The following is a 56,378-nucleotide window of genomic DNA, read 5'->3' as shown; positions in this document are numbered from 1 at the left end:
TACCAGTCAAGAAGGCAAGAAAGTTCCTCAGGTTACTTTCCACACCCGTCAGGGCGACCAATGGATTGATGTGACCACTGATGACCTGTTCAAAAACAAAACCGTTATCGTGTTCTCGCTGCCGGGCGCGTTTACGCCGACCTGCTCTTCGAGCCATCTGCCTCGCTACAACGAGCTGTCCAGCGTATTCAAGCAGCACGGCGTCGACGGCATTCTGTGCGTCTCGGTGAACGACACCTTCGTGATGAACGCCTGGAAAGCCGATCAGCATGCGGAAAACATCACCTTCGTGCCGGACGGCAACGGTGAATTCACCAAAGGCATGAACATGCTGGTCGAGAAAGCGGATCTGGGCTTTGGCCCGCGTTCATGGCGCTACTCGATGCTGGTGCGCGACGGCGTGGTCGAGAAAATGTTCGTCGAACCAAACAAGCCGGGCGACCCGTTTGAAGTGTCCGACGCCGACACCATGCTGAAATACCTGGCGCCGGAATTCAAAGTGCAGGAATCGGTCTCCCTGTTCACCAAACCGGGCTGCCCATTCTGCGCCAAAGCCAAGCAGATGCTGCAAGAGCGCGGCATTCAGTATGAAGAGATTGTGCTGGGCAAAGACGCCACCACCGTCAGCCTGCGCGCCGTCAGCGGCCGCGCCACGGTGCCGCAGGTCTTCATCGGCGGCCGTCACATCGGCGGCAGCGACGATCTGGAAACATTCCTGTCAGCTTAATAAGTAATAACAAAGCCAACGTGAACTTTGGCGGGCTACGGCCCGCCTTTTTTTTACCTTTCAGGAGCGGATATGAAACTGTTGAACGTTGATGTCGCGGTCATCGGCGGCGGCACCGCAGGGCTCGGCGCCTATCGCGCGGCCAAACTGTCTACCCCCAGCGTGGTGATGATTGAAGGCGGGCCGTACGGCACCACCTGTGCGCGCGTTGGCTGCATGCCATCCAAATTACTGATCGCCGCCGCCGAAGCGGTGCATCAAATCGAACGTGCGCCGGGCTTTGGCGTGCACCCAACCGGCAAAACGCGTATCGACGGACGCGAGGTGATGGCGCGCGTCAAACGCGAACGCGATCGTTTCGTCGGCTTCGTGCTGGAAGGCGTGGACGAAATCCCGGCCGCCGACAAAATTCAGGGCTATGCCCGCTTTATCGACGACAACACGCTGCAGGTCGATGACCATACGCGCATCGTGGCGCAGCGCATCGTGATCGCCACCGGCTCTCGCCCCAGTTGGCCGGCGCCGTGGAATGAACTGGGCGATCGCCTGATCGTCAACGACGATCTGTTCAACTGGGATGACTTGCCGCAGTCCGTGGCGGTATTCGGCCCTGGCGTGATCGGGCTGGAGCTGGGGCAAGCGCTGCACCGCCTCGGCGTCGACACCAAAGTCTTCGGCATCGGCGGCGCCGTCGGGCCGCTGACCGACAGCGCCGTACGCGATTACGCTGCGAAGGCGCTGGGGGAAGAGTTCTACCTCGACGCCGACGTGAAAGTGGAGATGATGCAGCGCGAAGGCGACCGCGTATTTATCCGCTATCAGGATCTGCAGGGCCAGTCGCAGGAGATCCTGGTGGACTACGTGCTGGCCGCCACCGGCCGCCGCCCCAACGTCGATCGGCTGGGCCTCGAAAATACCGGCCTGCAGCTCGACGCTCGAGGCGTGCCGCTGGCCGACCGCCTGACGATGCAAACCAGCGTGCCGCATATCTTTATCGCCGGCGACGCCAGCAACCAACTGCCGCTGTTGCATGAGGCCAGCGATCAGGCACGCATCGCCGGCGCCAATGCCGGCAGCTTCCCGGAGATCAATCCGGGTCTGCGCCGCAGCGCGATTTCGGTGGTGTTCTCCGATCCGCAGATCGCCATGGTCGGCTCGACCTTCCGCGAGCTGAGCGAGAAGTTCAGCGCCTGCGGATGTTTTGAAGTGGGCAAGGTCTCGTTTGAGAATCAGGGCCGCTCGCGGGTGATGCTGCGCAACAAGGGCGTTCTGCACGTTTACGGCGAGCAAGGCACCGGCCGTTTCCTCGGCGCGGAAATGATCGGCCCGGACGCCGAACACATTGCGCACCTGTTAGCCTGGGCGCACCAACAGCAGATGACCGTCGATCAGATGCTGGACATGCCGTTCTATCATCCGGTGATCGAAGAAGGCTTGCGCACTGCGCTGCGCGACCTGCAGGCGAAGCTCAAACTCGGCACGGCCGAAATCGAGCGCTGTCAGCGCTGTCCGGGCGAATAACGCCTCCTTCTCCGTTCACACCTACCGGGCCTTCAGGCCCGGTTTTTTTGCGCAGCGCTTTCCAGATTTTCCTCCCTCCTCTTGCCTCACGGCCCTCCTGCGCTCATTTTTTATGCTTTGATATTGAAGTGATATCAATAATAATACTAAAATGGAGGCAACATGAACGAGATCAGGGATGACATCGCTGATTTGCAACAGCGGCAGAACAGCATCAAATTCGCCGAGTTAGCGAAAATCTGCGTGCGATGGTTTGGGCCACCGCGCATAAACGGTAGCAGCCATCACGTTTATCGCATGCCCTGGCCAGGCGATCCGCGCATCAATATCCAACGCGGCAACAACGGCGCGGCCAAGGCATATCAGGTTAAGCAGGTCATCGCCGCACTGGCCAGAATGGAGGAAGAACATGGAAAAGCATGAACACTATACCTATCGCATCACCTGGTCAGCGCAAGACCGTGAATATGTCGGGCTGTGCGCCGAATTCCCCTCGTTGTCCTGGCTGGCCGCCACGCGTACCGGCGCATTGGAGGGTATCGAGAAAGTGGTGAGCGAAACGATCGCCGACATGCTGGCACAAGGCGAAACGCCGCCGCAGGCGTTGGCGGAGAAAAATTTCAGCGGCAAACTGGTGCTGCGCATGACGCCGGAACAGCATCGCCGGCTGGCGATCGGCGCGATGGAAGAAGGCGTGAGCCTGAACCGTTATCTCTGCGCACGCCTGGCGGGGTAAAGGTTCAAGGGCGGCGCCAGGCCGCCCTCGTCGTCAAGCCAAACGCTGTTTCACTGCGGCGATTGCCGCGGCCACCTGCTGCGGCGCGACGCCGCCTTTGGCCGCACGTTTGTCCAGGCAGGATTGCAACGCCAGGATCGGATAGACATCGTCGCCGATCGTCGCGCTGAACTGCTGCAAATCCGCCAGCGGCAGCGCTTCCAGCGGTTTGCCCTGGCGAATGGCTTCTACCACCGCCTCACCGACGATATGGTGCGCTTCGCGGAACGGCACGCCTTTGGCGACCAGGTAGTCCGCCAGCTCGGTGGCATTCGCATAACCCTGCTCCGCCGCTTCCCGGCAGCGCGGGCGCTTCACCTGAATGCCGTCCAGCACCAGCGCCGCCATCTGCAGGCAGTCCATCCAGGTGTCGAGCGCGTCGAACAACCCTTCTTTGTCTTCCTGCATGTCTTTGTTGTACGCCAGCGGCAGGCCTTTCAGCGTCATCATCATGCCGGTCAGCGCGCCCTGTACGCGGCCGCACTTGCCGCGGATCAGCTCCAGCGCGTCCGGGTTTTTCTTCTGCGGCATCAGCGAAGAGCCGGAGGTCACGCGGTCAGACAGCTCGACAAACGCCGCCTCGCCGCTGTTGAAGAAGATCAGATCTTCGGCGAAGCGCGACAGGTGCACCATGCTGATGGCGGCGTTGGACAGCAGCTCCAGCACGTGATCGCGATCGGATACGCTGTCCAGGCTGTTGCGGGTCGCCGAGGCGAAGCCCAGCCAGCCGGCCAGCTGCTCGCGATCGATAGGATACGCGGTGCCGGCCAGCGCGCCGCTGCCCAGCGGGCTGACGTCCAGCCGTTTCAGGGTATCCTGCAGGCGGCTTTCATCGCGCGCCAGCATCTCGACATAGGCCAGGCACCAGTGCGCGAAAGTCACCGGCTGCGCGCGTTGCAGATGGGTATACCCCGGCATCACCGCATCCTGGTTGGCTTCGGCGGTCTCCACCAGCGCCTGCTGCAGCTGGACGATCGCCTGATGCAGATCGCCGATCTGCTGTTTGCACCACAGCTTCAGATCGGTCGCGACCTGATCGTTGCGGCTGCGGCCGGTGTGCAGCTTCTTGCCCAAATCACCGACCTTCTCGATCAGCTTCTGCTCCACCCAGCTGTGGATGTCTTCGGCATCGCTTTGGACGATCGCCAAAGGATCGGCCTGGACTTCCGTCAGCAAGGCATTCAGCGCCTGCTCCAGCTGCTGTTGCTCCGTTGCCGTCAACACGTTAACGGTCACCAGCGCCTTCGACCAGGCCACCGAGCCCACGATATCTTGCTCCGCCAGGCGATAATCGAACCGCAGCGAATCGTTGAGTTGCTTGAACCGCTGATCCGCCGCCTGAGTGAACCGTCCGCCCCAAAGTGCCATACCTTTACTCCTGAATTTTTATGCGAAAGGGCGCAGCATGCTGCGCCCTTGCAGAGTCACGCCAATCGGTTATTTATTCTTTTTCTCGTTCAACGCGCGGATGCGTGAAGACAGAGAGAACAGGCGGATAAAGCCGCCCGCGTGGCTGTGATCGTAAACTTCGTCTTCGCCGAAGGTGGCGAACTCTTCGGAGTACAGGCTGTTGGCGGATTTTTTCTGGGTCGCCGTCACCTGGCCTTTGTACAGCTGCAGCACCACTTCACCGTTCACCTCTTCAGCCAATGCTTCGGCAGAGGCCTGCAGCGAGCGGCGCAGCGGCGCGAACCAGCGGCCGTCGTACACCACATAGGACATCTCCAGGCCCAGCTGCTCGCGCCATTTGAAGCTGTCGCGATCCAGCACCAGCTGCTCGATGGCACGCAGCGCCGCCACCATGATGGTGCCCCCCGGGGTCTCATAGCAGCCGCGGGATTTGATGCCCACCAGACGGTTTTCCACGATGTCGATACGGCCGACGCCGTGCTTGGCGCCCAGCGCGTTCAGGGTTTCCAGGCACTGGTACGGCGACAGCGCTTTACCGTTAACCGCCACGACGCGGCCTTTCTCGACGGTAACGGTCACCTGCTCAGGCTGGTCCGGCGCTTCCTGCGGATCGACGGTCCATACCCAGCAATCCTTGTTTGGCGCGTTCCACGGGCTTTCCAACACGCCGCCTTCGGTGGAGATGTGCCAGGCGTTCTCATCGCGGCTGTAGATTTTCTCCAGCGATGCGGTGGTCGGGATATTGCGCTCTTTCAGGTAATCCAGCAGCGCTTCACGGGAACGCAGGTTCCACTCGCGCCACGGCGCTACCACTTTCAGCTGCGGCGCCAGCGCGGTGTAGGTGGTTTCGAAACGCACCTGATCGTTGCCTTTGCCGGTCGCGCCGTGGCACAGCGCGTCTGCGCCCACTTTCAACGCCAGCTCGACCTGCGCCTTGGCGATGATCGGCCGCGCCATCGAGGTGCCCAGCAGGTAGCTGCCCTCGTACAGGGCGCCGGTCTGCAGCACCGGATAAACGTAATCGCGGATAAATTCTTCACGCAGATCGACCACGTGACATTCAGAGGCACCGGACTGCAGGGCTTTTTGCTCCACGCCTTCCAGATCGCTGCGCTCCTGGCCGATGTCCGCCACGAACGCCACCACTTCACAGCCGCCGTAGTTCTCTTTCAGCCATGGAATGATGGCCGAGGTATCCAGGCCGCCGGAGTACGCCAGAACGATTTTTTTGATGCCTTGGTTTTGCATGATCTATTCCTTTCTAATTCTAAAATTAAGCGAGGATCCGGGTGCCAATCGACACGCCGTTAAACAAAGCAGGAAGCTGATCGGCATGGCGCCAGCTGGCGATATCCACCGGGCGGCCGAGGGTGCGGGCAGCGTCGAGCGCCGCATTCACCTTCACCACCATACCATCGGTGATGATGCCTTGCGCGATCAGTTGTTCCGCTTTTTGCGCCGTCATTTCCGCAATGCGTTGGCCCTTGCCGTCGAGGATGCCGCTGACGTCCGACAGCAGGATAAGGTCCGCCCCCAGCGTCGCCGCCAGCGCCGTCGCCGCCTGATCGGCGTTCACATTCATTAACTGCCCTTCGGCGGTGATGCCGATGGAGCTGACAACCGGCAGGTAGCCAGCACCCAGCAGGGTATTGAGCAGCGCGGGCGAACCGGGCTGCGCGTTGCCGACGTGGCCCAATGCCGGATCGAGCGGGGTCACGACCGCGCTGCCGCCGTCCGCCAGGCTCAGGCCGACGGCGTTGATTTGGTGTTTAATCGCCCACGCCAGCAGCGTTTTGTTGGCGGTGCCGGCCAGCGCCCCGGTGATGATGTCGATCTGATCGGCCGGCGTGACCCGCAGGCCGTTCTTTTTCACCACCGGCAAAGCGAGCTGCTTCATCAGTTCGTCCACCACGCAGCCGCCGCCGTGCACGATCACCAGCGGGCGCTGGTGCTGCTGCCGATAGCTGTCCAACGCGGTAAACAGACGCTCCAGCGCTTCTTCACTGTCTAATAACACGCCACCTAACTTGATAATTAACGGGTTCATTGCTGTTTACTCACGCTGGTTTAAAGGAGTGATTGGGTTTCCGGGAAGCCGAAACGGATATTCAGGCATTGCACCGCCTGCGCCGCCGCGCCTTTCAGCAGATTGTCTTCCACCGCCACGGCGATCAGATGCTCGCCCTGCACCGCAAAACCGATGTCGCAGAACGGCAGCCCCACCACCGATTTCAGCGCCGGCACGCCCTGGTCGTACAGCCGCACCAGCGGCTTGTCGTCATAGGCGGCATGATAGGCGGCCGCGACGTCCTGCGCGGTCACGCCGGCTTTCAGACGGCAGGTGATGGTTTCAAGGATGCCGCGCGGGAAATTGCCCAGATGCGGCGTAAAGATGACCGGCACGCCCAGGTGTGCGGCGATCTCCGGCTGGTGCCGATGAGTGAAAATACCGTACGGCTGCAGGCTCACTTCGCAGAAGCTGGTGGTCATGCTGGCCTTGCGCCCGGCGCCGCTAACGCCGCTGGTGGCGTTGATCACCGGCCACTGATCCAGATTCAGCAGCTGTTTTTCGATCAACGGTTTCAGCGCCAGCTGCGCCGCCGTCGGGTAACAGCCCGGCACCGCGATCAGCTGCGCCTGTTTAATCTTGTCGCTCTGCCACTCCGCCAGGCCGTACACCGCCTGCTCCAGCAGAGCGCCATGCTGATGCTCGAAACCGTAGTACTGGCTATAAAAACCGGCGTCCTGCACGCGGAAGGCGCCGGACAGATCGAACACCACGCAGCCCGCCGCCAGGAAAGCCGGTGCGATATCGTGGCTGACTTCATGGGCGGTGGCGAGGAACACTACATCGATGCCCTGCGCCGCCTTGGCGACGTCGGTCAACGGCTGCAGCGGCAGATCGACGATGCCTTTCAACTGGGGATGGAGATCGGAAAGCAACTTTCCTGCATCTGCACTTTGCGCTGAAACCGCTAAAGCGGTTATGTTCATGTGTGGGTGGCGATTCAGGTAAGCCGTGAGCTCCGCTCCGGCGTAACCGCTGGCACCAACGATCAGCGTATTCAACATGTGGCCTTTCACCTTCTAAACTGACGTGCGGTCGCTTGCGACCCAGGTAACAGGGCTAGCCAGCGTTGTTGCGCCGTTCACCCACGGAGCCAGGCGTTGATGCTTTTATAAACATCCGGGCATCGGGTTCCCTTACGCTTCGGCTTACTGTATTTTTATTCAAAATAAATGCATGAATATTGATACTATCCTAACCTAAGGCTGTCAACAGTGAAGATGAAATTACCTCCATTTATTGAGCTGTACCGGGCGTTGATCGCCACTCCGTCAATCAGCGCCACCGATGCCGGCCTCGATCAGAGCAATGAGGCGTTAATCAACTTGCTGGCCGGATGGTTTGCCGACCTGGGCTTTCGCGTCGACGTACAGCCGGTGCCGGAGTCGCGCCACAAATTCAACCTGCTGGCCAGCATCGGCGAAGGCAGCGGCGGCCTGCTGCTGGCCGGCCACACCGATACGGTGCCTTACGACGAAGGCCGCTGGACGCGCGATCCCTTCACCCTGACCGAGCACGACAACAAGCTCTACGGGCTGGGCACCGCCGACATGAAAGGCTTCTTCGCCTTTATTCTGGATGCGGTGCGCGATATCGACGCGAGCAAGCTGACCAAGCCGTTGTACATTTTAGCCACCGCAGATGAAGAAACGACGATGGCCGGCGCGCGTTACTTCGCCGCCTCTACCGCCATTCGTCCGGATTTCGCCATCATCGGCGAGCCGACCTCGCTGCAGCCGGTGCGCGCGCACAAGGGCCACATGGCCAACGCCATTCGCATCGTCGGCCAGTCCGGCCACTCCAGCGATCCGGCGCGCGGCGTCAACGCCATCGATCTGATGCACGAGTCCATTGGCCGCCTGATGGAGCTGCGCAAGACCCTGCAGGAGCGCTACAACAATCCGGCGTTCGCCGTGCCTTATCCCACCATGAACTTCGGCCATATCAGCGGCGGCGACGCGGCCAACCGCATCTGCGCCTGTTGCGAACTGCACCTGGATATCCGCCCGCTGCCCGGCATGACGCTCGACAACATCAACGAACTGATGCATCAGGCGCTGGAGCCGGTGAGCCAACGCTGGCCGGGCCGCCTGACCATCGAAGAGCTGCACGCGTCGGTGCCGGGCTACGAGTGCCCGACCGACCACCGCATGGTGGCGGTGATCGAGGAGCTGCTGGGCACCCGCACGCAGGTGGTCAACTACTGCACCGAAGCGCCGTTCGTGCAACAGGTATGCCCGACCCTGGTGCTCGGCCCCGGTTCCATCGATCAGGCCCACCAGCCGGACGAATACATCGACACCGCGTTTATCGAACCGACGCGCAAACTGTTGGGCCAGCTGGTCAATCACTTTTGCCGGCAATAAACCCGACATTTAGCAGGGGAAATGCTTTATGCTTCCCCTAACTCAAAATAAGTAGAAAGCAGCGAAATAAGCCACGCTGATAACCCACGCGGCGTAATTAAATTTCAGAAAATGCGCCGATTTTGATGTTTTTTTGCTAAAAATAGTGTCAATTGACGATTGGACAGGAACGCGATGTGATCAGGCAGGCGGTCTGCGCCTGACGCGTGAAATTTATTTACAAGATAAAAATCATACATACAGAACTGGGTCAGGGGTTATATGAACGAACAATATTCGGCAATGCGCAGTAATGTCAGTATGCTCGGCAAATTGCTCGGCGATACCATCAAAGAAGCGCTGGGCGAGCATATTCTCGATCGCGTTGAGACCATCCGTAAGCTTTCCAAATCCTCACGCGCCGGCAACGAAGCGCATCGCCAGGAGCTGCTCTCCACCCTGCAGAACCTGTCCAACGACGAGCTGCTGCCGGTGGCGCGCGCCTTCAGCCAGTTCCTCAACCTGACCAACGTCGCCGAGCAGTACCACAGCATTTCGCCCAACGGCGAAGCCGCCAGCAACCCGGAAGCGCTGGCCCAACTGTTCAGCCGTCTCAAAGACAAAAAGCTCAGCGACAAAGAGCTGCAGCACGCGGTGTCGCAACTCTCCATCGAGCTGGTGCTGACGGCGCACCCGACGGAGATCACCCGCCGCACCCTGATCCACAAGCTGGTGGAGGTCAACACCTGCCTCAGCCAGCTCGATCACAACGATCTGGCCGACTACGAGCGCAACAAGATCATGCGCCGCCTGCGCCAGCTGGTGGCTCAGTCGTGGCACACCGATGAAATTCGCAAACACCGCCCTTCCCCGATCGACGAAGCCAAATGGGGTTTTGCCGTCGTGGAAAACAGCCTGTGGGAAGGCGTGCCGGCGTTCCTGCGCGAATTCAACGAACAGCTGGAAAACTCCATCGATTACAGCCTGCCGGTGGAAGCGGTGCCGGTGCGCTTCACCTCCTGGATGGGCGGCGACCGCGACGGCAACCCGAACGTCACCGCCGAAATTACCCGCCATGTGCTGCTGCTCAGCCGCTGGAAAGCCTGCGACCTGTTTATCCGCGACATCCAGGTGCTGGTCTCCGAGCTGTCGATGACCGAGTGCACCCCGGAGCTGCGCGCCCGCGCCGGCGGCGATGAGGTGCAGGAGCCTTACCGCGAAATCATGAAGCAGCTGCGCAGCCAGCTGATGAGTTCCCAGGCTTATCTTGAAGGTCGCCTGAAGGGCGAGCGCGTGCTGAAACCGCACGACCTGCTGGTGAACAACGAGCAGCTGTGGGAGCCGCTGTATGCCTGCTACCAGTCGCTGCAGGCCTGCGGCATGGGCATCATCGCCAATGGTCAACTGCTGGATACCCTGCGCCGCGTGCGCTGCTTCGGCGTGCCGCTGGTGCGCATCGACGTGCGTCAGGAGAGCACCCGCCATACCGAAGCCATCGCCGAGCTGACCCGCTATCTGGGGCTGGGCGACTATGAAAGCTGGTCGGAAGCCGATAAACAGGCGTTCCTGATCCGCGAACTGAACTCCAAACGCCCGCTGGTGCCGCTGAAATGGCAACCGAGCGCCGACACGCAGGAAGTGCTGGAAACCTGCCGGGTGATTGCCGAAGCGCCGCAGGGCTCGATCGCCGCCTATGTGATTTCGATGGCGCGCACGCCTTCCGACGTGCTGGCGGTGCACCTGCTGCTGAAAGAGGCCGGCTGCCCGTTCGCGCTGCCGGTCGCCCCGCTGTTCGAAACCCTCGACGACCTGAACAACGCCGACGACGTAATGACCCAGTTGCTGAACATCGACTGGTATCGCGGCTTCATCCAGGGCAAACAGATGGTGATGATCGGCTATTCCGACTCGGCGAAAGACGCCGGCGTGATGGCCGCTTCCTGGGCGCAGTACCGCGCGCAGGACGCGCTGATCAAAACCTGTGAAAAGGCCGGCGTGGCGCTGACGCTGTTCCACGGCCGCGGCGGTTCCATCGGCCGCGGCGGCGCTCCGGCGCATGCGGCGCTGCTGTCGCAGCCGCCGGGCAGCCTGAAGGGCGGCCTGCGCGTCACCGAACAGGGCGAGATGATCCGCTTCAAGTTCGGCCTGCCGGAAGTCACCATCAGCAGCCTGGCGCTGTATGCCGGCGCGATCCTCGAGGCCAACCTGCTGCCGCCGCCGGAACCGAAGAAAGAATGGCGGGCGCTGATGGACGACCTGTCCGAGACCTCCTGCCGAATGTATCGCGGCTACGTGCGTGAAAACCCGGACTTCGTGCCTTACTTCCGCGCGGCCACGCCGGAGCTGGAGCTGGGCAAACTGCCGCTGGGCTCGCGCCCGGCCAAGCGCAAGCCGAACGGCGGCGTAGAGAGCCTGCGCGCCATTCCGTGGATCTTCGCCTGGACGCAGAACCGCCTGATGCTGCCGGCCTGGCTCGGCGCCGGCGCCGGATTGCAGGAAGCGGTGAAAGCCGGCAAACAGGCGGAGCTGGAGGCGATGTGTCGCGACTGGCCGTTCTTCTCCACCCGCATCGCCATGCTGGAAATGGTGTTCGCCAAAGCCGACCTGTGGCTGGCGGAATACTACGATCAGCGCCTGGTGGATAAATCGCTGTGGCCGCTGGGCCAACAGCTGCGCGATCAGCTGGAAAGCGACATCAAGGTGGTGCTGACCATCGCCAACGATGCGCACCTGATGGAAGACCTGCCGTGGATCGCCGAATCCATCGCGCTGCGCAACGTCTATACCGACCCGTTGAACGTCTTGCAGGCCGAATTGCTGCACCGTTCGCGCCAGCAGGAACAGCCGGACGCCCGCGTGGAGCAGGCGCTGATGGTCACCATCGCCGGCGTCGCCGCCGGGATGCGCAACACCGGCTAGTGAGCCTCATCGCGGCCCCGTTTATCGGGGCCGTTTTTTTATGTCTCCCCCACAAAAAAAGGGCGCCGCGGTAAAGCGGCGCCCTTTTCAATGGAGCAAGCCCGTCAGGCGGCGGCCACCGGTCGCACGCCCAGCGTGTGGCAGATGGCATAGCTCATCTCGGCGCGGTTCAGCGTATAGAAGTGGAAATCTTTCACCCCTTCGCGGCTCAGGATCTTCACCATGTCCATGGCGATGTTGGCGCCGACCATTTTGCGGGTCTCCGCATCGTCGTCCAGCCCTTCGAACATGCTGGTCATCCAGCTTGGCACCCGCACGTTGGTCATGGTGGCGAAGCGCTGCAGCTGCTTGAAGTTGGACACCGGCAGAATGCCCGGCACGATTTCCACGTCGATACCGGCGGCGACGCAGCGGTCGCGAAAGCGCAGGTAGCTCTCAACGTCGAAGAAGAACTGGGTAATCGCGCGACTGGCGCCGGCATCGATCTTGCGTTTCAGGTTAATCAAATCGGCCTGGGCGCTCTTCGCCTCCGGGTGCACTTCCGGGTAAGCGGCGACGGAAATGTCGAAGTCACCCACGTCTTTCAGCAGCGCCACCAGATCGGTCGCGTACATTTCCGGCTTGCCGCCGCCCGGCGGCAGATCGCCGCGCAGCGCCACGATATGGCGGATGCCGCTGTTCCAGTAATCGGTCGCGATGTCGCGCAGCTGCGCCGGGCTGGCATCGATGCAGGTCAGGTGCGGCGCCGCCTCCAGGCCGGTGCGTTCTTTGATCCCTTTGATGATGCTGTGGGTGCGATCGCGCTCGCCGGAATTGGCGCCGTAGGTGACGGAAACGAATTTAGGTTTGAGGATGCTCAGACGATCGATCGACTGCCACAGGGTCTCTTCCATCTCGCTGGTGCGTGGCGGGAAGAACTCGAATGATACGTTAATCTGGCCGTTCAACTCCGCCAGACTCTGATTCAGCGCTTCCCGCTGGTTTGCGTGGAAAAAACTCATACCCTGCTCACCTCTTATCGATCACTGTTTTTATTTCATCTTGATGAGCGTCTATACGTTTAGACGTCTAGATAGAAAATGCCGCATGTTGGCTAAAGAGTCAACAGGAAAATGAGGGGAATAAGATGATTAATCCTCACCCGCTCAACGAGGGAATTTCATGATCGCGGCAAAGATAAGTATGGCAGGAAAAGCCAAGGGGCGCGGTGAGCCCGCGCCCGCAGAGGATTAAAGCAGCTGCGCCAATCGGTTAAGGTCTGACTGGATCGCGCCGGCGGTCACATCGCGGCCGGCGCCCGGCCCGCGGATCACCAGCGGATTATCGCGATACCAGCGGCTTTCGATGGCGAACACGTTGTCGCACGGCAGCAGCGAGGCCAGAGGATGCTCAGGGCGCACCGCCTCTACGCCGACCCGCGCCTTGCCGTTGGCGTCGAAACGCGCCACATGGCGCAGCACCAGGCCCATTTCGCTGGCGGCCTCAAAGCGCTGTTGCATCTGCTGATTCAGCGCCTCACCGTTCTCGAAGAACTGATCGACGGAGCCCAGCTCGCACCCCGCCGGCACCAGCGACTCGACCCGCACCTGGTTCGGTTCGATGTCGTAGCCCGCCTCGCGCGCCAGGATCACCAGCTTGCGCATCACGTCCTGGCCGGAGAGATCGACCCGCGGATCCGGTTCGGTCAGCCCCTGCTGCCAGGCCTGATCCACCAGCTCGGTGAACGGCACCGTGCCGTCATACTGCAGGAACAGCCAGGAGAGCGTGCCGGAGAAGATGCCGCTGATCGCCAGAATGCTGTCGCCGCTGTCGCGCAGATCGCGCACCGTGTGGTTGACCGGCAGGCCGGCGCCGACGGTGGCGTTATACAGCCAGTGGCGGCCGGTTTTGGCGAAGGCGTCGCGTATTTGGCGATAGCTGTCGCTGCACGAGGCCCCCGCCAACTTGTTGGCGCTGATCACGTGGAAACCGTAGCTGGCGAAATCCAGATACTGCCCGGCCAGCTCTTCGCTGGCGGTCACGTCGAGCACCACCAGATCGTCGAACGGGTGCGCGCGCATCCACAGGAACAGCGATTCTTCATCCAGCTCCTGCGCTTCGTCCTCAAAGAATGCCAGCGCGCGGCTGGCGTCCAGCCCGTCATAGTTCAGCAGGCTGCGGCGGCTGTCCACCACCCCCGCCAGGATAAATTCGAAGCCGCTGCGCGCGGAGATATTGGTCTGCTCACGGGCGAACAGCTCCAGCCAGCGCGACCCGATATTGCCCTTGCCGAACAGCACCAGACCGATGCGCTTCTCGGCGCGGAACAGGCTTTGGTGCAGCCCCTGGATCAGCAGCGCGGTCGGCCCCTGGCGCAATACCGCCACCAGGCTGATGCCATCTTCCGCCTGCCAGATAAACTCGACCGGCTGATCTTTCAGCTGCTGATAGAAACGGTGGCTGTGCAGCGGGTTCTTGCACACCCCGGCGCCGACCATCGCCACCAGCGCCAACCCTTCGCGCAGGCGCAGCTCGCCTGGCAGCACCGCGGCCTGCAGCGTCGCCAGCGCGCTGTTGACCACCTCGGAGGTGTAGCACAGCTGCACCAGGTTGCGGTCTGGGTGGATGCCCACCGCCAGCGGTTTGATCTGCGCGCGCTTGAGCACCAGATCCAACTCTTTCTGCGCCAGTTTGAAGTCATGCTGAGCGGCAACGTGCAGTTCAATCAGGCACACATCGTCGTGGCTGGTGACAATCTTGGCGCCGGTGCCGGAAGCCAATACGCGCTCAATGCGCGTCGAGCCCTGCTCCGGCTGATAGCTGCAGCGCAGCTGAAGATCGATATCGCTACCGGAGACCGGCTGCAGGGTACGGGTGTGCAACACCGGCGCAGCCAGACGCGCCAGCTCGCTGGCTTCGTCCAGACGCAGCAGCGGCAGCAGGCAGGCGTCTTTCACCTTGCGCGGATCGGCGCTGTAAACCCCGGCCACGTCGCTCCAGATGGTGACGCGCGCAGCGCCGGCCAGCGCGCCGACCTGAGTAGCGGAGTAGTCGCTGCCGTTACGCCCCAACAGCACGGTTTCCCCGGCGTCGTTGCGCGAAATGAACCCGGTCACCACCAGGCGTTTACCCGGGTGTTGGGCCATCAATTGTTGCAACAGCGGGTAAGAACGGCCTTCATCCACCTGCGGCTGCGCGGCGCGCTCGGCGCGCAGGAAGTCACGCGCATCCAGCCAGGCCGCCTGCATGTCCAGGTGGTTGAGCACCGCCGCCATCAGGCGCGCCGACCAAATCTCGCCGTGCCCGACCACTTCGGCGTAGCACACCTCGTCGACATTGCCGTCCAGCAGCGCCGCCAGGCGTTCCAGATCCTGAATGAACTCGGCGATCAGCGGCTCGGCGCTTTCCGGCGGCAACAGGCCGCTGATAAGATCGCTGTGATAACGACGCAACGTCTGCTGCACCTGGTGCGCAGACAGGCGATCGCTCTGGCTGAGCTTCAGCCAGTTGATCAACTGGTTGGTGGTACTGCCGGCGGCCGATACCACCATCATGTCGCCCGGCTGGCTGTATTCCGCCATAATCCCGGCCACACGCAGATAACACTTCACATCCGCCAGACTGCTGCCGCCAAACTTGTGCAGTTGACGCCCGCTCACCGGCCCTGCTACAGCAATTGCATTCATGCTTACCTCGTTGCCGCCGCCTGGAAAGCGCGTTCCAGATCGGCAATCAAATCTTCACTGTCTTCAATACCCACGGAAATGCGCAGCAGGCTCTCGGAGATGCCGGCCGCTGCCCGCGCCTCCGCCGCCATGCCGGCGTGAGTCATGGTCGCTGCATGCGAGATCAGGCTTTCTACGCCGCCCAACGATTCTGCCAGAGTAAACAGCTCAAGGGCAGAGAGAAAACGGCGCAGTACCGCTTCATCGCCGTCCAGCTCAAAACTCAGCATCGCACCGAAACCGCGCTGCTGACGACGGGCGATCTCATGCCCCGGATTCTCCGGCAGGGAGGGATGATACAGCTTTTTCACCAGCGGTTGCTGCTGTAAATAGTCAACAATCGCTTCAGCGTTTTGTTGCGCCGCCTTGATGCGTGGCAACAACGTGCGCATGCCGCGCAGCAACAGATAGCTGTCGAACGCGCCGCCGGTCACGCCGATGTTGTTCGCCCACCAGGCCAGCTCGACCGCCAGCTCAGGATCTTTGGCGATCACCGCGCCGGCCACCACGTCCGAATGCCCGTTCAGGTATTTGGTGCAAGAATGGACCACCAGATCGGCACCGAGTTCGATCGGCTGTTGCAGGGCCGGGCTGAGGAACGTGTTGTCCACCACCGTCAACGCGCCCGCCGCGTGCGCGGCAGCGCAGATCGCCGCGATGTCCACCACCCGCAGCAGCGGATTGCTGGGGCTTTCTATCAACACCAGCTTCGGCTTTTGCGCCAGCGCCTGTTGCAGGGCGGCCTCATTGCCTTGATCGACGAACAGCACGCGATAAGCGCCGCGCTTGCTCAGGCTGTCGAATAACCGATAGCTGCCGCCGTAACAGTCGTGCGGCGCCACCAGCAGATCACCGGGCTTCAGCAGTACGGTGGTCACCAGATGGATCGCCGACATCCCGCTGCCGGTCATCACCGCACCGGCGCCGCCTTCCAGCTCCGCCAACGCGCGCTGCACCACGTCGCGCGTCGGGTTGCCGCGGCGCGAGTAGTCATGAGCTCGGGGTTGATTGAAGTCGGTAAAGTTATAGGTGCTGGACAGATGAATCGGCGGGACAACGCAGCCGTACTGTTCGTCGTCGTTCAGGCCGCTGCGTACGGCAATCGTGGCTGGTTTACGCGTCATGGGCTCGCTCGGCTCTCGGTTCGGTGAATGAGGCCTAAAGAGTAATCGCAGGATTGATAGACGTCAATACATCTGGACATCTAAACTTCTTTGCGTATAGATTGAGCAATGACACAATACCCGCTAAAATTATGCCGATATGACATGACGATAAGATGTTAAGCGGCAATGCCTGGCCGAAGCGGGGCATTCAGTGACCCTGGTCGCGTAAAATTGACATTTATTTAGTGAGAACAGTGAAGATCGGGCATAATTGGCCGGTTTTTAGAATTTTGTAATTTTTCTGACAAAGTTAAGGTGTCCCATGGCTGAGTGGAACGGCGAGTATGTCAGCCCTTACGCTGAACACGGTAAAAAAAGCGAGCAAGTCAAAAAGATCACGGTATCCATTCCGCTGAAGGTCCTGAAAATCCTCACCGACGAACGGACCCGTCGCCAGGTGAACAACCTGCGCCACGCCACCAACAGCGAACTTCTGTGCGAAGCGTTTCTGCATGCCTTTACCGGCCAGCCGCTGCCGAACGATGAAGACCTGCGCAAAGAGCGCAGCGATGAAATCCCGGAAGCCGCAAAAGCGTTGATGCGCGAACTGGGTGTCGATCCCGATACCTGGGAATATTGAGAACCGCCCGGCGAACGCCGGCGGCAGAAAAGAAAAAAGGCGCCCAGGGCGCCTTTTTCATCGGTCGATAAGAAATCTTATTTCTTAGCGCCTGGTACGCTGAAACGCTTGTTGAAGCGGTCAACGCGGCCACCGGTAGCAACGTCACGCTGCTTGCCAGTGTAGAACGGGTGGCATGCGCCACAAACGTCCAGGTTCAGATCGTGGCCCACGGTGGAGCGGATCTTCATCACGTTACCGCAAGAGCAGTTAGCAGTAACTTCTTCGTATTTTGGGTGGATACCTTGTTTCATGGGAAACCTCAGTTAAGGCCGTGTCGCTATCCAGCCCTGTTTCGCCAGACACCACACGTGGTTGATAATAGAATTTTGGTATCGAATTATACCAAAGGCGGCAAATTATACAGCATTAGTCGGGGCGCGCAATCGGAACCGTACATTTGACGATGCGCCGTGTAAACTGATGCCCACTTTTTTTCAATTTGGATGAGATCATGCCCGTCGTACACGTTGCTTTGCCGGTCCCCCTCGCCCGCACCTTCGACTATCTGCTGCCGCCCGGCATGCAGCCGGTGGCCGGCGCGCGCGTGGGCGTGCCCTGGGGCAGGCAGCATGCAATCGGCATCGTCACCGGCTGCAGCGACACCAGCGAACTGCCGTTGGACAAGCTCAAACCGATCGACAGCGTGATCGACACGGAATCGCTGTTCTCCCCCAGCCTGTGGCGCATCCTGCGCTGGGCCAGCGATTACTACCACTATCCCATCGGCGAAGTGCTGTTCCACGCGCTGCCGATCCTGCTGCGCCAAGGCAAACCGGCCGAGGCCGCGCCGCTGTGGCAGTGGTTCGCCACCGAAGAGGGGCGCGCCACGCCGCCCGAAAGCCTGAAACGCGCGCCGAAACAGCAGCAGGCGCTGGCGGCGCTGTTGCAACGCCCGGTCTATCGCCATCAGGTCAGCCAGCTTGAGCTGACGGAAAGCGCCCTGCAGGCGCTGCGCGCCAAAGGGCTGATCGATCTGCGCGCTCAGGTCGCGGCCACGCAGGACTGGCGCCCCAACTTTGCGGTGCTCGGCGAGCGGCTGCGGCTGAATACCGAACAGGCCACCGCCGTCGGGGCGATCCGAAGCGAAGATGAGCAGTTTGCCGCCTGGCTGCTGGCCGGGGTCACCGGCTCCGGCAAGACCGAGGTGTATCTCAGCGTGCTGGAAAACGTGTTGGCCAAAGGCCGGCAGGCGCTGGTGCTGGTGCCGGAAATCGGCCTGACGCCGCAAACCATCGCCCGCTTTCGCGAGCGCTTCAACGCGCCGGTGGACGTGCTGCACTCCGGGCTGAACGACAGCGAACGGCTGGCGGTTTGGCTGCGCGCGCGCAGCGGCGAAGCCGCTATCGTCATCGGCACCCGCTCGGCGCTGTTCACGCCGTTCCGGCAACTGGGCGTTATCATCATCGACGAAGAGCACGACAGCTCTTATAAACAGCAGGAAGGCTGGCGCTACCACGCCCGCGATCTGGCGGTGTTCCGCGCCCGGGAAGAAGATATCCCGATGGTGATGGGCTCCGCCACGCCGGCACTGGAAACGCTGCACAACGTGCAGCTGGGCAAATATCGCCAGTTGAAGCTCACCCAGCGCGCGGGCAACGCCAAACCGGCGGCGCAGCATCTGATCGATCTGAAAGGGTTGCCGCTGAAGGTCGGCCTGTCGCAGCCGCTTTTGAAAAGCATGCAGCACCATTTAAAAGCCGGCAATCAGGTGATGCTGTTCCTCAACCGCCGCGGTTACGCCCCGGCGCTGCTGTGCCACGAGTGCGGCTGGATCGCCGAGTGCCAGCGCTGCGATCACTATTACACCTTCCACCAGCATCAGCGCCAGCTGCGCTGTCACCACTGCGACAGCCAGCGACCGGTGCCGCACCAATGCCCGCAGTGCGGCTCCACCCACCTGGTATCGGTCGGCGTCGGCACCGAACAGCTGGAACATGAGCTGGCGCCGCTGTTCCCCGACACGCCGATCACCCGCATCGATCGCGACACCACCAGCCGCAAAGGGTCGCTGGAGCAGCATCTGGCGGATATTCATCGCGGCGAAGCGCGCATTCTGATCGGCACGCAAATGCTGGCCAAGGGCCACCATTTTCCCGACGTCACGCTGGTGGCGTTGCTGGACGTGGACGGCGCGCTGTTCTCTGCCGACTTCCGCTCCGCCGAGCGTTTTGCTCAGCTCTATACCCAGGTCTCCGGGCGCGCGGGGCGAGCGGGCAAACAGGGTGAAGTGCTGCTGCAAACCCACCACCCGGAGCACCCGTTATTGCAGGTGCTACTGCAACAAGGTTACGACGCCTTCGCCAAACAGACGCTAGCGGAGCGCAACAGCGTGTTTCTACCGCCCTACACCAGCCACATCATCGTGCGCGCCGAAGATCACGATAACCAACAGGCCCCGCTGTTCCTGCAGCAGCTGCGCAATCTGTTGGAAGCCAGTCCGCTTAAGGACGATTCGCTGTGGGTGATGGGCCCGGTGCCGGCGCTGCAGTCCAAACGCGGCGGCCGTTTCCGCTGGCAGCTGCTGCTGCAGCATCCGACACGGCGCGTCCTGCAACAGCTGATGAAAAGCTCGCTGCCGCTGATCGGCACCCTGCCGCAAACGCGCAAGGTGAAATGGACGCTGGATGTCGATCCGATCGACAGCTGATCCCGGAAAAGTCCGATTTAGCTGCCGTCATGCAAACGTTTACCCTTTAAATTGCGAGTGAACGCTAAAAAACCTTCTCAGGTCACATTTTTTATGCAAATTAGGTAACAAAGGCGGGGCGTATTCTGTTTAGAATGTCTGCGAGGGCAAATTTTGTCGCCACATCGCAGCGCGACGGAGTGCTCGAACGCGAGTGGCGCTCAATGACAACAATCCCGCCACCGCATGCCGGACATTGTGAGCAAACAGCAGTAGTGGCGTCGGCATGGGGCTGACGCAAGGAGAAAGGCGTTGGAACACAAGAAAGAGTTATCCATGGCGACCATGAAAGACGTCGCCGAAATGGCGGGCGTTTCAACGGCTACCGTATCGCGTGCGCTGATGAATCCGGAAAAGGTGTCAACGCCAACGCGTCAGAAAGTGGAACAGGCCGTGCTGGCCGTGGGTTATTCTCCTCATGCTCTGTCACGCAATATCAAACGCAACGAATCTCGCACCATCCTGGTGATCGTGCCCGACATCTGCGATCCGTTTTTCGCGGATGTGATCCAGGGGATCGAACAGACCGCCGCCCAACAAGGCTATCTGGTGCTGATCGGCGACTGCGCGCAGCAGAACCAGCAAGAACGCACCTTCGTCAATCTGATCATCACCAAACAGATCGACGGCATGCTGCTGCTGGGCTCTAATCTACCGTTCGACGCCAGCAAGGAAGAGCAGCGCAACCTGCCGCCGATGGTGATGGCCAATGAGTTCGCGCCCGAGCTGGAACTGCCGACGGTGCATATCGACAACCTGACCGCCGCCTTTGAAGCCGTGCATTATTTGCATCAATTGGGGCACCGGCAGATCGCCTGCGTCGCCGGGCCGGAACAGATGCCGCTGAGCCATTATCGGCTGCAAGGTTATGTTCAAGCGCTACGCCGTAATGGCATTACCGTCGAAAGCAGCTATATTACCCGGGGTGATTTTACCTACGAAGCCGGCGCGCAAGCGCTGACCCAGTTGATGGCTCAGCCGAAACCGCCGACGGCGGTGTTCTGCCACAGCGACGTCATGGCGATCGGCGTGCTGTCCCAGGCGAAGAAAATGGGGCTGCGGGTACCGCAGGATCTGTCGATCGTCGGCTTTGACGACCTCAAGCTGGCGCAGTATTGCGATCCGCCGCTGACCACGGTGGCGCAGCCGCGCTTCCAGATCGGCCAGCAGGCGATGTTGTTGCTGTTGGAGCAGTTGAACGGCCAGACGGTGGCCAGCGGCTCCCGACTCTTGGACAGTGAATTGATTATCAGAGGCAGCACCGCTGCTCCGAAACGCTAGTCAAATATTTTAGGGTTCAGTAACATGACGGACTTATCCTCTCATCAGGACACAGCGGAATAATAGTGGCACAAAAAGACTATGTAAGCCGTGGGCGCGCAGCAGGAGCTAAGCGCAAAACCCCCAGCCGTAAAAAACGCAGTTCTCCGAAGGTTTCCAAAACCGTGCTGGCGTTAGCCGTCGCGTTGCTGGTTGTCTTTGTCGGTGGCCTCTATTTCATTACGCACAACAAGCCGGAAGACGCGCCGTTGTTGCCTGCGCACACCACTCGCCCAGGCAACGGCCTGCCGCCGAAGCCGGAAGAGCGCTGGCGCTATATCAAAGAGCTGGAAAACCGACAGATCGGCGTGCAAACCCCGACCGAACCGACGGCCGGCGGCGAGCTCAATTCCAAAACTCAGCTGACCGCCGAACAACGGCAACTGCTGGAGCAGATGCAGGCCGACATGCAACAGCGCCCGACGCAGCTGAATGAAGTGCCGTATAACGATCCGGGCCAGGCCAACGCGCGCGGCAACCGCCAGCAGCAGATGCAACAACCGCAAATGCAGCAGCAGCCGGTACAGCAACAGCAGCAGGTCACTCAGGCGCCGCGCAACCCGTTCAACAACGGGGCCGCCACCGCGCCGGTGCAGCAGCACCAGCAGCCGAAGCAAGTCACCCCGCCGCCGGCGCAGGTGAAACAGCCTGAGCCGAAGCCGCAACCGAAGCCGGAGCCCAAACCGGAAGTGAAACAGGAAACGGCCAAGCAGGACACCAAACCGGAATCGAAACAGAAGTGGATGGTGCAATGCGGTTCGTTCCGCGCCACCGATCAGGCTGAATCCGTACGTGCGCGCCTGGCGTTCGAGGGCATCGAGAGCCGCATCACCGCCGGTGGCGGTTGGAATCGCGTGGTGCTCGGCCCCTACAGCAGCCGCGCCGCAGCGGACAAAACCCTTTCGCGCCTGAAGGGCGTCGGCATGTCGAGTTGCATTCCCCTCTCCGTTGGGGGTTGAAAAGCGTCAATCCCCCCCCATCTATACTCTCAATATGCCTCGTAGCGTCTGCGAAAGCAGGCGCTGCGGGGACTTCTTTCCGTCTTTAACGAGGGTCTGCTCGTGACAACAATTGTAAGCGTACGCCGCAACGGCCAGGTCGTCATCGGTGGTGATGGCCAGGCAACCCTGGGTAATACGGTGATGAAGGGTAACGTCAAGAAAGTGCGTCGCCTGTATAACGACAAAGTGATCGCCGGTTTCGCCGGTGGCACCGCTGACGCCTTCACGCTGTTTGAACTGTTTGAACGCAAACTGGAAATGCATCAGGGCCACCTGGTGAAAGCCGCCGTCGAGCTGGCGAAAGACTGGCGCACCGACCGCATGCTGCGCAAGCTCGAAGCGCTGCTGGCGGTCGCCGATGAAACCGCCTCGCTGATCATCACCGGCAACGGCGATGTGGTGCAGCCGGAAAACGATCTGATCGCCATCGGCTCCGGCGGCCCGTACGCCCAGGCCGCCGCCCGCGCCATGTTGGAAAATACCGAGCTGAGCGCCCGCGACATCGTTGAGAAATCCCTCAACATCGCCGGCGACATCTGTATTTACACCAACCATTTCCACACCATTGAAGAATTGCCTTCCAAAGCGTAAGGATCGAATACCATGTCTGAAATGACCCCGCGCGAGATCGTCAGCGAACTGGACAGCTATATCATTGGCCAAAACAAGGCCAAACGCGCTGTCGCCATTGCCCTGCGCAACCGCTGGCGCCGGATGCAGCTCAACGAGATGCTGCGTCACGAAGTGACCCCGAAAAACATTCTGATGATCGGCCCGACCGGCGTCGGTAAAACCGAAATCGCCCGCCGTCTGGCGAAGCTGGCCAACGCGCCATTCATCAAGGTTGAAGCCACCAAGTTCACCGAAGTGGGCTATGTGGGCAAAGAAGTGGACTCCATCATCCGCGATCTGACCGATGCCGCCATCAAAATGGTGCGCATGCAGTCGATCGAGAAAAATCGCACCCGTGCCGAAGAGTTGGCCGAAGAGCGCATTCTCGACGTGCTGATCCCGCCGGCCAAAAACAACTGGGGCCAGCCGGAAGAAGGCCAGGAACCGTCCGCCGCCCGCCAGGCATTCCGCAAGAAACTGCGCGAAGGCCAGCTGGATGACAAAGAGATCGAAATCGATCTGGCCGCCGCGCCGATGGGCGTGGAAATCATGGCGCCTCCGGGCATGGAGGAGATGACCAACCAGCTGCAGTCGATGTTCCAGAACCTCGGCGGCCAAAAGCAAAAACCGCGCAAACTGAAGATCAAAGAAGCCTTCAAGCTGCTGGTGGAAGAAGAAGCCGCCAAGCTGGTGAACCCGGAAGAGCTGAAAGAGCAGGCGATCGAAGCGGTTGAGCAGCACGGCATCGTGTTTATCGATGAGATCGACAAAATCTGTAAGCGCGGCGGCCAAAGCTCCGGCCCGGACGTTTCCCGCGAAGGCGTGCAGCGCGATCTGCTGCCGCTGGTGGAAGGGTGCACCGTGTCCACCAAGCACGGCATGGTGAAAACCGACCACATTCTGTTCATCGCTTCCGGCGCGTTCCAGACCGCCAATCCGTCGGATCTGATCCCGGAACTGCAGGGCCGTCTGCCGATCCGCGTTGAGCTGCAGGCGCTGACCACCGAAGACTTCGAGCGCATCCTGACCGAGCCGAGCGCGTCGCTGACCGAACAGTACAAAGCGCTGATGGGCACCGAAGGCGTCAATATCGAGTTCACCGCCGACGGCATCCGCCGCATCGCCGAAGCCGCGTGGCAGGTCAACGAAAGCACCGAGAACATCGGCGCGCGTCGTCTGCACACCGTGCTGGAGCGTCTGATGGAAGATATTTCCTACGATGCGAGTGAAATTAATGGCCAATCCATTACAATTGATGCGGATTACGTGCGCAGTCATCTGGATGAACTGGTGGCGGATGAAGATTTGAGTCGTTTTATCCTATAATCGCTCAATCATTGTCTTGTCAGTCATCTGTGTGGGAGGCATTGCCTCCCACAATTATTTCTAACGGACACCGCAACTTACTGACAGAAGCGAAACATGAGCTCATCAACCTCCACCACCCCGATTTCCGCCTGGCTCGAAAGTCTACGCCCCCGCACCCTGCCGTTGGCCTTTGCCTCCATCGTGGTCGGCTCGGCGATCGCCGCCTGGCACGGCAGCCTGAAACCTGAAGTGGCGCTGCTGGCGCTGGTGACCGCCGGTCTGCTGCAGATCCTCTCCAACCTGGCGAATGACTACGGCGATGCGGTCAAAGGCAGCGACAAAGAAGATCGCATCGGGCCGTTGCGCGGCATGCAAAAGGGCATGATCACCCAGGCGCAGATGAAACGGGCGCTGGTGGTGACGGTAGTGCTGATCGCCCTCGCCGGCTGTTCGCTGATCGCCGTCGCCTGCGAGCAACCCAGCGACGTGGTGGGCTTCCTGGTGCTGGGCGGGCTGTCTATCGTGGCGGCCATCACCTACACCGTCGGCAACAAACCCTACGGGTATTTGGGGCTGGGCGACATCTCGGTGCTGGTGTTCTTCGGCTGGCTGAGCGTGGCCGGCACCTACTATTTGCAGACGCACACCTTCGACAGCGTCGTGATGCTACCGGCTACCGCCTGCGGCCTGCTGGCGACGGCGGTACTCAACATCAACAATCTGCGCGATATCGAAAGCGATCGCGAAAACGGCAAGAATACGCTGGCGGTGCGTCTCGGCCCGCACAAGGCGCGCATTTACCACGCCCTGCTGCTCGGCGGCGCGGTGCTGTGTTTCGCGCTGTTCACGCTGTTCAACCTCCACAGCCCGTGGGGTTGGCTGTTCGTGCTGGCGATCCCGCTGCTGGTGCGCCACGGCCTGCGCGTGCTGCGCGATCCGACGCCGGTCGGCATGCGGCCGATGCTGGAGCATATGGTCAAGGCGGCGTTGCTGGCCAACCTGCTGTTCGCCATCGGCGTGGCGCTCAGTTAAAAACTGATGATTTTGCCAACAGGGCGAATAAAGGGATATACTGAACATTCCTGCGGCAAACAGACGTAAAATCCTATGAAATACGATACTTCCGAACTTTGCGACATCTATCATGAAGAGGTGAACGTTGTTGAACCTCTGTTCTCCAATTTTGGCGGGCGTACTTCATTTGGCGGGCAGATCACCACGGTGAAATGCTTTGAGGATAACGGCCTGTTATTCGATCTGCTTGAAGAAAACGGTCGCGGCCGCGTGCTGTTGGTCGATGGCGGCGGTTCGGTACGCCGGGCGCTGATCAACGCCGAACTGGCGCGCCTGGCCGCCCAGAACGAATGGGAAGGCATCGTGGTGTACGGCGCGGTGCGCCAGGTGGACGATCTGGAAGAGCTCGACATCGGCATTCAGGCGATGGCGGCGATCCCGGCGGGTGCCGTAAGCGAAGGCGTGGGCGAAAGCGATATCCGCGTCAACTTCGGTGGCGTCACCTTCTTCTCCGGCGACCACCTGTATGCCGACAACACCGGCATCATCCTCTCCGAAGACCCGCTCGACATCGAGTGATTTTCGGACATGAAAAAGGGCGCCTCAGGCGCCCTTTTCGTTGCTGCATGGCGTAAGGAATCAAACCTCTTCCATTTTGCCCAGCAGCGCGCGCAGGCGATCTTGCCATACGTGCTGTTCTTCTTTCAGCTGTTGGTTTTCGCGCACCAGCGCTTCGTGGTTGCCGGAGGCAGCCTGAACTTCCTGCGACAGAGAGTTGTTTTTGTCTTTCAGCTCTTCAATTTCCATCTGCAACAAGGTGATGGTATCAATCGCCTGCTGTACTTTTGCTTCCAGTTTCTCAAATACTTCAAATGACATGCTTCAGTCCCCTCATGATAGCAAGGCGTACATCTATAAGTAGCGGCCGCAACGTCGGCTGCAGCTACTGCGAATATTGCATCGCGCTCAGTGACGCGCGCCGTTACGGAAGGCGCGCCAGTCTCGATTCGTTAAAAACGATTGTAAGTAGCCAGTCTCCGCCTGTCTAGCAACATACCGGATCATCGCGCAGTCTGTTGCAATTTTCCTGCCCTCGCCATCAGTAAAAACTGAAAATCCCCGCCGCCGCCGCCGCGAGTTGTTAACGCCCCTCGCCAAACCACTGGTCAGATCACACTTTTATGGCTCAGAAAGAACACTGAACGACGCGAAATCGCTCAATTTTATGACGCGCCACACACATTTTGATTTCGCTATTTCTCGTTTATGTTCGTTAACGATAAATTTACATCACGTCCTCATTCAATAATTGGACGAGATGAAAAAAACTGTGCCCATAGGTCAGATGTATACCTGGCTGAGCCTATAAACCAACAACCGCCGTTTTGCAGGACACCAACATTATGAGCCAAACCACCAGTCCGACATTAAAAGGCCAGTGCATCGCCGAGTTCCTCGGCACGGCGCTGCTGATCTTCTTTGGCGTAGGCTGCGTTGCCGCACTGAAACTAGCGGGCGCCAGCTTCGGCCAGTGGGAAATCAGCATCATTTGGGGCCTCGGCGTCGCCATGGCCATCTATCTGACCGCCGCCATTTCCGGCGCGCATCTCAACCCGGCGGTCACCCTCGCCCTGTGGCTGTTCGCCTGCTTCGACGGGCGCAAAGTGGTGCCTTACATCATTGCGCAGATCGCCGGCGCCTTCTGCGCCGCCGCCCTGGTCTACGGGCTGTACTACAACCTGTTCTTCGACTTCGAAGCGGCTCACCATATGGTGCGCGGCAGCAACGAAAGCCTTGAACTGGCCGGCATCTTCTCGACTTACCCTAACGCGCACATCTCCGTCGGCCAGGCATTCCTGGTAGAAATGGTGATCGCTGCGATCCTGATGTGCCTGATCCTGGCGCTGACCGACGACGGCAACGGCATTCCGCGCGGCCCGCTGGCGCCGCTGCTGATCGGTATTCTGATTGCCGTGATCGGCGCCTCCATGGGACCATTGACCGGCTTTGCGTTGAACCCGGCGCGTGACTTCGGGCCGAAACTGTTCGCCTACCTGGCCGGCTGGGGCAAAGTCGCCTTCACCGGCGCGCGCGACATCCCGTACTTCCTGGTGCCGATCTTCGCCCCTATCGTCGGCTGTGGCCTGGGCGCTTTCGGTTACCGCGCGCTGATTGGCCGCCACCTGCCGTGCGACGTCTGCGTGACGGAAGAAGAGCCCGACGCCAAGACCCAGCAGCGTAAAGCGTGATGGGTGCAGTTTTAAACGGTTAACAACAGCAGGATAATTACCATGACTGTAGAAAAAAAATACATTGTCGCACTCGACCAAGGGACCACCAGCTCACGCGCCGTCGTGCTCGATCACGACGCCAACATCGTTGCGGTATCGCAACGCGAATTCCCGCAGATCTATCCAAAGGCCGGCTGGGTTGAGCATGACCCGATGGAGATCTGGGCGTCGCAAAGCTCGACGCTGGTAGAAGTGCTGGCGAAGGCCGACATCAATTCCGATCAGATCGCCGGCATCGGCATCACCAACCAGCGCGAAACCACCATCGTCTGGGAAAAAGAGACCGGCAAGCCGGTCTACAACGCCATCGTCTGGCAGTGCCGCCGCACCGCCGACATCTGCGAGAAGCTCAAGCGCGACGGCCTGGAAGAGTACATCCGTCACAACACCGGCCTGGTGGTTGACCCCTACTTCTCCGGCACCAAGGTGAAATGGATCCTGGACAACGTCGAAGGCGCCCGCGAGCGCGCCAAGCGCGGCGAACTGCTGTTCGGCACCGTCGATACCTGGCTGGTGTGGAAGATGACCCAGGGGCGCGTACACGTCACCGATTACACCAATGCCTCACGCACCATGATGTTCAACATCCACGAGCTGGACTGGGACGAACGCATGCTGGAAGTGCTGGACATTCCGCGCGCCATGCTGCCGAAAGTCCGTCCTTCCTCCGAGGTATACGGCCAGACCAACATCGGCGGCAAGGGCGGCACGCGTATTCCTATCGCCGGTATCGCCGGCGACCAGCAAGCGGCATTGTACGGCCAGCTGTGCGTTCAACCGGGCATGGCGAAGAACACCTACGGCACCGGCTGCTTCCTGCTGATGAACACCGGCAAAGAAGCGGTGCGCTCGAAAAACGGTTTGCTGACCACCATCGCCTGCGGCCCGCGCGGCGAAGTGAACTATGCGCTGGAAGGCGCGGTGTTCATCGGCGGTGCGTCTATCCAGTGGCTGCGCGACGAGCTGAAACTGATCAGCGACGCCGCCGACTCCGAATATTTCGCCACCAAGGTGAAAGACAGCAACGGCGTCTATGTGGTGCCGGCCTTCACCGGCCTGGGCGCGCCCTACTGGGATCCGTATGCCCGCGGCGCCATCTTCGGCCTGACCCGCGGCGCCAACAGCAACCACATCATCCGCGCCACGCTGGAATCCATCGCCTTCCAGACGCGCGACGTGCTGGACGCCATGCAGGCCGACGCCAACACCCGCCTGCAATCGCTGCGCGTGGACGGCGGCGCGGTCGCCAACAACTTCCTGATGCAGTTCCAGTCCGATATCCTCGGCACCCGCGTAGAGCGCCCTGAAGTGCGTGAATCGACGGCGTTGGGCGCCGCGTTCCTGGCGGGCCTGGCCATCGGCTACTGGAACGATCTGGATGAAGTGAAGAGCAAAGCGGTGATTGAGCGTGAATTCCGCCCAAGCATCGAAACCACCGAACGCAACTACCGCTACAGCGGCTGGAAAAAAGCGGTGGCTCGCGCGCAGGCATGGGAAGATCACGATTAAACCCAGCCTTGCCGTTACCCCCAAATTGCGCTGCCTGCGGGCGGCGCTTTTTTTTGCCCCGCCCCGCCGCCGCCGCGCTGTGATAGACTTTGCCGATATTTTCTTCCCTTTCTCACAGACAGGTTTGCCATGAAACGTGAATTAGCCATCGAATTTTCCCGCGTTACCGAAGCCGCCGCGCTGGCGGGCTACAAATGGCTGGGACGCGGCGACAAGAACGCCGCCGACGGCGCGGCGGTCCACGCCATGCGCATCATGCTCAACAAGGTGGATATCGATGGCCGCATCGTGATTGGCGAAGGCGAGATCGACGAAGCGCCGATGCTGTATATCGGCGAGCAGGTCGGCAGCGGCCAGGGCGACGCGGTCGACATCGCGGTCGATCCGATCGAGGGCACCCGCATGACCGCCATGGGCCAGTCCAACGCGCTGGCGGTCTTGGCGGTGGGCGATCGCGGCACCTTCCTGCACGCGCCGGACATGTACATGGAGAAGCTGGTGGTCGGCCCGGCGGCGCGCGGCGCCATCGATCTCAATCTGCCGCTGGCGGAGAACCTGCGGAACGTCGCCGAACGACTGGGCAAACCGCTGTCGCAGCTGACGGTCATCGTGTTGGCCAAACCGCGCCACGACGGCGTCATCGCGCAGATGCAGCAGTTGGGCGTGCGGGTGTTCGCCATTCCTGACGGCGATGTGGCGGCCTCCATTCTCACCTGCATGCCGGAAAGCGAGGTCGATGTGATGTATGGCATCGGCGGCGCGCCGGAAGGGGTGATCTCCGCCGCGGTGATCCGCGCGCTGGACGGCGACATGCAGGCGCGTTTGCTGGCGCGCCATGAAGTGAAAGGCGACAGCCCCGAGAACCGCCGCCTCGGCGAGCAGGAGCTGGCGCGCTGCCGTGAGATGGGCATCGAGGCCGGTCAGGTCTTGCGCCTGGACCAGATGGCGCGCAACGACAACGTCATCTTCTCCGCCACCGGCATCACCAAGGGCGATTTGCTGGAGGGCATCAGCCGCAAGGGCAACATGGCCACGACCGAAACGTTACTGATCCGCGGCAAGTCGCGCACCCTTCGCCGTATCCGTTCGACCCACTATCTGGATCGCAAAGACCCGGCGCTGCACGAGTTTCTGCTGTAACGAAACAGGGCGCCGAATGGCGCCCTGATGATTGATGACAAACCTCATGCCCTTGCCGGGTTGACAGAGAGCAGCAAATAGAAAACAAGGAAAATCAATTCATTGATTTTCGGCTGATCCCCGCAAAGGGGGGAAAAACCACGCTTTTTCTCCCCTTTGTCAACGGTATGAGGGCGCCGAATGGCGCCCTGTCGTTATGCGGTGTGTCCCTGATGCTGCATCCGGTTGGACAGCGGCCACCAGCACAGCAGGATCAGCACCGCCATCGCGAACATCAGCAAGCCGAGGCTGAACTGCCCGGTTTGCGGCAGCATGGCGGAAAGCCAGGTCGCCAGACCGGAGCCCATGTTCTGCATGCCGCCCACCAACGCGCCCGCCGCGCCGGCCAGGTAAGGGAACGGCTCCATCGCCCCGGTGGTCGCCAGCGGGAACAGCATGCCGGCGCCGAAGAAGAACAATGCAGCCGGCACGATCAGCGTCCAGATGTTCATTACGCCGAACCAGCCCGGGATCCACATCATCGCTCCCGCCAGCAGACAGCTCAGCACCGAATGCCACATCAGCGTATGGAAGGTCTTGCCGTCGCGCCCGGCGTACCAGGCGCCGAAAAACGCCGCCGGGATCGGCAGAATGAACAGGATGCTGACGGTCAGGCCGCTCAGCCCCAACACACCGCCCATCAACACGCCGCAGCTGGCTTCAAATACCGCAATCCCCGCCAGCGCGCCGATCAGCATCACCAGATAGCAACTGAAGGTGCTGTCGCTCAGCAGCTGGCGGAAACTGGCCAGCATGCGGCGTTTTTCTGTCTGGACCGGACGGGTCTCCGGCAGCCAGCGGAACATCGCGAAGGCGACGCAGGCGCACAGCGCCAGCAGGAAGGCGTAACAGGCTCGCCAGCCGAACACCATCGCCAGCGCGCCGCCGATCACCGGCGCCAACAGCGGGCTGACCAAAATCCCCATATTCAGCAGGCTGTTGGCATAGCGCAGCGCGGTGCCGGCATACAGATCGCGCGGCATGGTGCGCGCCATCACGCCCGCCACGCCGGTGCCCATGCCCTGGATGGCGCTGGCGGCGACCAGCATCGTCAGGTTGGTGGACAGCAGCGCGCCCAGCGCCCCCACCAGGAAGATCATCATGCCGGTCAGGATCACCGGACGACGCCCGATACGATCCGATATCGGCCCGTAAATCAGCTGGGAGAAACCGTAGGTCAGCAAATACGCCGCCATCACCCGCTGCACGGCGCCGGTGCGCACCGACAGATCGTGAGCGATGTCAGCAATAACGGGAACATAAATGGTTTGCGCCATCTGGCCGACGGCGACCAACAGGATAAGCATCACCAGCAGGTGAAAGTTCTCTAGTTTTCTCATTATCTTCGTTAACGTTTCAACTCGTCACAGCGTCCCGGTATGGCCGTTGCAGCAGCCAGAACGGCGAGCAGCCCTCTATGGCGGCATAAGCTAATCAAATCTGATTTTTTTAGCGAGTTTCAGACAAATATTGATCCAGGTCACACTGGCAGCAAACCCGACCAGGCTCGTAAATTAAACTGTACGTCTAACGCTTTGGGGGTAAAAATTAGCGCGTTTGCAGTAGCTGCGCTTTAGCATTTAATCGATAATTATTTTCATCAACTTGAAATAAAATAACACCATAGGGATTTGGTTCATGAAAACACCTGAGCTGATTTTATTGCAGTTAAAGGCTCTCGGCCCGCACTCCGCCAAAATGCTGGCGGAGCGTCTGGACATCACGCCGATGGGCATCCGACAACATCTGCAATCCCTGGAAAAACGTGAGCTGGTTTGTTACGAAGAAGCGCGCAGCAAGGTCGGCCGCCCGACGCGCTACTGGTCGCTGACCGAGCGGGGGCACGCCTACACGGCCGACGATCAGGAGCGACTGCGGGAATCCGCGCTGCAGCTGTTTGGCGGCGCCGGCGTGGAACCGTTGCTCATCGCGCGCGAAGAGCAGCTTTATCTGCGCTATGCCGAAGAGCTGTCCGCCGAGCGCAGCCATCAGGATCGGCTAACCCGCCTGGTTCGCCTGCGGCAACACGACGGTTACATGGCCGAATTGCTCGATCATCCGCACGGTGCGCTGCTGGTGGAAAACCACTGTCCGATCGGCGTGGCCGGTTCCAACTGCAGCAGCCTGTGCAATTCCGAGCTGCAGCTGTTTCACCGGCTGTTCGGCAACGACTACCGGGTAGAGCGCACCGCGCACGCCATTTCCGGCTCACGACATTGTGCTTATTTGATTCGACCACGGGAGCTTTAGAGTATGGCTGAATGGGTAAACGGCAAGGTTACGCAGGTAAAACAATGGACCGACGGGCTGTTCAGCCTGGTGGTCAATGCCCCCATCGATCCTTTCACCGCCGGGCAATTCGCCAAGCTGGCGCTGGAGATCGACGGTGAACGGGTGCAGCGCGCCTACTCCTACGTCAATGCCCCCGATGACGCCAACCTGGAGTTCTATCTGGTCACGGTGCCGGAAGGCAAACTGAGCCCACGCCTCAATCAGCTGCGGCCGGGATCGGACCTGATGGTGACCAAAGAAGCCGCCGGCTTCTTCGTGCTGGACGAGGTGCCCGACTGCGACACTCTGTGGATGCTGGCGACCGGCACCGCCATTGGCCCCTATTTATCGATTCTGCAGCAAGGCACCGGCCTCGAGCGCTTTAACAACCTGGTGCTGGTGCACGCCGCGCGTTTTGCGCGCGACCTGAGCTACCTGCCGCTGATGCAGCAACTGCAGCAACGCTACAACGGCAAGCTGCGCATCCAGACCGTCGTCAGCCGTGAAGAGACGCCCGGCTCACTGACCGGCCGCGTGCCGGCGCTGATCGAGGACGGCCGACTGGAAGCGGCGATCGGCTTGACCATCGACGCCGAAACCAGCCACGTGATGCTGTGCGGCAACCCGCAAATGGTGCGAGATACGCAGCAAACGCTGAAAGACCAACGCCAGATGCGCAAGCACCTGCGCCGCAAGCCGGGCCATATCACCAGCGAACACTACTGGTAACCCGGCGGGGATCAGCGGAACTTCACCGGTTCGGCTTCCGGGCCGAACCGATTGTCTCCCGGCGTGCCGACGAAGGCGCCCAAATCGATCATCATCATCACGATAATCAGCGTCGGAATGAAACGCCCGACGCCCCATTGCCAGATCGGTGCCAGCATCTGCCAGTTCCCCGCCGCCAGCATCCACGCCAGGATCAGCAGCAGCGCCCACCAGCCGGCCTTGTTGCGATCGTGCAGGCGCTTGACCAGCACCGCCGCCGTCGGCCACAGCAGCGCCACGATAAAGAAAGCGATGGATTGGATGGCGATCAGCTGATAGTTGGCCAGCGTAAACGCCGCCGCCATCAGCACCAGCCACAGCCCCATCCAGATCCAGAAGTCGCGCCGCCCGATGCGGCCCTTAAAAGAAAAACACCACTGTTGTAACGTCATCGATTCCTGCGCTCTAAGCCTGCCCATATTCTGCGCCGCAGTGTAACATAGGCGCTGCCGGGCCGAGTTTTCCGCCTCGCATAACGCGGCGCGCCGCACAGCTTTCTCGTCAGCGAACCGATAATGGCGTGGGATCTTTGACAAGGCCTGCGGGTTATCGCTTTAATCGGAGCCATCTTTGTCCTTGATGCCATACGCCATGCTGAGAAAAACCCTCGCCATCGCCTGCCTGCTGCAGGCCGCCGCCAGCGCCTGGGCCGAACCGCCCGCCGCCGAAGCGAAACCGACCGCGCCTTACCTGCTGGCCGGCGCGCCGACGTTCGACCTGACGGTGATTAAATTCCGTGAAAAGTACAACCGCGATAACCCGAAGCTGCCGATTGGCGAATTCCGCGCCATTCCCGCCGCCGAAGACGATTCGCCGCTGCTGACACGCGCCGCCAGTAAACTCAACGAAAACCTGTACGCCTCCACCGCACTGGAGAAAGGTACCGGTAAAATCAAAACGTTGCAGATCACACATCTGCCGCTGCAGCAGGCCAATGAAGAAAAAGCCGCGCGCACCATCGCCATCAACTACATGGCGGCGCTGATGCGTCAGTTCGAACCGGCGCTGACGGTGGAACAGAGTCAGAACAAGGTGAACAGCCTGCTGGAAAAAGGCAAAGGATCGCGTTTTTACCAACAGCAGGTCGGCGCCATTCGCTATGTCGTCTCGGACAACGGCGATAAAGGGGTCACCTTCGCGGTTGAACCGATTAAGCTGGCGCTTTCCGAGCCGTAACGGCGCGGCATTTAATGACGAAAAGCAAAGCCTTCGCGCTTAATGATCTCTATACTGTTGGGCAGGTAAACTGCCGGTCCGGCAGTTGTCATTTCGACTCTCGCGTTCCCTAGTTGGAGGAAAAAACATGCGTCATCCATTAGTTATGGGTAACTGGAAGCTTAACGGCAGCACCCACATGGTCAACGAACTGATCGCCGGTCTGCGCAGTGAGCTGAGCAGCGTTGACGGCTGTGGCGTCGCCATCGCCCCGCCGGTGATGTATCTGGATCAGGCCAAGCACGCGCTGGCCGGCAGCCGCATCGCGCTGGGCGCGCAGAACGTGGACGTTAACCTGTCCGGCGCCTTCACCGGTGAAGTTTCCGCCAACATGCTGAAAGACGTCGGCGCTCAGTACATCATCATCGGCCACTCCGAGCGTCGCACCTACCACAAAGAAAGCGACGAAGTGATCGCCGAGAAATTCGCCGTGCTGAAAGAAGCCGGTCTGATCCCGGTGCTGTGCATCGGTGAAACCGAAGCGGAAAACGCAGCGGGCAAAACCGAAGAAGTGTGCGCGCGCCAGATCGACGCCGTACTGAAAACGCTGGGCGCACCGGCGATGAAAGGCACCGTGATCGCCTATGAGCCGGTCTGGGCCATCGGTACCGGCAAATCCGCCACCCCTGCGCAAGCGCAGGCCGTGCACAAATTTATCCGCGATCACATCGCCAAACACGATGCCGCGGTCGCCGCTGAAATCATCATCCAGTACGGCGGTTCGGTGAACGACAAGAACGCCGCAGAGCTGTTCTCCCAGCCGGATATCGACGGCGCGCTGGTGGGCGGCGCCTCGCTGAAAGCCGACGCTTTCGCCGTGATCGTCAAGGCCGCTGCCGCAGCGAAAAAAGCCTGATTGTCTTAGGCTTGTCATAAAAAAACCCCGGCTTGCCGGGGTTTTTTATTGCCGCTCGAACGGGATCAGCGTTTGCTTATCTCGTCGAAGACGCCGCCGGTGGCGAAATGCACCTTCTGCGCTTCGGTCCAACCGCCGAAGGTGTCATCCACGGTGAACAGCTTCAGCTGCGGGAACTGGCCGGCGAACTTGGCCGCCACCGCCGCATCGCGCGGGCGATAATAGTGCTGCGCCGCGATAGTCTGCCCTTCCGGCGAATACAGATACTTCAGGTAGGCGGTCGCCACGTCGCGGGTGCCGCGTTTATCGACCACCTTATCCACCACCGACACCGTCGGTTCGGCCAGAATCGATTCGCTCGGGGTGATTATCTCGAACTTGTCTTTGCCCAGCTCTTTCTCCGCCAGCAGCGCTTCGTTTTCCCAGGCGATCAGCACGTCGCCGATGCCGCGCTCAACGAAGGTGTTGGTCGAGCCGCGCGCGCCGGAATCCAGCACTTCTACGTTCTTGTACAGGTCTTTGACGAACGCCTGCGCCTTGGCCTTATCGTTGTTGTTGTGATGCAACGCGTAGCCCCAGGCGGCGAGGTAGTTCCAGCGGGCGCCGCCGGAGGTTTTCGGATTCGGGGTGATCACCGACACGCCCGGCTTGATCAAGTCAGGCCAGTCATGAATTTGTTTCGGGTTGCCTTTGCGCACCAGGAAGACGATGGTCGACGTGTAAGGCGCCGAGTTGTCCGGCAGGCGTTTTATCCAGTCTTTCTCAATGCGCCCGCGTTCGGCGATGGCGTCGACGTCATAGGCCAACGCCAGCGTCACCACGTCGGCCTCGATGCCGTTGATCACCGAAGTCGCCTGTTTGCCGGAGCCGCCGTGCGACTGACGCACCGTCACCTTGTCGCCGGTTTCCGCCTGGTAGTGCTTGCTGAATGCCGTGTTGTAAGCCTGATAGAACTCACGCGTCGGATCGTATGACACGTTCAGCAACTGAATATCCTTCGCCATGGCGCCGGACGCCAACAGCACCAATGTCAGACCTACACCCCATTTACGCATCGACAGGCTCTCCCAGAAAATTAACGCAACCTCAATCGGTTGATTTAGCATCAGAGCCTGCCAGAAACTTTCCCGGCAATTAAAGAATAAAAAATTTTGGGCTAGATGATTCTGGAATATGTCACCGGCGAGCATAAAAAAGCCCCCGCAAGCGGAGGCTTTCGGCGCGCGGTGAGCGGCGAATCAGTACAGCTTTTTCGCCGTTTCCAGCCAGTCGCCCTTGAACGGACGCTTCATGTTTTCGATCGCGTCGATGATGTCGTGATGCACCATCTTTTCGTTCTGGATACCGACGCAGCGGCCGCCGTAACCCTGCAGCAGCAGTTCGATGGCGTAGGCGCCCATGCGCGAGGCCAGGATGCGGTCATAGGCGACCGGTGAACCGCCGCGTTGAATGTGGCCCAGCACGGTAGCGCGGGTTTCACGCTTGGTTTCCTGCTCGATGTGGCGCGCCAACTCATCGATGTCGCAGATGTGCTCGGTGATCGCTACGATGGCGTGCTTTTTGCCCTTGGCGATACCGGCCTTGATTTCGCACACCAGATCTTCGCGATTGAATTCGATTTCAGGCAGCACGATGAATTCGCAGCCGCCGGCAATCGCCGCCGCCAGCGTCAGATCGCCGCAGTAACGGCCCATCACTTCCACGATAGAGATGCGCTGGTGCGACGAGGAGGTATCGCGCAGGCGGTCGATCGCTTCCACCACGGTTTCCAGCGCGGTGAAGTAACCGATGGTGTAGTCGGTACCGGCGACATCGTTATCGATGGTGCCTGGCAGGCCGATGCACGGGAAGCCTTCTTCCGTCAGGCGTTTGGCGCCCATGTAGGAACCGTCGCCGCCGATCACCACCAGCGCGTCGATACCGCGATTCTTCAGGTTTTCAATCGCCTTGGCGCGCACGTTTTCATCCCTGAATTCCGGGAAGCGGGCAGAGCCGAGGAAGGTGCCGCCGCGATTGATCATGTCGGACACGCTATAGCGGTCCAGCTGCTCCATGCGATCTTCGTACAAGCCAAGGTAGCCATCGTAAATACCAAAAACTTCCAGACCTTCTGAAAGCGCAGAACGCACAACGCCGCGGATTGCAGCGTTCATACCCGGCGAATCACCGCCGCTCGTCAGTACACCGATTTTCTTGATCATGACTACCTCTGAACTGTGTAGATGCAATTTCTTAAGAATTCTGTCTCCGCCGATCGTCTTGAAACCTCTCCGGCTGCAGAAAACCAGCTTTACGGCTTATTGCTGGATATTATATCAAAAACACCCAGCTGAATTGATTCAAGTCACGCAATATAACGGTTAAAACACCGCATGGCACGCTGAGCTAACTCAGATATTCATGATAATACGTTGCGCTATGCCTCTATATGATTATAGCTCCCAATGCCCCTGCCTACCCGGCGGCACCACGGAGCACGGATCCAGGTGAATGATGACGTCCGCCCCTGCAAAACGTTGCCGCAGGGCTTGTTCCACCTGATCGGCCAACCGGTGCGCCTCGCGCAGCGGCAGCGTGTCCTCCATCTCCAGATGCAGCTGGATGAAACGCGTCGGCCCCGACTGACGCGTGCGCAGATCGTGTGCGCCTTTCACGCCGGGCCAGGAGGAAACCACGGCGATAATCGCCTGGCGCTCGTCATCCGGCAACGCCCGATCCAACAGCGACTGCACCGCTTCATAGCCCATGCGCAACGCGCTATAGAGGATGTAAACGCCGATGCCCAGCGCGAACAACGCATCCGCCCGTTGGAAGCCGTACCAGCTTAGCCCAAGAGCGATAAGAATAGCACCATTCATCATGACATCTGACTGATAATGCAGCATATCTGCGCGTACGGCCTGACTGCGCGTTTTTCTGACCACCCAGCGTTGATAGGTGACCAGAATCAGCGTGCTGACCAACGCGATCACCGTCACCACGACCCCGACGCCGGGATCGCGCAGCGTTTGCGGCGCATACAAGTGCTGGAAGCCGGTGAGGAACAAAAACAGGGCGGAGCCGGAAATAAACATGCTCTGCGCCAGCGCCGCCAGCGATTCCGCTTTACCGTGGCCGAAGGTGTGCTCGGCATCGGCCGGCTGTAGCGAATAGCGCACCACCAGAAGGTTGGTCAGCGAGGCGGCGATATCGACCAACGAATCCACCAGCGCCGCCAACAGGCTGACCGAACCGGTGTGGTACCAGGCGACGATTTTGATCAACAGCAGCGGCGACGCCAGCGCGGTTGCGGCCAACGCGGCGGACTTTACCAGGCGTGCATAGCGCTGTTCCATAAGGGGCCCCGGCCAAAAGGTGTGGCGCTCAATATAGCGAAATGTCGGATAAAAAAAACCCCGCCATCATGGCGGGGAAGACAGGGATGGTGTCTATGGCAAGGAAAAACAGGGGACTACTCAGTCGTACTTCACTTCTGGGCAGAAGCTTGCTGCAAACCAGAAATTTGTTGCTCCATCTGCTGCATGCGCTGCTGATGTTTCTGGTCTAAAACACTTTTTTGCTCTGGCGTCAGCAGGTTATACATTTGGTTGCGCACCCGGGCCATTTCGACCTGGCGCTTGACCTGCTGTTGGGCCATCTTTTCCGCCTGGGCGTACACGGCGGCTTCGTCAAATTTCTCTGCGGTCACCAGTTTATGCATGGCTTCCATTTCAGCTACATTGACACCAGGCAGATCGTGCCGGGCCTGGCGCATCAAATCGCGCATTTGCTGGCGCTGCTGTTCGCTGAGGCTGACACCGTCGAACATATGGTGCTGGCCGGGTATTCGGGTCATCGCGTCGTTGCCGGGAGGTTGGGCTGTGTCCGGTATAGTGTCGGCAGCGAAGGCAGCGGTCGAACCAATTGCCAGCAGTGATGCCATAACTAATGCGGTCACCTTACGCATTTCAACTCCTCAAGCTTTCTCACTTTGCGAATCAACGAGGAGCAGTGTACCGCCACACCTGAAAACCTGCGTCAGTGCATGTAAAACTACGTAAAGTCATGGAATGGCAACAGTTGATGACGTATTTTGCGTCTGGAGGTAAATCATAATGAACAAGATTCTGTTAGTTGACGACGACCGCGAGTTGACCTCGCTGTTAAAAGAACTGCTTGAAATGGAAGGTTTTAATATCGTCGTCGCGCACGATGGCGAGCAGGCGTTGTCGCTGCTGGACAGCTCCGTCGATCTGCTGCTGCTCGACATCATGATGCCGAAGAAAAACGGCATCGATACGCTGAAAGAACTGCGCCAACATCACCAAACGCCGGTCATCATGCTGACCGCGCGCGGCAGCGAGCTGGACCGCGTGCTGGGCCTGGAGCTGGGCGCCGATGATTACCTGCCGAAACCCTTCAACGATCGCGAGCTGGTCGCGCGCATTCGCGCCATTCTGCGCCGTTCTAACTGGAGCGAACAGCAGCAACAGGTCGACAGCGGCGCCCCGACGCTGGATGTCGATGGCCTGCAGCTGAACCCCGGCCGCCAGGAGGCCAGCTTCGACGGCCAGGTGCTGGATCTGACCGGCACCGAGTTCACCCTGCTGTATCTGCTGGCGCAGCATCTCGGCCAGGTGGTGTCGCGCGAACTGCTGAGCCAGGAAGTGCTGGGCAAACGCCTGACTCCGTTCGATCGCGCTATCGACATGCACATCTCCAACCTGCGGCGTAAGCTGCCGGATCGCAAAGACGGGCATCCGTGGTTCAAAACCCTGCGCGGGCGTGGTTATTTGATGGTATCTGCAACATGATCAACAGTTTGACGGCACGCATCTTCGCCATTTTCTGGTTCACGTTAGCCCTGGTGCTAATGCTGGTGCTGATGGTGCCCAAGCTCGACTCCCGCCAAATGACCTCGCTGCTCGACAGCGAGCAGCGGCAGGGGTTGATGCTGGAACAGCACGTCGAGGCCGAGCTGCAAAACGATCCGGCCAACGATCTGATGTGGTGGCGCCGCCTGTTCCGCGCCATCGACAAATGGGCACCGCCGGGCCAACGCCTGCTGCTGGTCACCAGCGAAGGCCGGGTGATCGGCGCGCAGCGCAACGAAATGCAGATAGTCCGCAACTTCATCGGCCAATCCGATAACTCGGATCATCCGAAGAAGAAAAAATACGGCCGCGTCGAGCTGGTCGGGCCGTTCGCGGTGCGCGACGGCGAAGACAACTACCAGCTGTACCTGATCCGTCCCGCCAACAGCCCGCAATCCGATTTCATCAACCTGATGTTCGACCGGCCGCTGCTGCTGCTGATCGTCACCATGCTGATCAGCGCCCCGCTGCTGCTGTGGCTGGCCTGGAGCCTGGCGAAGCCGGCGCGCAAGCTGAAGAACGCCGCCGATGACGTGGCGCGCGGCAACCTGAAGCAGCATCCGGAGCTGGAGGCCGGTCCGCAGGAGTTCCTGGCTACCGGTGCCAGCTTCAACCAAATGGTCAGCGCGCTGGAGCGCATGATGAACGCGCAGCAGCGGCTGATCTCGGACATCTCGCACGAGCTGCGCACGCCGCTGACTCGCCTGCAGTTGGCCACCGCGCTGATGCGCCGCCGCCACGGCGAAGGCCACGAACTGGCGCGCATCGAAACCGAAGCGCAGCGGCTGGATTCGATGATCAACGATCTGCTGGCGCTGTCGCGCGGGCAGCAGAAGGGCGAGCTGGCGCGCGAGCAGCTGAAGGCCAACGAACTGTGGGCCGACGTGCTGGACAACGCCCGTTTCGAAGCGGAACAGATGGGCAAGCAGCTGGAGATCGCTGCGCCGCCCGGTCCGTGGACGCTGTTCGGCAACGCGAGCGCGCTGGACAGCGCGTTGGAAAACATCGTGCGAAACGCCCTGCGTTATTCGCACACCCGCATCGCCGTGGCGTTCAGCGCCGACAATCAGGGCGTGACCATCCAGGTTGACGACGACGGCCCCGGCGTCAGCGCCGAAGATCGCGAGCAGATTTTCCGCCCGTTCTACCGCACCGATGAGGCGCGCGACCGTGAGTCCGGCGGCACCGGCCTTGGTCTGGCGATCGTCGAGGCGGCGGTCAATCAGCATCGCGGCTGGGTGAAGGCCGAAGACAGCCCGCTTGGCGGTCTGCGGCTGGTGCTGTGGCTGCCGCTGCATCATCAACGCCTATCGTCTAAGACAGAACAGTAAGAGTTTGCTATCCTGCGCCCCTCGTTCACGAGGGGCCTGCAACATGCTGAACATCGTTTTATTTGAACCCGAGATTCCACCCAATACCGGCAATATCATCCGCCTGTGCGCCAATACCGGCTTTAATCTGCATCTGATCGAACCGCTGGGTTTTCCGTGGGACGACAAGCGTCTGCGCCGCGCCGGGCTGGATTACCATGAGTTCACCCGCGTCCACCGTCATGCCGACTACGCCGCTTTTCTCGCCGCCGAGGATCCGCAACGGCTGTTTGCTCTCACGACCAAAGGCACGCCGGCGCACAGCGCCGTCAGCTATCAGGCCGGCGACTACCTGCTGTTCGGCCCGGAAACGCGCGGGTTGCCCGCCGACATCCTCGATGCGCTGCCCGCGCAGCAAAAAATCCGCATCCCGATGCAGGCGCAAAGCCGCAGCATGAACCTGTCGAATGCCGTCGCGGTGGTGGTTTATGAAGCCTGGCGGCAGCTGGACTATGCCGGCGCGCTGATCAAGGCGTAATCCGCAACGACGCGCCATACTGAAGGAGGCATCGTTGCGATGCTCTCTCCAGGAACGGCACATGGCTTTCGTCGAGGATATTGTCACCCCGCTTCGCCGGCTCGAGTCGGCGCTGAACGAGGCGCTACAGCGGCTGCAACAGGCGCCGGACAGCGAAGCGCTGCACGATTTGCGCGTCAGTCTGCGCCGTATCCGCAGCCTGCTGCGCCCGTTGCACGGTTGCCCCGGCGCAACGCGGCTCGATCGGGCCGCCGCCCAGTTGGGCAGGCTCACGACGCCGCTGCGCGATCTCGAGGTGCTGATCGCTGAACTGGCGCACCATCATCTGGATTGGCAGGCCAACGTGCGCCAGAGCGATTTTCAGGCCCGCTGCCGCCAACTGCTCGCCAACCCGCAGCTCATCAGCTTCCCTTCGCTATTGCACGCCTGGCCGCACCGCTTTCGCCGCACCGCGCAACGCGCCGCCAAACACCGTGTGAACCGACGCCTGCAGCGCCAGCAGCGGCAATTGCGCCGAGCGTTGGCTGATACCGGCTACGATCGCCACCGTCTGCGGCTGCTGGTTAAACGCCTGCGTTACGCGGCCGAAGCCTACCCGCAACGCCTTTCCCTTTCTCCCGCCGCGATAGAGAGCCTGAAAGCGGCGCAAAATGCCCTCGGTGATTGGCACGATCGGGAGGTTTGGTGCCTGCAAGCCGAACATCAGGCGGATCTCTGGCCATTGTTGCCACAGTGGCAAGCTGAGCTACGCCTGACGCGGGCCAGAGCGGATGCCTCACTCGCCGCCTTATCACCGGCGCTGGCGACAAAAACCGGCGGCGCATCACGATCCTGAAAAAAGGCCGCGACAGGGCACGCCCGGCCCCGAAAATGCCCGCTACGCCGCAGATAATGCGCTATGTTTTGTAAGGGTAATCACCACTCATCATAGGAAACCACATGAAAAAACAACGCTTGAGCGTTGCCATGGCCGTTCTGGCAGCGGGCCTGTTGCTGGCGGGCTGTTCGTCCAAAGTCACCCAAACGTCGCAATATTCGGGCTTCTTGTCCGATTACAGCAAACTGCAGGAAACCACCTCGCCCAGCGGTCATAAAACGCTGCGCTGGGTAGATCCGAGTTACAAGGAATCCAACTATCGCGGCATCTATTTCCAACCGGTGGTCTATTTCCCGGCGGAGAAACCCACGGCGCGCGTCAGCCAGGACACGTTGAACAAGATTAAGGCCTACGCGACCCAGCGGATCAAAACCGCGCTGCAGAACCGCTTTACCATTCTGCCAAGCCCGGCGGGCTCGCGCGTGCTGGTGGCCAAACTCGCCATCACCGCCGTTTCGGCCGAAAACGAAGACATGAAGTTCTATGAGGTGGTGCCGGTCGCTGCGGTGGTAGCCAGCACCATGGCGGCTACCGGGCACCGGACGCAAAATACCGCGCTGTATATCGAAGGCGAGTTGATCGACCAGGATACCGGTAAAACGGTGATGGAAGTGGTGCGCAAGGCCTACGGTAAAACCGTCAACAACGACAGCACGCCGGTCACGGCGGATGACGTCAAGGCGGCGATCGACGATATCGTTACCGATATCACCCAGTTCCCGAAACAGGGCTGACCGCCGCTTGAAAAACACAGGGGGAGCCGAAGCTCCCCCTGAATGGCCCCGCAGGCACGGCTTAGATGCCGTCGCCGTACTCGAATCCGTGGTTGGTGCCGTTGAAGTATTGATCCATATCCATCGACGGCGTATCGCTCTCCGGGCGCCCGACGATACGCGCCGGTACGCCGGCGGCGGTGGTGTGCGGCGGCACCGCCTGCAAGACCACCGAGCCTGCGCCAATCTTGGCGCCCTTGCCCACTTCGATATTGCCGAGAATTTTGGCGCCGGCGCCAATCATCACCCCTTCGCGAATTTTCGGGTGACGGTCGCCGCTGGTTTTACCGGTACCGCCCAGGGTGACCGACTGCAGAATAGAAACGTTGTTTTCCACCACCGCCGTTTCACCAATCACGATGCCGGTGGCGTGGTCGAGCATGATGCCGCAGCCGATGGTCGCCGCCGGGTGGATGTCTACGCCGAAGGCGACGGAAATTTGATTTTGCAGGTAGATCGCCAGCGCTTGCCGCCCTTGCTGCCACAGCCAGTGGCCGATGCGGTAAGCCTGCAGCGCGTGGAACCCTTTCAGGTAAAGCAGCGGCGTGGAGTATTTATCGACCGCCGGATCGCGCAGCCGCACCGCGAGAATATCGCGCGCCGCCGAAACGATCATCTGATTGTCGGACTTGTAGGCCTCTTCCACCACCTCGCGCACCGCGATGGCGGGCATGATCGGCGTCGCCAGCTTGTTGGCCAACATATAGCTGAGCGCGCTGCCCAGGTTCTCATGCTTGAGCAACGTCGCATGGAAAAAGCTGGCCAGCATCGGTTCACAATCAGCCAGTGCTCGCGCTTCTGATTTAATGCTGTTCCAGACCTGTTCCAACTCTTCTGACGACATCACATACCCCTTTGCCTTGCCAAACGGGCCGCTTCACACAGTGGCGCGGAGCGGCCCAGGTCATTTGCGGGGTCAGCATTCCGCTGCCCCGACATATCGTTTTATGTCACGCGCTGGGCTTTTCGTCCTTTCGGGCTCGCCCCAGCAGGCTCAGCGCCGCTTCGCGGGCGTCCTTGTGGCAGTAAAGCACCTGATAGATCTGTTCGGTGATCGGCATTTCCACGCCGTGCCGCTGCGCCAACGCCAACACCTCTTTGGTATTGCGATAGCCCTCGACCACCTGACCGATGCTGTCCTGCGCTTCCTGCACGCCTTTGCCCTGCCCCAGCATAATGCCGAAGCGGCGGTTACGCGACTGGTTGTCCGTGCAGGTTAGCACCAGATCCCCCAGCCCCGCCATGCCCATGAACGTCGAAGGGTCGGCGCCCAGCGCAGAACCCAGACGGCTCATTTCCGCCAGCCCGCGCGTAATCAACGCGGTGCGGGCGTTGGCGCCGAAACCGATGCCGTCGGACATGCCGGCGCCGATGGCGATCACGTTCTTCACCGCGCCGCCAAGCTGAACGCCAATGAAGTCGGGATTGCTGTAGACGCGGAAGCTCTTGCCGCAGTGCAGCAGCTGTTGCAGATCGTCGGCGAACTGCGCATCGGTCGCCGCCAGCGCAATCGCCGTCGGCAGGCCGGCGGCCAGCTCTTTGGCGAACGTCGGCCCGGAGAGCACCGCCAGCGGGATCGCCTCGCCCAACGCCTCACGCGCCACGTCCTGCAGCAACCGGCCGGTTTCAGCCTCCAGCCCCTTGGTGGCCCACACGATGCGGGCGTCAGGGCGCAGATGCGGCTTCAGCTGGCGCAACACGTCGCCGAACACATGGCTCGGCACCACCACCAGCACGTCGCGGCTGGCAGCCAGCGCACGCGCCAAATCGGCTTCAAGCAGCAGGGTATCGGGGAAAGGAACGTCGGGCAGAAATGCCTGATTGCAGCGATCGCGCTGCAACGTTTGAATTTGCGCGGGGTTATGCCCCCACAACACCACGGTGTGGCCGTTACGCGCCAGCGTGATGGCCAATGCGGTGCCGTACGAGCCGGCACCGATGACAGTCATTGAAGCATTGACGGTGTTCATCAGGCATCCTGATGTGGTGCGGCACCTTCGCCTTCCGCCTGCTGCTGCAGATAGTTCATGAACAGCGCGTCAAAGTTGACCGGTGCCAGGTTCAGCTGCGGGAATGTGCCGCGGGAAACCAGGCTGGTGATGCACTCGCGCGCATACGGGAACAGGATGTTCGGGCAGTATGCGCCCAGGCAATGCGCCAGCTGCGTGCCTTCGATGCCTGCTACCGAGAAGATGCCCGCCTGTTGCACTTCGCACAGGAACGCCGTCTCTTCGCCCAGGGTCGCCGTCACGGTTACGCGCAGTACCACTTCATACACTTCGTCAGCCAGTTGGCTGGACGCGGTATCCAGATCAAGTTTAACTTCCGGCTGCCATTCCTGCTGGAAAACCTGCGGCGCGTTCGGCGCTTCGAAGGAGATGTCCTTGGTATAAATACGTTGGATCTGGAAAGCCATTTCAGTGCTGTTTTGTTCTGACATGTGAGTAATACCCTTGGTTAAACGTCCTTATTGACACTCGGTGAACCGGCAAGCTGCTTAAAGCAGCGGATCCAGGCCGCCGCGAGCATCGAGTTCATATAAATCATCACAGCCGCCGATATGCCGGCCGTCGATGAAAATCTGCGGCACGGTGGTGCGCCCGCTGCGCTCGATCATCACTTCGCGCTTGGCGTTATCGCCGTCGATGGCGATCTCGTTAAACGCCGCGCCCTTGCTGTTCAACAGCGCCTTGGCGCGATGGCAGAACGGGCAAGTCGCTTTGGTGTAGATATCAATGTTAGCCATGGATTGCCACCTCAAATAGGTTTAACGGTTACTTGCCGCGCACCAGCGGCAGGTTTTCTCCGCTCCAGCCGGCGATGCCGTCTTTCAGCATCGTCACCTTTTCAAAACCGGCCTTGCTCAGGTTCTCCGCCGGTTCGCGGGAGGCGGTGCCGTTGGCGCACACGACGATGATCGGCTGCGCTTTGTGTTTTTCCAGCTCGCCCAGGCTGCCGCTTTTGATTTCGCTGGCGGTCAGGTTGATGGCGCTGGCCAGGTGACCACGGCGAAAATCGTCGCGGCTGCGGGTGTCAACCACCACGGCATCTTCTTTGTTGATCAGGCGGATAGCTTCACCGCGAGCGATCTCTTTGACCTTGGAGAAACGGCTTTTGAAGGTCATGACGATCACGGCGACCAGCAGAGCGATCCAAGCCAGGCTCAGAATAGGGTGTCTGCTTACGAATGGCATAATTTCTTGCAGCATGGGGTGTAACAACTCCCGTCAGTTAAGGGATAAATAAGTCAAGGTTCCAGAGTATACCTGCCGAGTGCGGCAAATACAGCCAATAAGCAAGCGCGATTGTAGAAACTGCGGGCTGCGCTGAGAAATTCCCGAGGTCAGAGCATAAAAGCCCGCGCGATTCGCCGCAACCTTGATCTCTTTGGGCTATTTATCGCCGGCGGCGGTGTAAAATCAGCCGGTTTTTCGAGGGCGAACAGCCATGCTTCCGGCGGGCGCATGGCTATTCGCAGCTTAAAAAGTTCATAAGAGGTCAATGCAATGTCGAGCAACAAAAAACCGATGGTACTGGTGATCCTGGACGGTTACGGCCACCGTGAAGAGCGGCAGGACAACGCGATCCTGAACGCCGGCACCCCGGTGATGGATCGCCTGTGGCGGGAGCAGCCGCATACGCTGATCGCCGCTTCAGGGCTGGATGTCGGCCTGCCCGACGGCCAAATGGGCAACTCCGAAGTCGGCCACGTCAACCTGGGCGCCGGGCGCATCGTATACCAGGATCTGACCCGGCTGGACAAAGCGATCGCCGACGGCGACTTCTTCGCCAATCCGGTCCTGACCGCCGCCGTCGATAAGGCCGTGGCGGCCGGCAAAGCGGTGCATATCATGGGCCTGCTGTCGCCGGGCGGCGTGCACAGCCACGACGAGCACATCCTGGCCATGATTAAACTGGCCGCCCGGCGCGGCGCCAAAGCCGTCTATCTGCATGCCTTCCTCGACGGACGCGACACGCCGCCGCGCAGCGCCGAAGCCCCGTTGCAGCGCTGCCGCGAGGCCTTCGCCACGCTGGGCGTCGGGCGCATCGCTTCACTCATTGGGCGCTACTACGCCATGGATCGCGACAACCGTTGGGATCGCGTGCAGCTGGCCTATGACCTGTTGACCGCGGCCAAAGGCGACTACGTGGCCGACGATGCGGTAGCCGGTTTGCAGGCCGCCTACCAGCGCGGTGAAAACGACGAGTTCGTCAAACCGACCGTCATTCGCGCCGCCGGCGAGGCCGATGCCGCGATGCAGGACGGCGATGCGTTGATCTTCATGAACTTCCGCGCTGACCGCGCGCGCCAGATCACCCGCGCCTTCGTGAACGCGGATTTCGACGGTTTCCCACGCGCCAAACAGGTGCAGTTCGGCGATTTCGTGATGCTGACCGAATACGCCGCCGACATCGACACCGCCTGCGCCTATCCGCCGGCGTCGCTGGCCAACACCTTCGGCGAATGGCTGATGAAGCACGACAAAACCCAGCTGCGCATCTCGGAAACCGAAAAATACGCCCACGTCACCTTCTTCTATAACGGCGGCGTGGAAGCACCGTTCAAAGGGGAAGACCGCGTGCTGGTCAATTCGCCGAAGGTCGCCACCTACGATCTGCAGCCTGAGATGAGCGCCGCCGAACTGACCGACAAACTGTTGACCGCCATCCGCAGCGGCAAATACGACGCCATTATCTGCAACTACCCGAACGGCGACATGGTGGGGCATACCGGCGTGTATGAAGCGGCGGTCAAAGCGGTGGAAACGCTGGACGCCTGCATCGCCCAGGTGGTTGACGCGGTGCGCGACGTCGACGGTCAGTTGCTGATCACCGCCGATCACGGCAACGCCGAGCAGATGCGCGATCCGGCCACCGGCCAGGCGCATACCGCCCACACCAGCCTGCCGGTGCCGCTGATTTACGTCGGCAAACCGGCGCAGGCGGTCGAAGGCGGCAAGCTTTCGGACATCGCGCCAACTCTGTTAACGCTCATGGGAATGGAAATCCCGCAAGAGATGACTGGTAAGCCGCTGTTCATCGTGGAATAATCCTTCTCCATGAGGGAGAAGGCGTTTTTTGCACTATCAAGGGTAACCCGAAGCGCAAACGCAGGCAGCCGGCCGCTGCCTGAACGCACCGCGCCAAGGACGTTCACCGCCATGTGCGCCAGCGTATTTTGCGCTGGCGTCTTGCTGTTGCCGCTCGCCGGCCAGGCGGCGGAAGACAATAAATCCCAGCTGAAAGACATTCAGCAGAGCATCGCCGAGAAAGAAAAAGCGGTGAAGCAGCAGCAACAGCAGCGCAGCTCGCTGCAGGATCAGCTGCGGCAGCAGGAAAAAACCATCGCCCAGGCCAGCCGCCAGTTGCGCGACACCCAGGGCACGCTCACCCAGTTGGGCAAGGACATTTCCGGCCTGAACGCCTCGATCGCCAAGCTGCAAAAGCAGCAATCGACCCAGCAAAACCTCCTCGCCAAACAGCTTGACGCCGCCTTCCGGCAAGGGCAGCACAGCGCCGTGCAGCTGATCCTCAGCGGTGAAGAAAGCCAGCGCAGCGAACGTATTCTGGCCTATTTCGGTTATCTGAACGAAGCGCGCCAGAAAACCATCGAAGAGCTGAAACAGACCCGCGCCGAGCTGGCGAAGCAAAAAACCACGCTGGTGGCCAAACAGGGCCAGCAAAAATCCTTACTGAGCGAACAACAAACGCAGCAGCAGAAGCTGGAGCAGGCGCGCGGCGCCCGCAAGAAAACGCTGACCGCGCTGGAAGCCTCGCTGGAAAAAGACCAACAACGCCTGGTGGAACTGCGCCAAAACGAAGCCCGCATGCGCGACAAGATCGCCCGGGCGGAGCGCGAAGCCCGCGCGCGCGCCGAACGCGAAGCGCGCGAAGCGGCCAAGGTGCGCGAACAGGTGCGCATCAAGGAACAGCAGGCGAAGAAAACCGGCACCACCTACAAACCTAGCGAAGCCGATCGCTCGCTGATGGCGCGAACCGGCGGCCTCGGCCGTCCGGCCGGCCAGCTGATGTGGCCGGTGCGCGGCCGCACGCTGCACGGCTTTGGCGAGCAGCAGCAGGGCGAGCTACGCTGGAAAGGCATGGTGATCGAAGCCCGCGAAGGCAGCGAAGTGAAAGCCGTCGCCGATGGCCGCGTGCTGCTGGCCGACTGGCTGCAAGGCTATGGCCTGATGGTGGTGGTCGAACACGGTAAAGGCGACATGAGCGTGTACGGCTATAACCAAAGCGCGTTGGTCAACGTCGGGGCGCAGGTGCGCGCCGGCCAGCCGATCGCTCTGGTCGGCACCAGCGGCGGCCAGGGAACGCCGTCGCTCTATTTCGAAATCCGTCGTCAGGGACAGGCGGTTAACCCACTGCCGTGGTTGGGAAGATAGATTTGCGCTATGTCAAAACCCGTACAGCTCTGTTAATGGGCTGTCTGCTGCAGGCTTACGCTGCGCAGGCAGGAAAACTCTCCATCGTCATCGATGACGTGGGCTACCGCCCCCACGAAGAAAACGCGGTGCTGCAAATGCCGACGGCGATCTCGGTCGCAGTCTTGCCCAACGCGCCGCACGCCCGCCTGATGGCCACCCGCGCCCACAGCCAGGGCCGCGAAGTGCTGATCCACATGCCGATGGCGCCGCTCAGCAAGCAGCCGCTGGAGCGCGATACCCTGCAGCCCGCCATGAGCAGCGACGAGATCCAGCGCATCATCCGCAACGCGGTGAACAACGTGCCTTACGCGGTCGGCATGAACAACCACATGGGCAGCGCCATGACCTCCAGCCTGCCGGGCATGCAGAAAGTGATGCAGGCGCTCGAAAGCTACCGTCTGTACTTCCTCGACAGCATGACCATCGGCAACAGCCAGGCGACCCGCGCCGCGGCCGGCACCGGCGTGAAGGTGATCAAACGCAAGGTGTTCCTCGACGATACCGCGAACGAAGCCGATATCCGCCGTCAGTTCAACCGCGCGGTTGAACTGGCGCGGCGCAACGGTTCCGCCATCGCCATCGGCCACCCGCGCCCGGCAACGGTGAAAGTGCTGCAGCAGATGCTGCCGTCGCTGCCCGCCGATATCGTGCTGGTCAAACCGAGCGCGCTGCTGAACGAACCGCAGGGCAACGGTGGCGGCAGCTACGTCCCGCCGCCGTTCAAACCGCAAAAACCGCAGCCGAAGAACCCGTTCAGCGGCGGCATCAAACAGTGCAAGGTCAAACCGCCGAAGGAAAAAACCAACGCCGGCACCGCGCTGGGCGTTATCGCCGACAGCATTGCCACCTCGCCGCCGGTGACCTTCATCAAGCGTCATTGGCAGCACTGGACGCAAACCAAACCGCAAGCATAAAAAAAGGGCCGGAATTCCGGCCCTTTTCACGCCTGCCGAGATCAATCCCAGCTCAGCACCACTTTGCCCGACTTGCCGGAGCGCATGGCGTCGAAGCCCTGCTGGAACTCGTCGATCGAGAAACGGTGGGTGATGATCGGGGTCAAATCCAGACCGGACTGGATTAGCGCCGCCATCTTGTACCAGGTCTCAAACATTTCGCGGCCGTAAATCCCTTTGATAAACAGCCCTTTGAAAATCACCTGGTTCCAGTCGATCGACATATCCGAAGGCGGAATGCCCAGCATGGCGATGCGCCCGCCGTGGTTCATGGCGTTCAGCAGCGTGCGGAACGCCGGCGGCGCGCCGGACATTTCCAGACCGACGTCGAATCCTTCGGTCATGCCCAGCTCGGCCATCACGTCGTTGAGGTTTTCCTTGCTGACGTTCACCGCGCGGGTCACGCCCATCTTGCGCGCCAGTTCCAGACGATATTCGTTAACGTCGGTGATCACCACATGACGGGCGCCGACGTGCTTGCAAACCGCCGCCGCCATGATGCCGATCGGGCCGGCGCCGGACACCAGCACGTCTTCCCCGACCAGATCGAACGACAGCGCAGTATGCACCGCGTTGCCGAACGGATCGAAGATCGAAGCCAGTTCGTCGGAGATGTTATCCGGGATCTTGAAGGCATTGAACGCCGGGATCACCAGATATTCCGCGAAGCTGCCCGGACGGTTCACGCCCACGCCGATGGTGTTGCGGCACAGGTGCGTGCGGCCGCCGCGGCAGTTGCGGCAGTGGCCGCAGGTGATGTGGCCTTCGCCGGACACGCGATCGCCGATGCTGAAGCCTTTGACTTCCTGACCGATCGCCACCACTTCGCCCACGTATTCATGGCCGACCACCATCGGAACCGGAATGGTTTTTTGCGACCACTCGTCCCAGTTGTAGATATGCACATCGGTGCCGCAGATCGCGGTTTTGCGGATTTTAATCATGATGTCGTTGTGGCCCAGCTCCGGCTGAGGCACGTCGGTCATCCAAATCCCTTCTTCCGCTTTCAGTTTTGACAGTGCTTTCATGGTTTTACCTTATGCAATAACGCCAAGATCCTTACCGATACGTGTAAACGCCGCCACTGCGCGTTCGATTTGCTCCGGGGTGTGGTCGGCGGACATCTGGGTGCGGATGCGCGCCTGGCCTTTCGGCACCACCGGATAGAAGAAACCGGTCACATAGATGCCTTCCTTGAGCAACGCATTGGCGAATTCCTGCGCCAGCTTCGCCTCCCCCAGCATGACCGGGATGATGGCGTGATCGGCGCCGGCCAGGGTGAAGCCGGCGGCGGTCATTTTTTCGCGGAACAGACGCGCGTTGGCCCACAGGCGATCGCGCAGCGCATCGCCCTCTTCCAACAGTTCCAGCACTTTGATCGACGCGGCGACGATCGCCGGCGCCAGCGAGTTGGAGAACAGGTACGGGCGCGAACGCTGGCGCAGCCACTCCACCACTTCTTTCTTGGCGGCGGTGTAGCCGCCGGACGCGCCGCCCAGCGCCTTGCCTAACGTACCGGTAATGATATCGACGCGGCCCATCACTTCGCAGTATTCATGGGTGCCGCGCCCGTTGGCGCCGACAAAGCCCACCGCGTGGGAGTCATCCACCATCACCAGCGCCTGATACTCGTCCGCCAGATCGCAAACCCCTTTCAGGTTGGCGATCACGCCGTCCATCGAGAACACGCCGTCGGTGGCGATCAGAATGTGGCGCGCGCCGTCGGCTTTGGCCTGTTTCAGCTGCGCGGCCAGCTCGGCCATGTCGTTATTGGCGTAGCGATAGCGCTTGGCCTTGCACAGCCGCACGCCGTCGATGATCGACGCATGGTTCAACGCATCGGAGATAATGGCGTCTTCCGGACCGAGCAGGGTTTCGAACAGCCCGCCGTTGGCGTCGAAGCAAGAGGAGTACAGGATCGCGTCTTCCATGCCCAAAAAGGCCGCCAGTTTCTGTTCGAGCTGCTTGTGGCTGTCCTGGGTGCCGCAGATGAAGCGCACCGACGCCATGCCGAAACCGTGGCTGTCCATCCCCGATTTGGCGGCGGCGATCAGCGCCGGATGGTTGGCCAGGCCCAGGTAGTTATTGGCGCAGAAGTTGATCACATGGCTGCCGTCGGCGACGGCGATGTCCGCTTGTTGCGCGGAGGTAATGATGCGTTCTTCCTTGAACAGCCCTTCACTGCGCGTGGCGGCAAGCTGTTGTTCCAACTGCTGATAAAAAGACGCTGACATTCGGTTATCTCCAGGATTGGGCTAATTGCGGCATATTTTACTGATTTGTAACCAAACTGACGAGAATGCGCGGGAGAGAATATTAAAATTGCAGCAGATATCACGGCAAACGGCGGACTTCAATGGCAATGCGGGATATTCGGAGCCCTTCCGCTGTTTGCCGCGGCATGAAATGCTATGATAACCGCCATTGAGCGTGGGGCATTGTGCCCCACCAGGCAGCTTAGCAGGGGTAACCCAATGATTATCGTTACTGGCGGCGCCGGCATGATCGGCAGCAACATCATTAAGGCACTGAACGACAAGGGATATCGCGATATCCTGGTGGTGGACAACCTGAAAGACGGCACCAAGTTCGTCAACCTGGTCGATCTGGACATCGCCGACTATATCGATAAAGAAGACTTTATCGCCAGCATCGTGGCCGGCGACGATCTGGGCGAGATCGAAGCGGTGTTCCACGAAGGCGCCTGCTCTGCGACCACCGAGTGGGACGGCAAGTACATGATGGACAACAACTATCAGTACTCCAAAGACCTGCTGCACTACTGCCTGGATCGCGAGATTCCGTTCCTGTATGCCTCCTCCGCCGCCACTTACGGCGGCCGCGAAGAGTTTATCGAAGAGCGTCAGTATGAAGCGCCGCTCAACGTGTACGGCTATTCCAAATTCCTGTTCGATCAGTACGTGCGTGAGATCCTGCCGGAAGCGGACTCGCAGATCTGCGGCTTCCGCTACTTCAACGTTTACGGCCCGCGCGAAGGCCACAAAGGCAGCATGGCCAGCGTCGCCTTCCACCTGAACACCCAGATCAACCGCGGCGAAAACCCGAAACTGTTCGCCGGCAGCGAAAACTTCAAGCGTGACTTCATCTACGTCGGCGACGTGGCGGCGGTCAACCTGTGGTTCTGGGAAACCGGCAAATCCGGCATCTTCAACTGCGGCACCGGCCGGGCGGAAACCTTCCAGGCGGTGGCTGACGCGGTGGTGGACTTCCATCAGCAAGGCGCGGTGGAATACATCGAGTTCCCGGAGAAGCTGAAGGGCCGCTATCAGGCGTACACCCAGGCCGATCTGACCAAGCTGCGCGCTGCCGGCTACGACGCACCGTTCAAAACGGTCGCCGAAGGCGTGAAAGAGTACATGGCCTGGTTGAACCGCACCGCATAAGCTGAAGGAATTAACGCTGGGTATGAAAATACTGGTTATCGGCCCTTCTTGGGTTGGCGACATGATGATGTCGCAAAGTCTCTATCGCACCCTGAAGGCCGAATACCCGTCGGCGGAGATCGATGTGATGGCGCCGGCCTGGTGCCGCCCGTTGCTGGCGCGCATGCCGGAAGTCAATCAGGCGCTGGCGATGCCGCTGGGCCACGGCGCGCTGGGGCTCGGCGAACGCCGCCGCCTGGGGCGCGCTCTGCGCGCCAACCGTTACGATCGCGCTTACGTTCTGCCCAACTCGTTCAAATCCGCGCTGGTGCCTTTCTTCGCCGATATCCCGCAACGCACCGGCTGGCGGGGCGAAATGCGCTACGGCCTGCTGAACGACGTGCGCGTGCTCGACAAGGCCGCTTTCCCGCTGATGGTGCAGCGCTATGTGGCGCTGGCCTATGACAAAGGCCGCGTTCAGCGCGCCGGCGATCTGCCGCAGCCGCTGCTGTGGCCGCAGCTGCGGGTGAGCGACGAAGAGATCGCCGAAACCACCTCAGCTTTCAACCTGACCGACAGCCGCCCGATCGTCGGCTTCTGCCCAGGCGCGGAGTTCGGCCCCGCCAAGCGCTGGCCGCACTATCACTACGCGGCGCTGGCTCAACGGCTGATCGAGAGCGGCTATCAAATCGCGCTGTTCGGTTCGGCAAAAGACCATGAGGCCGGCGAACAGATCCGCGCCGCGTTGCAGGACGACGCGCGCGATTTCTGCCTTAATCTGGCCGGAAAAACCCAGCTGGAGCAGGCGGTGATCCTGATCGCGGCCTGCCGGGCGGTGGTCAGCAACGACTCCGGTTTAATGCACGTTGCCGCAGCGTTGAACAAACCGCTGATAGCCTTGTACGGCCCAAGCAGCCCCGACTTCACGCCGCCGCTCTCCGACAAGGCGCGGGTTATCCGCTTGATCAGCGGCTACCACAAGGTGCGTAAGGGCGATGCCGAACAGGGGTATCACCAAAGTTTGATCGATATTCAGCCGCAGCAAGTGTTGGATGCGCTGACGCCGTTGCTTGTCGCCAGCGAGGAATAGTCATGCAGGTGTTAATCGTAAAAACGTCCTCGATGGGAGACGTGCTGCATACGCTGCCCGCCCTGACCGATGCGCTGCAGGCCATTCCCGATATCCGCTTCGACTGGGTAGTGGAAGAAGGTTTCAGCCAAATCCCCACCTGGCACCCGGCGGTGGATCGCGTGATCCCGGTGGCCATTCGCCGCTGGCGCAAAAACTGGTTCGGCAGCGACACCCGACAGCAGCGCTGCGACTTCAAGCGCGCGCTGCAAGAACGCCGTTACGACGTGGTGATCGACGCGCAGGGCCTGATTAAAAGCGCCGCGCTGATCACGCGCGTCGCCAAGGGCAACAAACATGGCCCGGACTGCAAAAGCGCGCGCGAACCGTTCGCCAGCTGGTTCTACAACGTGCGCCATGAGATAGACAAACGGCAGCACGCAGTGGAACGCACGCGCGAGCTGTTCGCCAAAAGCCTCGGCTACGATAAACCGGGCAGCTACGGCGACTATGCCATCGCCGCGCGCTTTCTCAGCCAGCCGCCGGCCGATGCCGGTCAATATCTGGTGTTTTTGCACGCTACGACCCGCGACGACAAGCATTGGCCGGAGCAGAACTGGCGCGAGCTGATCGCGCTGACGGTCGACAGCGGGCTGAAGATCAAACTGCCCTGGGGGGCGGAGCATGAACATCAGCGCGCGCTGCGGTTGGCGGAAGGTTTCCCACATGTCGAGGTGCTGCCGAAGCTCAGCCTGCAGCAGGTGGCTGACGTGCTGGCGGGCGCCAGGGGCGTGGTCTCGGTCGACACCGGGCTCAGCCATTTGACCGCCGCGCTCGATAAACCGAACATCACGCTGTTTGGGCCGACCGATCCCGGCCTGATCGGCGGCTACGGGCA

The 56,378-nt window shown here is 60.7% G+C and carries 54 protein-coding genes (2 of these 54 running past the window's edge); 32 read left to right on the top strand and 22 right to left on the bottom strand.

The features are described 5' to 3' along the window. The 4 genes from ACJ8IP_RS23585 to ACJ8IP_RS23570 form a co-directional block, all read left to right on the top strand. Positions 1 to 727, top strand: the 3' portion of a protein-coding gene (locus ACJ8IP_RS23585) for a glutathione peroxidase (protein ID WP_019452251.1). 5 nt of this gene lie to the left of the window's left edge; only the last 727 of its 732 coding nucleotides appear in the window; its start codon lies off the left edge, out of view; it ends in the stop codon at positions 725 to 727. Between the two features lie 72 nt (positions 728 to 799). Further along, positions 800 to 2,248, top strand: coding sequence for a dihydrolipoyl dehydrogenase (locus ACJ8IP_RS23580; RefSeq protein ID WP_033645220.1), 1,449 nt, complete (start codon positions 800 to 802; stop codon positions 2,246 to 2,248). Between the two features lie 162 nt (positions 2,249 to 2,410). Further along, on the top strand, positions 2,411 to 2,671 hold the full coding sequence (locus ACJ8IP_RS23575; RefSeq protein ID WP_033652203.1) for a toxin HicA: 261 nt from the start codon (positions 2,411 to 2,413) through the stop codon (positions 2,669 to 2,671). Further along, the gene (locus ACJ8IP_RS23570; RefSeq protein ID WP_033652204.1) at positions 2,658 to 2,984 is read left to right on the top strand and encodes a type II toxin-antitoxin system HicB family antitoxin; all 327 of its coding nucleotides are present in this window, start codon (positions 2,658 to 2,660) and stop codon (positions 2,982 to 2,984) included. The genes ACJ8IP_RS23575 and ACJ8IP_RS23570 overlap by 14 nt, the downstream gene beginning before the upstream one ends. Before the next feature lie 33 nt (positions 2,985 to 3,017). Here ACJ8IP_RS23570 and argH read toward each other — a convergent pair whose 3' ends face one another. From argH to argC, 4 genes are all read right to left on the bottom strand, one after another. Beyond that, positions 3,018 to 4,391 carry an argininosuccinate lyase gene (gene argH / locus ACJ8IP_RS23565; protein ID WP_089192414.1) on the bottom strand — a complete coding sequence of 458 codons (1,374 nt, stop codon included), beginning with the start codon at positions 4,389 to 4,391 and terminating at the stop codon, positions 3,018 to 3,020. Positions 4,392 to 4,460: 69 nt separating this feature from the next. Then, positions 4,461 to 5,681, bottom strand: coding sequence for an argininosuccinate synthase (locus ACJ8IP_RS23560; protein ID WP_004931061.1), 1,221 nt, complete (start codon positions 5,679 to 5,681; stop codon positions 4,461 to 4,463). A 25-nt stretch (positions 5,682 to 5,706) separates the two neighbouring features. Beyond that, positions 5,707 to 6,480 carry an acetylglutamate kinase gene (argB, locus tag ACJ8IP_RS23555; RefSeq protein WP_033645219.1) on the bottom strand — a complete coding sequence of 258 codons (774 nt, stop codon included), beginning with the start codon at positions 6,478 to 6,480 and terminating at the stop codon, positions 5,707 to 5,709. 20 nt (positions 6,481 to 6,500) lie between these two features. Next, positions 6,501 to 7,505, bottom strand: coding sequence for an N-acetyl-gamma-glutamyl-phosphate reductase (gene argC, locus ACJ8IP_RS23550; protein WP_047025846.1), 1,005 nt, complete (start codon positions 7,503 to 7,505; stop codon positions 6,501 to 6,503). Between the two features lie 216 nt (positions 7,506 to 7,721). Between argC and argE the strand changes: the two genes are divergently transcribed. Together argE and ppc are read left to right on the top strand one after the other, a co-directional pair. Continuing rightward, a complete protein-coding gene (gene argE, locus ACJ8IP_RS23545; protein ID WP_015379410.1) occupies positions 7,722 to 8,867 on the top strand; it encodes an acetylornithine deacetylase in 1,146 nt (381 codons plus the stop codon). Positions 8,868 to 9,128: 261 nt separating this feature from the next. Beyond that, positions 9,129 to 11,765, top strand: coding sequence for a phosphoenolpyruvate carboxylase (gene ppc, locus ACJ8IP_RS23540; protein WP_164107459.1), 2,637 nt, complete (start codon positions 9,129 to 9,131; stop codon positions 11,763 to 11,765). Between the two features lie 104 nt (positions 11,766 to 11,869). Here the strand turns inward: ppc and metF are convergent, their stop codons facing one another. The 3 genes from metF to metB form a co-directional block, all read right to left on the bottom strand. After that, positions 11,870 to 12,766 (bottom strand): methylenetetrahydrofolate reductase, encoded by an 897-nt coding sequence (gene metF, locus ACJ8IP_RS23535; RefSeq protein WP_033645217.1) that lies wholly within the window; start codon positions 12,764 to 12,766, stop codon positions 11,870 to 11,872. A 228-nt stretch (positions 12,767 to 12,994) separates the two neighbouring features. Then, positions 12,995 to 15,430 carry a bifunctional aspartate kinase/homoserine dehydrogenase II gene (locus ACJ8IP_RS23530; RefSeq protein WP_033645216.1) on the bottom strand — a complete coding sequence of 812 codons (2,436 nt, stop codon included), beginning with the start codon at positions 15,428 to 15,430 and terminating at the stop codon, positions 12,995 to 12,997. 2 nt (positions 15,431 to 15,432) lie between these two features. Continuing rightward, positions 15,433 to 16,593: a cystathionine gamma-synthase gene (gene metB / locus ACJ8IP_RS23525; RefSeq protein WP_198793400.1), complete on the bottom strand. Its 1,161-nt coding sequence runs from the start codon at positions 16,591 to 16,593 to the stop codon at positions 15,433 to 15,435. A 304-nt stretch (positions 16,594 to 16,897) separates the two neighbouring features. On the opposite strand from metB, the gene metJ reads away from it, so the two are divergent. Next, a complete protein-coding gene (metJ, locus tag ACJ8IP_RS23520) occupies positions 16,898 to 17,215 on the top strand; it encodes a met regulon transcriptional regulator MetJ (RefSeq protein WP_004931076.1) in 318 nt (105 codons plus the stop codon). Positions 17,216 to 17,292: 77 nt separating this feature from the next. Here the strand turns inward: metJ and rpmE are convergent, their stop codons facing one another. Next, positions 17,293 to 17,508 (bottom strand): 50S ribosomal protein L31, encoded by a 216-nt coding sequence (gene rpmE, locus ACJ8IP_RS23515; protein WP_004931078.1) that lies wholly within the window; start codon positions 17,506 to 17,508, stop codon positions 17,293 to 17,295. A gap of 200 nt (positions 17,509 to 17,708) precedes the next feature. Between rpmE and priA the strand changes: the two genes are divergently transcribed. The 7 genes from priA (at position 17,709) to rraA (ending at position 25,777) form a co-directional block, all read left to right on the top strand. Beyond that, positions 17,709 to 19,904 (top strand): primosomal protein N', encoded by a 2,196-nt coding sequence (gene priA, locus ACJ8IP_RS23510; protein WP_046687963.1) that lies wholly within the window; start codon positions 17,709 to 17,711, stop codon positions 19,902 to 19,904. 291 nt (positions 19,905 to 20,195) lie between these two features. Then, a complete protein-coding gene (gene cytR, locus ACJ8IP_RS23505) occupies positions 20,196 to 21,224 on the top strand; it encodes a DNA-binding transcriptional regulator CytR (protein WP_025304661.1) in 1,029 nt (342 codons plus the stop codon). Positions 21,225 to 21,289: 65 nt separating this feature from the next. Beyond that, positions 21,290 to 22,222, top strand: a complete 933-nt coding sequence (gene ftsN, locus ACJ8IP_RS23500; protein WP_047025847.1) for a cell division protein FtsN — start codon at positions 21,290 to 21,292, stop codon at positions 22,220 to 22,222. A 102-nt stretch (positions 22,223 to 22,324) separates the two neighbouring features. After that, positions 22,325 to 22,855 (top strand): ATP-dependent protease subunit HslV, encoded by a 531-nt coding sequence (hslV, locus tag ACJ8IP_RS23495; protein ID WP_004931085.1) that lies wholly within the window; start codon positions 22,325 to 22,327, stop codon positions 22,853 to 22,855. 12 nt (positions 22,856 to 22,867) lie between these two features. After that, a complete protein-coding gene (hslU, locus tag ACJ8IP_RS23490; RefSeq protein ID WP_033645212.1) occupies positions 22,868 to 24,202 on the top strand; it encodes an HslU--HslV peptidase ATPase subunit in 1,335 nt (444 codons plus the stop codon). A 96-nt stretch (positions 24,203 to 24,298) separates the two neighbouring features. Next, complete coding sequence (locus tag ACJ8IP_RS23485; protein WP_108682193.1) at positions 24,299 to 25,216, top strand: 1,4-dihydroxy-2-naphthoate polyprenyltransferase; 918 nt, start codon at positions 24,299 to 24,301, stop codon at positions 25,214 to 25,216. A gap of 75 nt (positions 25,217 to 25,291) precedes the next feature. Beyond that, positions 25,292 to 25,777 carry a ribonuclease E activity regulator RraA gene (gene rraA, locus ACJ8IP_RS23480; protein WP_004931090.1) on the top strand — a complete coding sequence of 162 codons (486 nt, stop codon included), beginning with the start codon at positions 25,292 to 25,294 and terminating at the stop codon, positions 25,775 to 25,777. A 60-nt stretch (positions 25,778 to 25,837) separates the two neighbouring features. Here rraA and zapB read toward each other — a convergent pair whose 3' ends face one another. After that, the gene (gene zapB / locus ACJ8IP_RS23475; protein WP_004931092.1) at positions 25,838 to 26,077 is read right to left on the bottom strand and encodes a septal ring assembly protein ZapB; all 240 of its coding nucleotides are present in this window, start codon (positions 26,075 to 26,077) and stop codon (positions 25,838 to 25,840) included. Positions 26,078 to 26,601: 524 nt separating this feature from the next. Between zapB and ACJ8IP_RS23470 the strand changes: the two genes are divergently transcribed. The 3 genes from ACJ8IP_RS23470 (at position 26,602) to glpX (ending at position 30,138) form a co-directional block, all read left to right on the top strand. Then, on the top strand, positions 26,602 to 27,447 hold the full coding sequence (locus tag ACJ8IP_RS23470; RefSeq protein ID WP_004931095.1) for an MIP/aquaporin family protein: 846 nt from the start codon (positions 26,602 to 26,604) through the stop codon (positions 27,445 to 27,447). A 42-nt stretch (positions 27,448 to 27,489) separates the two neighbouring features. After that, the gene (gene glpK / locus ACJ8IP_RS23465; RefSeq protein ID WP_025304664.1) at positions 27,490 to 28,998 is read left to right on the top strand and encodes a glycerol kinase GlpK; all 1,509 of its coding nucleotides are present in this window, start codon (positions 27,490 to 27,492) and stop codon (positions 28,996 to 28,998) included. 129 nt (positions 28,999 to 29,127) lie between these two features. Further along, a complete protein-coding gene (gene glpX / locus ACJ8IP_RS23460; protein ID WP_072626426.1) occupies positions 29,128 to 30,138 on the top strand; it encodes a class II fructose-bisphosphatase in 1,011 nt (336 codons plus the stop codon). A gap of 194 nt (positions 30,139 to 30,332) precedes the next feature. On the opposite strand, the gene emrD is transcribed toward glpX, so the two are convergent. Next, complete coding sequence (emrD, locus tag ACJ8IP_RS23455) at positions 30,333 to 31,517, bottom strand: multidrug efflux MFS transporter EmrD (protein ID WP_042785565.1); 1,185 nt, start codon at positions 31,515 to 31,517, stop codon at positions 30,333 to 30,335. Positions 31,518 to 31,815: 298 nt separating this feature from the next. On the opposite strand from emrD, the gene ACJ8IP_RS23450 reads away from it, so the two are divergent. Together ACJ8IP_RS23450 and fpr are read left to right on the top strand one after the other, a co-directional pair. Continuing rightward, positions 31,816 to 32,427: a helix-turn-helix transcriptional regulator gene (locus ACJ8IP_RS23450; protein WP_033631328.1), complete on the top strand. Its 612-nt coding sequence runs from the start codon at positions 31,816 to 31,818 to the stop codon at positions 32,425 to 32,427. A gap of 3 nt (positions 32,428 to 32,430) precedes the next feature. Further along, on the top strand, positions 32,431 to 33,177 hold the full coding sequence (gene fpr, locus ACJ8IP_RS23445; protein ID WP_089192410.1) for a ferredoxin--NADP(+) reductase: 747 nt from the start codon (positions 32,431 to 32,433) through the stop codon (positions 33,175 to 33,177). 11 nt (positions 33,178 to 33,188) lie between these two features. Here fpr and ACJ8IP_RS23440 read toward each other — a convergent pair whose 3' ends face one another. Continuing rightward, the gene (locus tag ACJ8IP_RS23440; RefSeq protein ID WP_016929710.1) at positions 33,189 to 33,608 is read right to left on the bottom strand and encodes a DUF805 domain-containing protein; all 420 of its coding nucleotides are present in this window, start codon (positions 33,606 to 33,608) and stop codon (positions 33,189 to 33,191) included. A gap of 199 nt (positions 33,609 to 33,807) precedes the next feature. Between ACJ8IP_RS23440 and ACJ8IP_RS23435 the strand changes: the two genes are divergently transcribed. Together ACJ8IP_RS23435 and tpiA are read left to right on the top strand one after the other, a co-directional pair. Then, entirely contained in the window at positions 33,808 to 34,392 is a 585-nt protein-coding gene (locus ACJ8IP_RS23435) for a DUF1454 family protein (RefSeq protein ID WP_033652211.1), read from the top strand. A gap of 127 nt (positions 34,393 to 34,519) precedes the next feature. Beyond that, on the top strand, positions 34,520 to 35,287 hold the full coding sequence (gene tpiA / locus ACJ8IP_RS23430) for a triose-phosphate isomerase (protein ID WP_033652212.1): 768 nt from the start codon (positions 34,520 to 34,522) through the stop codon (positions 35,285 to 35,287). Positions 35,288 to 35,352: 65 nt separating this feature from the next. Here the strand turns inward: tpiA and ACJ8IP_RS23425 are convergent, their stop codons facing one another. The 4 genes from ACJ8IP_RS23425 to cpxP form a co-directional block, all read right to left on the bottom strand. After that, positions 35,353 to 36,342 (bottom strand): sulfate ABC transporter substrate-binding protein, encoded by a 990-nt coding sequence (locus ACJ8IP_RS23425; RefSeq protein ID WP_033645235.1) that lies wholly within the window; start codon positions 36,340 to 36,342, stop codon positions 35,353 to 35,355. 183 nt (positions 36,343 to 36,525) lie between these two features. Continuing rightward, complete coding sequence (gene pfkA, locus ACJ8IP_RS23420; protein ID WP_004931116.1) at positions 36,526 to 37,488, bottom strand: 6-phosphofructokinase; 963 nt, start codon at positions 37,486 to 37,488, stop codon at positions 36,526 to 36,528. A gap of 231 nt (positions 37,489 to 37,719) precedes the next feature. Next, positions 37,720 to 38,622, bottom strand: coding sequence for a CDF family cation-efflux transporter FieF (gene fieF, locus ACJ8IP_RS23415; protein WP_442524532.1), 903 nt, complete (start codon positions 38,620 to 38,622; stop codon positions 37,720 to 37,722). Between the two features lie 131 nt (positions 38,623 to 38,753). Further along, positions 38,754 to 39,233: a cell-envelope stress modulator CpxP gene (gene cpxP / locus ACJ8IP_RS23410; protein ID WP_004931122.1), complete on the bottom strand. Its 480-nt coding sequence runs from the start codon at positions 39,231 to 39,233 to the stop codon at positions 38,754 to 38,756. Positions 39,234 to 39,381: 148 nt separating this feature from the next. On the opposite strand from cpxP, the gene cpxR reads away from it, so the two are divergent. From cpxR to ACJ8IP_RS23385, 5 genes are all read left to right on the top strand, one after another. Next, positions 39,382 to 40,080 carry an envelope stress response regulator transcription factor CpxR gene (cpxR, locus tag ACJ8IP_RS23405; RefSeq protein ID WP_004931124.1) on the top strand — a complete coding sequence of 233 codons (699 nt, stop codon included), beginning with the start codon at positions 39,382 to 39,384 and terminating at the stop codon, positions 40,078 to 40,080. Further along, positions 40,077 to 41,471, top strand: a complete 1,395-nt coding sequence (gene cpxA, locus ACJ8IP_RS23400; protein WP_015379421.1) for an envelope stress sensor histidine kinase CpxA — start codon at positions 40,077 to 40,079, stop codon at positions 41,469 to 41,471. Before cpxR ends, cpxA begins: the two co-directional genes overlap by 4 nt. A 43-nt stretch (positions 41,472 to 41,514) precedes the next feature. Next, positions 41,515 to 41,988 carry a tRNA (uridine(34)/cytosine(34)/5-carboxymethylaminomethyluridine(34)-2'-O)-methyltransferase TrmL gene (gene trmL, locus ACJ8IP_RS23395; RefSeq protein ID WP_033645205.1) on the top strand — a complete coding sequence of 158 codons (474 nt, stop codon included), beginning with the start codon at positions 41,515 to 41,517 and terminating at the stop codon, positions 41,986 to 41,988. A 61-nt stretch (positions 41,989 to 42,049) separates the two neighbouring features. After that, positions 42,050 to 42,823: a CHAD domain-containing protein gene (locus ACJ8IP_RS23390; protein ID WP_164107322.1), complete on the top strand. Its 774-nt coding sequence runs from the start codon at positions 42,050 to 42,052 to the stop codon at positions 42,821 to 42,823. A gap of 104 nt (positions 42,824 to 42,927) precedes the next feature. Beyond that, the gene (locus tag ACJ8IP_RS23385; RefSeq protein ID WP_033645203.1) at positions 42,928 to 43,599 is read left to right on the top strand and encodes a DUF3313 domain-containing protein; all 672 of its coding nucleotides are present in this window, start codon (positions 42,928 to 42,930) and stop codon (positions 43,597 to 43,599) included. Positions 43,600 to 43,660: 61 nt separating this feature from the next. Here ACJ8IP_RS23385 and cysE read toward each other — a convergent pair whose 3' ends face one another. The 5 genes from cysE to ACJ8IP_RS23360 all read right to left on the bottom strand — a co-directional run bounded on the left by cysE (position 43,661) and on the right by ACJ8IP_RS23360 (position 46,847). After that, positions 43,661 to 44,482 (bottom strand): serine O-acetyltransferase, encoded by an 822-nt coding sequence (cysE, locus tag ACJ8IP_RS23380; protein WP_025304676.1) that lies wholly within the window; start codon positions 44,480 to 44,482, stop codon positions 43,661 to 43,663. A 106-nt stretch (positions 44,483 to 44,588) separates the two neighbouring features. Further along, positions 44,589 to 45,608: an NAD(P)H-dependent glycerol-3-phosphate dehydrogenase gene (gene gpsA / locus ACJ8IP_RS23375; protein WP_033645202.1), complete on the bottom strand. Its 1,020-nt coding sequence runs from the start codon at positions 45,606 to 45,608 to the stop codon at positions 44,589 to 44,591. Continuing rightward, a complete protein-coding gene (gene secB / locus ACJ8IP_RS23370; protein WP_004931139.1) occupies positions 45,608 to 46,078 on the bottom strand; it encodes a protein-export chaperone SecB in 471 nt (156 codons plus the stop codon). Before secB ends, gpsA begins: the two co-directional genes overlap by 1 nt. A 57-nt stretch (positions 46,079 to 46,135) precedes the next feature. Continuing rightward, entirely contained in the window at positions 46,136 to 46,384 is a 249-nt protein-coding gene (gene grxC / locus ACJ8IP_RS23365) for a glutaredoxin 3 (protein WP_004931142.1), read from the bottom strand. A 28-nt stretch (positions 46,385 to 46,412) separates the two neighbouring features. Next, positions 46,413 to 46,847, bottom strand: coding sequence for a rhodanese-like domain-containing protein (locus ACJ8IP_RS23360; RefSeq protein WP_033645201.1), 435 nt, complete (start codon positions 46,845 to 46,847; stop codon positions 46,413 to 46,415). A gap of 297 nt (positions 46,848 to 47,144) precedes the next feature. Here ACJ8IP_RS23360 and gpmM point away from each other — a divergent pair, with 297 nt between their 5' ends. From gpmM to ACJ8IP_RS23345, 3 genes are read left to right on the top strand one after another with little or no spacing between them, the layout of a single operon-like run. Beyond that, positions 47,145 to 48,689, top strand: coding sequence for a 2,3-bisphosphoglycerate-independent phosphoglycerate mutase (gene gpmM / locus ACJ8IP_RS23355; protein ID WP_033645200.1), 1,545 nt, complete (start codon positions 47,145 to 47,147; stop codon positions 48,687 to 48,689). 9 nt (positions 48,690 to 48,698) lie between these two features. After that, complete coding sequence (gene envC, locus ACJ8IP_RS23350; protein WP_028128084.1) at positions 48,699 to 50,033, top strand: murein hydrolase activator EnvC; 1,335 nt, start codon at positions 48,699 to 48,701, stop codon at positions 50,031 to 50,033. Between the two features lie 2 nt (positions 50,034 to 50,035). Beyond that, a complete protein-coding gene (locus ACJ8IP_RS23345; protein ID WP_164107321.1) occupies positions 50,036 to 50,989 on the top strand; it encodes a divergent polysaccharide deacetylase family protein in 954 nt (317 codons plus the stop codon). Between the two features lie 41 nt (positions 50,990 to 51,030). Here the strand turns inward: ACJ8IP_RS23345 and tdh are convergent, their stop codons facing one another. Next, complete coding sequence (gene tdh / locus ACJ8IP_RS23340) at positions 51,031 to 52,056, bottom strand: L-threonine 3-dehydrogenase (RefSeq protein ID WP_033645198.1); 1,026 nt, start codon at positions 52,054 to 52,056, stop codon at positions 51,031 to 51,033. A gap of 9 nt (positions 52,057 to 52,065) precedes the next feature. Continuing rightward, complete coding sequence (gene kbl, locus ACJ8IP_RS23335) at positions 52,066 to 53,262, bottom strand: glycine C-acetyltransferase (RefSeq protein ID WP_033645197.1); 1,197 nt, start codon at positions 53,260 to 53,262, stop codon at positions 52,066 to 52,068. A 240-nt stretch (positions 53,263 to 53,502) separates the two neighbouring features. On the opposite strand from kbl, the gene rfaD reads away from it, so the two are divergent. The 3 genes in view from rfaD to rfaC are tightly spaced (at most 22 nt apart) and all read left to right on the top strand, a layout consistent with a single transcriptional unit that may run on beyond the window. Next, positions 53,503 to 54,432, top strand: a complete 930-nt coding sequence (rfaD, locus tag ACJ8IP_RS23330) for an ADP-glyceromanno-heptose 6-epimerase (protein WP_033645196.1) — start codon at positions 53,503 to 53,505, stop codon at positions 54,430 to 54,432. Between the two features lie 22 nt (positions 54,433 to 54,454). Then, positions 54,455 to 55,501, top strand: a complete 1,047-nt coding sequence (gene rfaF, locus ACJ8IP_RS23325; protein WP_099784775.1) for an ADP-heptose--LPS heptosyltransferase RfaF — start codon at positions 54,455 to 54,457, stop codon at positions 55,499 to 55,501. 2 nt (positions 55,502 to 55,503) lie between these two features. Then, positions 55,504 to 56,378, top strand: the 5' portion of a protein-coding gene (rfaC, locus tag ACJ8IP_RS23320; protein WP_164107319.1) for a lipopolysaccharide heptosyltransferase RfaC. The gene runs 91 nt beyond the window's last position; the window shows 875 of its 966 coding nt (coding positions 1–875); its start codon is at positions 55,504 to 55,506; its stop codon lies beyond the right edge, outside the window.

The sequence above is a fragment of the Serratia sp. CY52157 genome (assembly GCF_052168495.1).
GTDB lineage: Bacteria > Pseudomonadota > Gammaproteobacteria > Enterobacterales > Enterobacteriaceae > Serratia > Serratia ureilytica.
This window is presented reverse-complemented; position numbering and strand designations above follow the sequence as displayed.

Bases quoted from the DNA above. Each gene is read 5' to 3' on its own strand.
- ACJ8IP_RS23580 (WP_033645220.1), top strand. From the start codon at position 800: ATGAAACTGTTGAACGTTGATGTCGCGGTCATCGGCGGCGGCACCGCA.
- ACJ8IP_RS23575 (WP_033652203.1), top strand. From the start codon at position 2,411: ATGAACGAGATCAGGGATGACATCGCTGATTTGCAACAGCGGCAGAAC.
- ACJ8IP_RS23570 (WP_033652204.1), top strand. From the start codon at position 2,658: ATGGAAAAGCATGAACACTATACCTATCGCATCACCTGGTCAGCGCAA.
- argH (WP_089192414.1), bottom strand. From the start codon at position 4,391: ATGGCACTTTGGGGCGGACGGTTCACTCAGGCGGCGGATCAGCGGTTC.
- ACJ8IP_RS23560 (WP_004931061.1), bottom strand. From the start codon at position 5,681: ATGCAAAACCAAGGCATCAAAAAAATCGTTCTGGCGTACTCCGGCGGC.
- argB (WP_033645219.1), bottom strand. From the start codon at position 6,480: ATGAACCCGTTAATTATCAAGTTAGGTGGCGTGTTATTAGACAGTGAA.
- argC (WP_047025846.1), bottom strand. From the start codon at position 7,505: ATGTTGAATACGCTGATCGTTGGTGCCAGCGGTTACGCCGGAGCGGAG.
- argE (WP_015379410.1), top strand. From the start codon at position 7,722: ATGAAATTACCTCCATTTATTGAGCTGTACCGGGCGTTGATCGCCACT.
- ppc (WP_164107459.1), top strand. From the start codon at position 9,129: ATGAACGAACAATATTCGGCAATGCGCAGTAATGTCAGTATGCTCGGC.
- metF (WP_033645217.1), bottom strand. From the start codon at position 12,766: ATGAGTTTTTTCCACGCAAACCAGCGGGAAGCGCTGAATCAGAGTCTG.
- ACJ8IP_RS23530 (WP_033645216.1), bottom strand. From the start codon at position 15,430: ATGAATGCAATTGCTGTAGCAGGGCCGGTGAGCGGGCGTCAACTGCAC.
- metB (WP_198793400.1), bottom strand. From the start codon at position 16,593: ATGACGCGTAAACCAGCCACGATTGCCGTACGCAGCGGCCTGAACGAC.
- metJ (WP_004931076.1), top strand. From the start codon at position 16,898: ATGGCTGAGTGGAACGGCGAGTATGTCAGCCCTTACGCTGAACACGGT.
- rpmE (WP_004931078.1), bottom strand. From the start codon at position 17,508: ATGAAACAAGGTATCCACCCAAAATACGAAGAAGTTACTGCTAACTGC.
- priA (WP_046687963.1), top strand. From the start codon at position 17,709: ATGCCCGTCGTACACGTTGCTTTGCCGGTCCCCCTCGCCCGCACCTTC.
- hslU (WP_033645212.1), top strand. From the start codon at position 22,868: ATGTCTGAAATGACCCCGCGCGAGATCGTCAGCGAACTGGACAGCTAT.
- ACJ8IP_RS23485 (WP_108682193.1), top strand. From the start codon at position 24,299: ATGAGCTCATCAACCTCCACCACCCCGATTTCCGCCTGGCTCGAAAGT.
- rraA (WP_004931090.1), top strand. From the start codon at position 25,292: ATGAAATACGATACTTCCGAACTTTGCGACATCTATCATGAAGAGGTG.
- zapB (WP_004931092.1), bottom strand. From the start codon at position 26,077: ATGTCATTTGAAGTATTTGAGAAACTGGAAGCAAAAGTACAGCAGGCG.
- ACJ8IP_RS23470 (WP_004931095.1), top strand. From the start codon at position 26,602: ATGAGCCAAACCACCAGTCCGACATTAAAAGGCCAGTGCATCGCCGAG.
- glpK (WP_025304664.1), top strand. From the start codon at position 27,490: ATGACTGTAGAAAAAAAATACATTGTCGCACTCGACCAAGGGACCACC.
- glpX (WP_072626426.1), top strand. From the start codon at position 29,128: ATGAAACGTGAATTAGCCATCGAATTTTCCCGCGTTACCGAAGCCGCC.
- emrD (WP_042785565.1), bottom strand. From the start codon at position 31,517: ATGAGAAAACTAGAGAACTTTCACCTGCTGGTGATGCTTATCCTGTTG.
- ACJ8IP_RS23450 (WP_033631328.1), top strand. From the start codon at position 31,816: ATGAAAACACCTGAGCTGATTTTATTGCAGTTAAAGGCTCTCGGCCCG.
- fpr (WP_089192410.1), top strand. From the start codon at position 32,431: ATGGCTGAATGGGTAAACGGCAAGGTTACGCAGGTAAAACAATGGACC.
- ACJ8IP_RS23440 (WP_016929710.1), bottom strand. From the start codon at position 33,608: ATGACGTTACAACAGTGGTGTTTTTCTTTTAAGGGCCGCATCGGGCGG.
- ACJ8IP_RS23435 (WP_033652211.1), top strand. From the start codon at position 33,808: ATGCTGAGAAAAACCCTCGCCATCGCCTGCCTGCTGCAGGCCGCCGCC.
- tpiA (WP_033652212.1), top strand. From the start codon at position 34,520: ATGCGTCATCCATTAGTTATGGGTAACTGGAAGCTTAACGGCAGCACC.
- ACJ8IP_RS23425 (WP_033645235.1), bottom strand. From the start codon at position 36,342: ATGCGTAAATGGGGTGTAGGTCTGACATTGGTGCTGTTGGCGTCCGGC.
- pfkA (WP_004931116.1), bottom strand. From the start codon at position 37,488: ATGATCAAGAAAATCGGTGTACTGACGAGCGGCGGTGATTCGCCGGGT.
- fieF (WP_442524532.1), bottom strand. From the start codon at position 38,622: ATGGAACAGCGCTATGCACGCCTGGTAAAGTCCGCCGCGTTGGCCGCA.
- cpxP (WP_004931122.1), bottom strand. From the start codon at position 39,233: ATGCGTAAGGTGACCGCATTAGTTATGGCATCACTGCTGGCAATTGGT.
- cpxR (WP_004931124.1), top strand. From the start codon at position 39,382: ATGAACAAGATTCTGTTAGTTGACGACGACCGCGAGTTGACCTCGCTG.
- cpxA (WP_015379421.1), top strand. From the start codon at position 40,077: ATGATCAACAGTTTGACGGCACGCATCTTCGCCATTTTCTGGTTCACG.
- trmL (WP_033645205.1), top strand. From the start codon at position 41,515: ATGCTGAACATCGTTTTATTTGAACCCGAGATTCCACCCAATACCGGC.
- ACJ8IP_RS23390 (WP_164107322.1), top strand. From the start codon at position 42,050: ATGGCTTTCGTCGAGGATATTGTCACCCCGCTTCGCCGGCTCGAGTCG.
- ACJ8IP_RS23385 (WP_033645203.1), top strand. From the start codon at position 42,928: ATGAAAAAACAACGCTTGAGCGTTGCCATGGCCGTTCTGGCAGCGGGC.
- cysE (WP_025304676.1), bottom strand. From the start codon at position 44,482: ATGTCGTCAGAAGAGTTGGAACAGGTCTGGAACAGCATTAAATCAGAA.
- gpsA (WP_033645202.1), bottom strand. From the start codon at position 45,608: ATGAACACCGTCAATGCTTCAATGACTGTCATCGGTGCCGGCTCGTAC.
- secB (WP_004931139.1), bottom strand. From the start codon at position 46,078: ATGTCAGAACAAAACAGCACTGAAATGGCTTTCCAGATCCAACGTATT.
- grxC (WP_004931142.1), bottom strand. From the start codon at position 46,384: ATGGCTAACATTGATATCTACACCAAAGCGACTTGCCCGTTCTGCCAT.
- ACJ8IP_RS23360 (WP_033645201.1), bottom strand. From the start codon at position 46,847: ATGCTGCAAGAAATTATGCCATTCGTAAGCAGACACCCTATTCTGAGC.
- gpmM (WP_033645200.1), top strand. From the start codon at position 47,145: ATGTCGAGCAACAAAAAACCGATGGTACTGGTGATCCTGGACGGTTAC.
- envC (WP_028128084.1), top strand. From the start codon at position 48,699: ATGAGGGAGAAGGCGTTTTTTGCACTATCAAGGGTAACCCGAAGCGCA.
- tdh (WP_033645198.1), bottom strand. From the start codon at position 52,056: ATGAAAGCACTGTCAAAACTGAAAGCGGAAGAAGGGATTTGGATGACC.
- kbl (WP_033645197.1), bottom strand. From the start codon at position 53,262: ATGTCAGCGTCTTTTTATCAGCAGTTGGAACAACAGCTTGCCGCCACG.
- rfaD (WP_033645196.1), top strand. From the start codon at position 53,503: ATGATTATCGTTACTGGCGGCGCCGGCATGATCGGCAGCAACATCATT.
- rfaF (WP_099784775.1), top strand. From the start codon at position 54,455: ATGAAAATACTGGTTATCGGCCCTTCTTGGGTTGGCGACATGATGATG.